The 56,264-nt window shown below is 64.0% G+C and carries 54 protein-coding genes, 1 tRNA gene and 1 pseudogene (1 of these 56 running past the window's edge); 25 read left to right on the forward strand and 31 right to left on the reverse strand.

Going from position 1 to position 56,264, the window contains the following annotated elements; translation table 11 throughout:
- The 3 genes and pseudogenes from BLR85_RS28460 to BLR85_RS09755 form a co-directional block, all read right to left on the reverse strand.
- The coding region (locus BLR85_RS28460) for a helix-turn-helix domain-containing protein (protein WP_139188348.1) at window positions 1–259 on the reverse strand (259 nt) is incomplete at its 3' end.
- 86 nt (window positions 260–345) lie between these two features.
- Window positions 346–1,032 (reverse strand): annotated as a pseudogene (locus tag BLR85_RS09750) (patatin-like phospholipase family protein); the annotation flags it as partial.
- Between the two features lie 82 nt (window positions 1,033–1,114).
- A complete protein-coding gene (locus BLR85_RS09755) occupies window positions 1,115–1,888 on the reverse strand; it encodes a 3-hydroxybutyrate dehydrogenase (protein ID WP_093154699.1) in 774 nt (257 codons plus the stop codon).
- A 356-nt stretch (window positions 1,889–2,244) separates the two neighbouring features.
- Here BLR85_RS09755 and BLR85_RS09760 point away from each other — a divergent pair, with 356 nt between their 5' ends.
- A complete protein-coding gene (locus BLR85_RS09760) occupies window positions 2,245–4,059 on the forward strand; it encodes an extracellular solute-binding protein (RefSeq protein WP_093154704.1) in 1,815 nt (604 codons plus the stop codon).
- Between the two features lie 68 nt (window positions 4,060–4,127).
- On the opposite strand, the gene BLR85_RS09765 is transcribed toward BLR85_RS09760, so the two are convergent.
- The 13 genes from BLR85_RS09765 to purC form a co-directional block, all read right to left on the reverse strand.
- The gene (locus tag BLR85_RS09765) at window positions 4,128–5,003 is read right to left on the reverse strand and encodes a DUF6206 family protein (protein ID WP_244520675.1); all 876 of its coding nucleotides are present in this window, start codon (window positions 5,001–5,003) and stop codon (window positions 4,128–4,130) included.
- A 5-nt stretch (window positions 5,004–5,008) separates the two neighbouring features.
- Entirely contained in the window at window positions 5,009–5,407 is a 399-nt protein-coding gene (locus BLR85_RS09770; protein ID WP_212635056.1) for a rhodanese-like domain-containing protein, read from the reverse strand.
- Between the two features lie 31 nt (window positions 5,408–5,438).
- The gene (locus BLR85_RS09775) at window positions 5,439–5,792 is read right to left on the reverse strand and encodes a hypothetical protein (RefSeq protein WP_093154711.1); all 354 of its coding nucleotides are present in this window, start codon (window positions 5,790–5,792) and stop codon (window positions 5,439–5,441) included.
- A gap of 100 nt (window positions 5,793–5,892) precedes the next feature.
- Complete coding sequence (gene rpsI, locus BLR85_RS09780) at window positions 5,893–6,381, reverse strand: 30S ribosomal protein S9 (RefSeq protein WP_068309495.1); 489 nt, start codon at window positions 6,379–6,381, stop codon at window positions 5,893–5,895.
- Window positions 6,382–6,386: 5 nt separating this feature from the next.
- A complete protein-coding gene (rplM, locus tag BLR85_RS09785; RefSeq protein ID WP_093154714.1) occupies window positions 6,387–6,845 on the reverse strand; it encodes a 50S ribosomal protein L13 in 459 nt (152 codons plus the stop codon).
- 239 nt (window positions 6,846–7,084) lie between these two features.
- Window positions 7,085–10,537: an Rne/Rng family ribonuclease gene (locus tag BLR85_RS09790; RefSeq protein ID WP_244520676.1), complete on the reverse strand. Its 3,453-nt coding sequence runs from the start codon at window positions 10,535–10,537 to the stop codon at window positions 7,085–7,087.
- A 563-nt stretch (window positions 10,538–11,100) separates the two neighbouring features.
- A complete protein-coding gene (locus BLR85_RS09800) occupies window positions 11,101–11,745 on the reverse strand; it encodes an HAD family hydrolase (protein ID WP_093154717.1) in 645 nt (214 codons plus the stop codon).
- A 1-nt stretch (window position 11,746) separates the two neighbouring features.
- On the reverse strand, window positions 11,747–13,078 hold the full coding sequence (locus tag BLR85_RS09805) for a sigma-54-dependent transcriptional regulator (RefSeq protein ID WP_093154720.1): 1,332 nt from the start codon (window positions 13,076–13,078) through the stop codon (window positions 11,747–11,749).
- Between the two features lie 31 nt (window positions 13,079–13,109).
- Complete coding sequence (locus BLR85_RS09810) at window positions 13,110–14,867, reverse strand: ATP-binding protein (protein WP_093154722.1); 1,758 nt, start codon at window positions 14,865–14,867, stop codon at window positions 13,110–13,112.
- A gap of 238 nt (window positions 14,868–15,105) precedes the next feature.
- The gene (gene purQ, locus BLR85_RS09815; RefSeq protein WP_093154725.1) at window positions 15,106–15,774 is read right to left on the reverse strand and encodes a phosphoribosylformylglycinamidine synthase subunit PurQ; all 669 of its coding nucleotides are present in this window, start codon (window positions 15,772–15,774) and stop codon (window positions 15,106–15,108) included.
- Window positions 15,775–15,788: 14 nt separating this feature from the next.
- Window positions 15,789–16,829: a zinc-dependent alcohol dehydrogenase family protein gene (locus BLR85_RS09820; RefSeq protein WP_093154728.1), complete on the reverse strand. Its 1,041-nt coding sequence runs from the start codon at window positions 16,827–16,829 to the stop codon at window positions 15,789–15,791.
- The gene (gene purS, locus BLR85_RS09825) at window positions 16,829–17,068 is read right to left on the reverse strand and encodes a phosphoribosylformylglycinamidine synthase subunit PurS (protein ID WP_093154731.1); all 240 of its coding nucleotides are present in this window, start codon (window positions 17,066–17,068) and stop codon (window positions 16,829–16,831) included. The genes BLR85_RS09820 and purS overlap by 1 nt, the downstream gene beginning before the upstream one ends.
- A gap of 68 nt (window positions 17,069–17,136) precedes the next feature.
- Window positions 17,137–17,898 (reverse strand): phosphoribosylaminoimidazolesuccinocarboxamide synthase, encoded by a 762-nt coding sequence (gene purC, locus BLR85_RS09830; RefSeq protein ID WP_093154735.1) that lies wholly within the window; start codon window positions 17,896–17,898, stop codon window positions 17,137–17,139.
- A gap of 191 nt (window positions 17,899–18,089) precedes the next feature.
- On the opposite strand from purC, the gene BLR85_RS09835 reads away from it, so the two are divergent.
- From BLR85_RS09835 to bmt, 3 genes are all read left to right on the forward strand, one after another.
- Window positions 18,090–19,205, forward strand: coding sequence for a hypothetical protein (locus tag BLR85_RS09835; protein ID WP_093154740.1), 1,116 nt, complete (start codon window positions 18,090–18,092; stop codon window positions 19,203–19,205).
- Between the two features lie 98 nt (window positions 19,206–19,303).
- On the forward strand, window positions 19,304–19,633 hold the full coding sequence (locus BLR85_RS09840; protein ID WP_093154744.1) for a DUF1476 domain-containing protein: 330 nt from the start codon (window positions 19,304–19,306) through the stop codon (window positions 19,631–19,633).
- A gap of 180 nt (window positions 19,634–19,813) precedes the next feature.
- Window positions 19,814–20,824, forward strand: a complete 1,011-nt coding sequence (gene bmt, locus BLR85_RS09845) for a betaine--homocysteine S-methyltransferase (protein WP_093154747.1) — start codon at window positions 19,814–19,816, stop codon at window positions 20,822–20,824.
- A gap of 62 nt (window positions 20,825–20,886) precedes the next feature.
- Here bmt and BLR85_RS09850 read toward each other — a convergent pair whose 3' ends face one another.
- Window positions 20,887–21,975, reverse strand: coding sequence for a PA0069 family radical SAM protein (locus tag BLR85_RS09850; RefSeq protein WP_093154751.1), 1,089 nt, complete (start codon window positions 21,973–21,975; stop codon window positions 20,887–20,889).
- 175 nt (window positions 21,976–22,150) lie between these two features.
- Here BLR85_RS09850 and BLR85_RS09855 point away from each other — a divergent pair, with 175 nt between their 5' ends.
- From BLR85_RS09855 to BLR85_RS09870, 4 genes are all read left to right on the forward strand, one after another.
- Complete coding sequence (locus tag BLR85_RS09855; protein ID WP_093154756.1) at window positions 22,151–22,855, forward strand: corrinoid protein; 705 nt, start codon at window positions 22,151–22,153, stop codon at window positions 22,853–22,855.
- Between the two features lie 43 nt (window positions 22,856–22,898).
- Window positions 22,899–23,084 (forward strand): hypothetical protein, encoded by a 186-nt coding sequence (locus BLR85_RS09860; RefSeq protein ID WP_093154760.1) that lies wholly within the window; start codon window positions 22,899–22,901, stop codon window positions 23,082–23,084.
- Window positions 23,081–23,737 carry a DUF1638 domain-containing protein gene (locus BLR85_RS09865; RefSeq protein ID WP_093154765.1) on the forward strand — a complete coding sequence of 219 codons (657 nt, stop codon included), beginning with the start codon at window positions 23,081–23,083 and terminating at the stop codon, window positions 23,735–23,737. The genes BLR85_RS09860 and BLR85_RS09865 overlap by 4 nt, the downstream gene beginning before the upstream one ends.
- 76 nt (window positions 23,738–23,813) lie before the next feature.
- A complete protein-coding gene (locus BLR85_RS09870) occupies window positions 23,814–24,431 on the forward strand; it encodes an MliC family protein (RefSeq protein WP_244520677.1) in 618 nt (205 codons plus the stop codon).
- A gap of 10 nt (window positions 24,432–24,441) precedes the next feature.
- On the opposite strand, the gene BLR85_RS09875 is transcribed toward BLR85_RS09870, so the two are convergent.
- Window positions 24,442–24,870 (reverse strand): SufE family protein, encoded by a 429-nt coding sequence (locus tag BLR85_RS09875; RefSeq protein ID WP_093154774.1) that lies wholly within the window; start codon window positions 24,868–24,870, stop codon window positions 24,442–24,444.
- 140 nt (window positions 24,871–25,010) lie between these two features.
- On the opposite strand from BLR85_RS09875, the gene BLR85_RS09880 reads away from it, so the two are divergent.
- On the forward strand, window positions 25,011–25,487 hold the full coding sequence (locus BLR85_RS09880; protein ID WP_093154779.1) for a hypothetical protein: 477 nt from the start codon (window positions 25,011–25,013) through the stop codon (window positions 25,485–25,487).
- 71 nt (window positions 25,488–25,558) lie between these two features.
- Here BLR85_RS09880 and rnd read toward each other — a convergent pair whose 3' ends face one another.
- The 3 genes from rnd to purM all read right to left on the reverse strand — a co-directional run bounded on the left by rnd (window position 25,559) and on the right by purM (window position 28,441).
- Window positions 25,559–26,719 carry a ribonuclease D gene (gene rnd / locus BLR85_RS09885; protein ID WP_093154783.1) on the reverse strand — a complete coding sequence of 387 codons (1,161 nt, stop codon included), beginning with the start codon at window positions 26,717–26,719 and terminating at the stop codon, window positions 25,559–25,561.
- A gap of 85 nt (window positions 26,720–26,804) precedes the next feature.
- The gene (gene purN, locus BLR85_RS09890) at window positions 26,805–27,398 is read right to left on the reverse strand and encodes a phosphoribosylglycinamide formyltransferase (protein ID WP_093154787.1); all 594 of its coding nucleotides are present in this window, start codon (window positions 27,396–27,398) and stop codon (window positions 26,805–26,807) included.
- On the reverse strand, window positions 27,395–28,441 hold the full coding sequence (purM, locus tag BLR85_RS09895) for a phosphoribosylformylglycinamidine cyclo-ligase (protein WP_093154792.1): 1,047 nt from the start codon (window positions 28,439–28,441) through the stop codon (window positions 27,395–27,397). The genes purN and purM overlap by 4 nt, the downstream gene beginning before the upstream one ends.
- Before the next feature lie 167 nt (window positions 28,442–28,608).
- On the opposite strand from purM, the gene BLR85_RS09900 reads away from it, so the two are divergent.
- A tRNA-Ile gene (locus tag BLR85_RS09900) sits at window positions 28,609–28,685 on the forward strand.
- Between the two features lie 363 nt (window positions 28,686–29,048).
- Entirely contained in the window at window positions 29,049–29,330 is a 282-nt protein-coding gene (locus BLR85_RS09905; protein ID WP_093154797.1) for an MFS transporter, read from the forward strand.
- Window positions 29,331–29,632: 302 nt separating this feature from the next.
- Here BLR85_RS09905 and BLR85_RS09910 read toward each other — a convergent pair whose 3' ends face one another.
- Together BLR85_RS09910 and ileS are read right to left on the reverse strand one after the other, a co-directional pair.
- The gene (locus tag BLR85_RS09910; protein ID WP_093154802.1) at window positions 29,633–30,037 is read right to left on the reverse strand and encodes a hypothetical protein; all 405 of its coding nucleotides are present in this window, start codon (window positions 30,035–30,037) and stop codon (window positions 29,633–29,635) included.
- A 160-nt stretch (window positions 30,038–30,197) separates the two neighbouring features.
- A complete protein-coding gene (gene ileS / locus BLR85_RS09915) occupies window positions 30,198–33,131 on the reverse strand; it encodes an isoleucine--tRNA ligase (protein ID WP_093154806.1) in 2,934 nt (977 codons plus the stop codon).
- A gap of 416 nt (window positions 33,132–33,547) precedes the next feature.
- Between ileS and BLR85_RS09925 the strand changes: the two genes are divergently transcribed.
- Entirely contained in the window at window positions 33,548–34,126 is a 579-nt protein-coding gene (locus BLR85_RS09925) for a GNAT family N-acetyltransferase (protein ID WP_093154815.1), read from the forward strand.
- 103 nt (window positions 34,127–34,229) lie between these two features.
- Here BLR85_RS09925 and BLR85_RS09930 read toward each other — a convergent pair whose 3' ends face one another.
- From BLR85_RS09930 to hisI, 4 genes are all read right to left on the reverse strand, one after another.
- Window positions 34,230–34,559, reverse strand: coding sequence for a TfoX/Sxy family DNA transformation protein (locus BLR85_RS09930; RefSeq protein WP_093154819.1), 330 nt, complete (start codon window positions 34,557–34,559; stop codon window positions 34,230–34,232).
- A gap of 46 nt (window positions 34,560–34,605) precedes the next feature.
- A complete protein-coding gene (locus BLR85_RS29090) occupies window positions 34,606–34,758 on the reverse strand; it encodes a hypothetical protein (protein ID WP_170844520.1) in 153 nt (50 codons plus the stop codon).
- A gap of 153 nt (window positions 34,759–34,911) precedes the next feature.
- The gene (locus BLR85_RS09935; protein WP_093154824.1) at window positions 34,912–35,988 is read right to left on the reverse strand and encodes an AbrB family transcriptional regulator; all 1,077 of its coding nucleotides are present in this window, start codon (window positions 35,986–35,988) and stop codon (window positions 34,912–34,914) included.
- A gap of 109 nt (window positions 35,989–36,097) precedes the next feature.
- Complete coding sequence (hisI, locus tag BLR85_RS09940) at window positions 36,098–36,457, reverse strand: phosphoribosyl-AMP cyclohydrolase (protein ID WP_093154829.1); 360 nt, start codon at window positions 36,455–36,457, stop codon at window positions 36,098–36,100.
- A gap of 70 nt (window positions 36,458–36,527) precedes the next feature.
- Between hisI and BLR85_RS09945 the strand changes: the two genes are divergently transcribed.
- From BLR85_RS09945 to BLR85_RS09965, 5 genes are all read left to right on the forward strand, one after another.
- The gene (locus BLR85_RS09945; RefSeq protein ID WP_093154834.1) at window positions 36,528–36,974 is read left to right on the forward strand and encodes an iron-sulfur cluster assembly scaffold protein; all 447 of its coding nucleotides are present in this window, start codon (window positions 36,528–36,530) and stop codon (window positions 36,972–36,974) included.
- A 250-nt stretch (window positions 36,975–37,224) separates the two neighbouring features.
- Window positions 37,225–37,761: a ubiquinone anaerobic biosynthesis accessory factor UbiT gene (gene ubiT / locus BLR85_RS09950; protein ID WP_093154839.1), complete on the forward strand. Its 537-nt coding sequence runs from the start codon at window positions 37,225–37,227 to the stop codon at window positions 37,759–37,761.
- On the forward strand, window positions 37,748–38,758 hold the full coding sequence (gene ubiU, locus BLR85_RS09955; RefSeq protein WP_093154844.1) for a ubiquinone anaerobic biosynthesis protein UbiU: 1,011 nt from the start codon (window positions 37,748–37,750) through the stop codon (window positions 38,756–38,758). The genes ubiT and ubiU overlap by 14 nt, the downstream gene beginning before the upstream one ends.
- Before the next feature lie 5 nt (window positions 38,759–38,763).
- Window positions 38,764–39,687, forward strand: coding sequence for a ubiquinone anaerobic biosynthesis protein UbiV (gene ubiV, locus BLR85_RS09960; RefSeq protein WP_244520678.1), 924 nt, complete (start codon window positions 38,764–38,766; stop codon window positions 39,685–39,687).
- 128 nt (window positions 39,688–39,815) lie between these two features.
- Window positions 39,816–42,362 (forward strand): cation-translocating P-type ATPase, encoded by a 2,547-nt coding sequence (locus tag BLR85_RS09965; RefSeq protein ID WP_093154854.1) that lies wholly within the window; start codon window positions 39,816–39,818, stop codon window positions 42,360–42,362.
- Between the two features lie 207 nt (window positions 42,363–42,569).
- On the opposite strand, the gene BLR85_RS09970 is transcribed toward BLR85_RS09965, so the two are convergent.
- From BLR85_RS09970 to acsA, 4 genes are read right to left on the reverse strand one after another with little or no spacing between them, the layout of a single operon-like run.
- Window positions 42,570–42,818: an acyl carrier protein gene (locus BLR85_RS09970; RefSeq protein WP_093154859.1), complete on the reverse strand. Its 249-nt coding sequence runs from the start codon at window positions 42,816–42,818 to the stop codon at window positions 42,570–42,572.
- Window positions 42,815–44,008 carry a dihydrolipoamide acetyltransferase family protein gene (locus BLR85_RS09975; RefSeq protein ID WP_093154864.1) on the reverse strand — a complete coding sequence of 398 codons (1,194 nt, stop codon included), beginning with the start codon at window positions 44,006–44,008 and terminating at the stop codon, window positions 42,815–42,817. Before BLR85_RS09975 ends, BLR85_RS09970 begins: the two co-directional genes overlap by 4 nt.
- A gap of 3 nt (window positions 44,009–44,011) precedes the next feature.
- Entirely contained in the window at window positions 44,012–46,006 is a 1,995-nt protein-coding gene (gene pdhA, locus BLR85_RS09980; protein ID WP_244520679.1) for a pyruvate dehydrogenase (acetyl-transferring) E1 component subunit alpha, read from the reverse strand.
- Window positions 46,003–47,745 (reverse strand): acetate--CoA ligase, encoded by a 1,743-nt coding sequence (acsA, locus tag BLR85_RS09985; RefSeq protein WP_093154869.1) that lies wholly within the window; start codon window positions 47,743–47,745, stop codon window positions 46,003–46,005. The genes pdhA and acsA overlap by 4 nt, the downstream gene beginning before the upstream one ends.
- A gap of 48 nt (window positions 47,746–47,793) precedes the next feature.
- Here acsA and BLR85_RS09990 point away from each other — a divergent pair, with 48 nt between their 5' ends.
- From BLR85_RS09990 to BLR85_RS10025, 8 genes are all read left to right on the forward strand, one after another.
- Window positions 47,794–48,978, forward strand: coding sequence for a 4Fe-4S dicluster domain-containing protein (locus BLR85_RS09990; RefSeq protein WP_212635057.1), 1,185 nt, complete (start codon window positions 47,794–47,796; stop codon window positions 48,976–48,978).
- Window positions 48,979–48,981: 3 nt separating this feature from the next.
- Window positions 48,982–49,452: a cyclic nucleotide-binding domain-containing protein gene (locus BLR85_RS09995; protein WP_093154874.1), complete on the forward strand. Its 471-nt coding sequence runs from the start codon at window positions 48,982–48,984 to the stop codon at window positions 49,450–49,452.
- On the forward strand, window positions 49,445–50,293 hold the full coding sequence (locus BLR85_RS10000; protein ID WP_093154880.1) for an FAD/NAD(P)-binding protein: 849 nt from the start codon (window positions 49,445–49,447) through the stop codon (window positions 50,291–50,293). Before BLR85_RS09995 ends, BLR85_RS10000 begins: the two co-directional genes overlap by 8 nt.
- Before the next feature lies 1 nt (window position 50,294).
- Window positions 50,295–51,062: an NADH-quinone oxidoreductase subunit B family protein gene (locus BLR85_RS10005; RefSeq protein ID WP_093154885.1), complete on the forward strand. Its 768-nt coding sequence runs from the start codon at window positions 50,295–50,297 to the stop codon at window positions 51,060–51,062.
- Entirely contained in the window at window positions 51,055–52,344 is a 1,290-nt protein-coding gene (locus tag BLR85_RS10010; protein ID WP_093154888.1) for a Ni/Fe hydrogenase subunit alpha, read from the forward strand. The genes BLR85_RS10005 and BLR85_RS10010 overlap by 8 nt, the downstream gene beginning before the upstream one ends.
- Window positions 52,337–52,777: a hydrogenase maturation protease gene (locus tag BLR85_RS10015; protein ID WP_170844521.1), complete on the forward strand. Its 441-nt coding sequence runs from the start codon at window positions 52,337–52,339 to the stop codon at window positions 52,775–52,777. Before BLR85_RS10010 ends, BLR85_RS10015 begins: the two co-directional genes overlap by 8 nt.
- Before the next feature lie 117 nt (window positions 52,778–52,894).
- Window positions 52,895–55,279, forward strand: a complete 2,385-nt coding sequence (gene ppsA, locus BLR85_RS10020) for a phosphoenolpyruvate synthase (protein ID WP_093154894.1) — start codon at window positions 52,895–52,897, stop codon at window positions 55,277–55,279.
- Between the two features lie 143 nt (window positions 55,280–55,422).
- On the forward strand, window positions 55,423–56,264 hold the 5' portion of the coding sequence (locus BLR85_RS10025) for a heavy metal translocating P-type ATPase (RefSeq protein WP_093154901.1). Its footprint extends 1,072 nt past the window's final position; 842 of the gene's 1,914 nt are visible here — the first part of the coding sequence; the start codon lies at window positions 55,423–55,425; its stop codon lies beyond the right edge, outside the window.

Below are 56,264 nucleotides of genomic sequence, written 5' to 3' on the forward strand. Positions count from 1 at the left end.
CCAATTCGCCGAGTGTGATCTCTCCCTTGTCGGCGATGCGCGCCTCAATCCAGCCGGTCACGCCGGCCAGTTTGCGGTGACCACCTCCGTTACCTTGCGGTCGTGGTGTCAGTGATCCGGTTTCCCGCCGCAGCTTGATCAGATCGTTCACAAATCTCGGCGAAACCCGGAAGTGCCGCGCCGCCTCGCGGTGCCCGTGACCTTCATCGACAAAAGCGACGACGCGCTCGCGTAGCTCTATTGGATGTGGTTTGCACATCTGAGACCCCTATATCTGCCTCAACAGAAGGGAATCACATCACAACCAATCTGGGAAGCCTGAATCAGATAGGCCGCGACACGCTCTAGAACGTCTGCTGGTAGATCCCGCCGAAAGAGCGGGAACAGCGCCGGGTTGCCGGAATAGCCGCCGTCCCAGAATGCCTCTACCTGCCCGGTTCTGCCGTCATGCACCTCCACCGCCTGGAAGATTGAGGGCAGGCAGCCGGACGCTAGGATCGTGCTGGTCGAGATCTCCTCACCCTCGAAGACCCGGATCTTGCCGCTGCGCACATTGGTCGCCGAGATGAACAGTGCCGGCCCGGTCTCCGCGCAAACCCTGTCGAAGGCGAAGCGCACAACGATCCGCTCCAGCGGGTTGGTATAGAACGGCCCGTAGGCATAGGGGCTGATCACCCGGCTCGCCATGTCCGCCATGCTGAAAAGCGGCGAACTCTCCAGCACGGCCGAATAGATCTCGCTCGGCGGTGCAAAAGGCGCGAACCAATGCGTCAGCCGCAGATCCTGCACACCAGCCACCTGGTGCCAAAGCCAGTCGAGATTGGCCTTGGCCGCCGCCCGGTCCTGTCCCTTGCCATCGGCCACCAGCCCCGCCTTCAGCGCCGCGCCATTCAGAGCGCCCGCCGACGTTCCCGAGATCCCGGCGATCTCGATATCCTCGTCTTCCAGCAACCGGTCGAGCACACCCCAGGTAAAGGCACCATGCGCCCCACCACCCTGCAGCGCCAGGTTGATCCGTTTCACCGCCCCCATGGCATCCTCTTTCCGGAAATATCCCGGGGGGAGGCGCGGCTCCGCCGCGCCCGGGGGGCAGCGCCACCCGCCCCCGATCGGCTCACAGCGCCGTCCAGCCGCCGTCGACGCTGATCGTCGTACCGGTGATCTGATCGGCCGCGGGCGAGCTGAGGAACACACAAGTCCCGCCCAACTGCTCCACAGTCGCGAACTCCTTCGACGGCTGGCGCTGCAGCATCACCTCGCGGATCACCTGCTCGCGATCCATGTTGTATTCCTTCATCGTGTTCGGGATCTGCGCCTCCACCAGCGGCGTCAGAACATAGCCCGGGCAGATCGCGTTGGCAGTGATCGGCTCTTGTGCCGTCTCCAGCGCCACCGTCTTTGTCATGCCCACGACGCCATGCTTTGCCGCTATATAGGCGGACTTGAACGGCGAGGCCGTCAACCCGTGCGCCGAGGCGATATTGATCACCCGGCCCCAGCCGGCCGCACGCATCTTGGGCAAGGCAGCAGCGGTGGTGTGAAATGCCGAGTTCAGGTTGATCGCGATGATCGCGTCCCATTTCTCCACCGGGAACTCGTCGATCGGCGCCACGAACTGGATGCCGGCATTGTTGATCAGAATGTCGCAAGCGCCGGCCTGCTCGATCAGTTCCCGGCACTCCTCGCCCTTCGACATGTCCGCCTTGATGTAACGCGCCTGAACGCCAGTCTCGTTGGCAATCTCAGCAGCCAGCGCGTGATCCTCTTCCCTGTCGGTAAAGGAATTCAACACCACGTCGGCGCCCGCCCGCGCCATTTCCCAGGCCACGCCAAGCCCGATCCCCGAATTCGATCCCGTGATAACGGCTGTCTTTCCCTGAAGGCTCATTTCCCTCTCCCTGTCTTGTTTGCCCGGAGCATACATGCTGCGCGCGCGAAATAAAGAAACAGGAGAGATTCGCGACAGGCCCCCAGCAACGTCAGAGACCACGTCCCTCACGTCAGAACCGTTCGCGTCCTGCCCATCTTTTCTGCAGGCCGAGACGGCACCCGACCAAAAAAAACGCCCGCACAAGGCGGGCGCTAAGTCATTGAGGCAGGTTTCATACAGGCAAGAAACCTATCGAGCAGTACATTCTTTATACGCAACCCGGCTGCGTACGCCAAGTTAAAAGTTTGAAATGGTTGACTTGCGCGGCTACGCTCTGCCCAAGAATACAAGGGCAGAGAGGGATTGTTGCCAAAATGCGACCCCATTTTTTCGAACGCGGGCGGTTTGCCGCTTGCGCAATCGCGTTTTTTCTTTCGGGGGGATTCGCTCAGGCGGACTCAGCGCATGGCATAGCTATGTATGGCGATCCGGCGCTTCCACCGGATTTTGTGTCCCTTCCATATGTGAACCCGGAGGCGCCCAAGGGCGGACGGATCGTGCTTTCCGAGGTCGGGGGCTATGACAGCCTCAACCCGTTCATCCTCAAGGGCAGTTCCGTCTATGGGCAACGAAATTACGGCTACGAAAGCCTGATGGGTCGCAATTGGGACGAACCCTTCACGCTTTACGGACTTCTGGCCGAATCGGTCGAGACCGGCCCGAACCGCGAATGGGTCCGGTTCACGCTCCGGCCCGAGGCGCATTTCTCCGATGGCTCTCCGGTCACGGTGGAGGATGTGCTGTGGTCTTTCGAGACACTCGGCACGCTCGGCCACCCGCGCTATCACGGCGCCTGGGAAAAGATCGAGACAGCCGAGGCTTTGGACGACCGCACGGTGCGCTTCACCTTCAACACCGAGGATAACGAACTGCCGCTCATTCTCGGGCTGCGGCCGATCCTGAAGAAAGCCACCTATGAGGACCGCGCCTTCGATGAAAGCTCGCTGGAGGCGCCCGTTGGCACCGGGCCCTACGTGATCGCCGATTTCGAGCCTGGCCGTTTCGTTACCCTCAAGAAAGATCCCGATTGGTGGGGCGCCGATCTGCCCTTCAACCGCGGGCAGCATAATATCGACGAGATCCGCTACGAGTGGTTCGGCGATGGCGATGTCGCCTTCGAGGCGTTCCGCGCCGGGGAAATCTCGTCCAACCGCGAGGGCAACCTGTCCAAGTGGAAGACCGCCTACGATTTCCCCGCCGTCCAGAATGGCGAGATCATCAAGACCGAGATCCCCCATCAGCGCCCCTCCGGCATCCAAGGCATGGTCATGAATACCCGTCGCGCGCCCTTCGATGACTGGCGCGTGCGCGACGCGCTGATCCACGCGTTCAACTTCGAGTTCATCAATAACGCGATCAACGCCGGGGAAGAGCCGCGTATCCGCTCCTATTTCTCCAACTCGGTCCTGGGCATGTCCGACGGCCCCGCCGAGGGCAAGGTCCGCGAATTGCTGGAACCCTTCGCAGACGAATTGCTGCCCGGCGCGCTCGAAGGCTACGCCCTGCCCGTCTCCGATGGCTCGGACGCCAATCGACAGAACACGCGGAGAGCGTTGAAGATCCTCGCCGATGCCGGCTGGACAGTTCAGGATGGCGTGATGACCAATGCCGATGGCGAGACGCTCGAATTCGACATCCTGCTGCGCTCCGGCGCGACCCAGACCATCAATATCGCCGAGATCTTCTCCCAGCAGCTCAAGCGGATCGGTGTTGTGGCCAACCTGGTGACGGTGGATGCTGCGCAATACAAGGAACGCACCCAGGAATACGATTTCGACATGGCCTATTACATTCGCCTGATGTCGCTTTCCCCGGGCAACGAGCAGAACCTTTACTGGGGCGCCGAGGGCGTGACCAAGCCCGGCACGCGCAACTGGATGGGGATGAACTCGCCCGCTGCCGAGGCCATGATCGACGCGTTGCTCAATGGCAAAAGCCAGGAAGATTTTCGCGCCGCGGCCAAGGCGCTCGACCGGGTGCTGACCACGGGCCGCTACGTGATCCCGATCTGGTACTCGCCGGTTGGCAGGATCGCGCACAAGGCGGAACTGAAATACCCCGTGGGCAAGACACAGATGTATGGCGACTGGATCGGCTTCCAGCCTGATGTCTGGTGGATCGAACCATAACCCCCACATAAGGAAAGCCGCCTGTTTTCAGGCGGCTTTTCCTTTGCATCTCTGGCCAAACCCTTTGCTCAGCGCTGAATGTTCGGCTCGCCCTGCAGCCCGAGCAACTTCCGGAAGGCCGTCCAGTAGAATGGCAGGCGCGGCGGCTCGGCCAGCCCGCGCAGGATCTCTTCGGAATGATCCGGCATCCTGCGCTGTGCGAAATCACGCCCCCAATCGAGGAAGGCGTCCTGATCCTCGGGGCGCAGCCGGCAGGCACTGCCGACCAGGCCGATAAGGGTTTCGGCGGGCGAGTACCATTCGTCCTGAATGCCGCGGACCTTCCAGCGCAGGAACGGACCAAGCGCGCGCATCCAGGCCTTGTCGGAAAAACGGATCAGGATTTCCGCCATCTCGTCGTGGCTGTAGCCGATCAGCGGCGGGAAAGTGTCGAAGAAGATCCCCTGCCCGTCGATCACCGCCAGGTTGCGGATCGAGGGATGGAAACCGACCCGGTCGTCCCGTTCCACTGCCGCTTTCCAGAACGTCGCGATCACCTCTCCGGCCGCTTCCATCAGCGATAATGCCCCGTCCAGATCCGCCTGAAGCATCTGGTCCCGCATCATCGAGGCCGCCGGCAAAGCCTCCTGAACGATCACCGGAACGGTCATCCCCTCGCAGTCCAGCAAGCTCAGCCGGGTCTCTGGCAGCCGGACACCGCAGGCGCCAAGCGCCGCAACGTAGTCGTCATGCGCACGGGCCAGGCGTTCGAGCATCTCCTGCTCGGCCCGGCTTTGATAGACCTTGATCACGGTGCCGAAGAACGGGCCGCGCTCGGGTCGGAATGGGGCACAGAAATAGCCCATCCGGGAAATCGGCTCCCGCGCATCGCCCAAGACTTCGGCGCGCAAAGCGTCAAGCCATTCGGCACTGCCCGGTTCAAGTCCGGTGTTTTCGTCACTCATCGCTGTCACTCTGTCTTGTAAGTCTCGACGGGGCCGCCCTGCTCCACCCAGCCGGTGAACCCTTCGCGAATATGGGCGGCAGGAAAGCCCATATCATTGAGCGTCGCGACAGCAAGCGCGGAACGCCAGCCCGATGCGCAATGGAAGACGAATTTCCTGTCCTCGCCGAAGATCTTCTTGAAATAGGGGCTTGCCGGATCAACCCAGAATTCCATCATGCCGCGCGGGCAATGGAAGGCGCCGGGAATGAAACCAAGCCTCTGGCGCTCCCGCACATCGCGCAAATCGACGATGACCACGTTCGGATCGTTCATCATCGCGATCGCATCGGCCGCAGACAGTTCCTCGATCCGCGCCCGCGCCGCCGCAACCATTTCGGCGGATGTTGTCTTCAGCCTTGTCACCTGTCGTTCCTTTTTATCATCTGTCCGCCTGTCAGGGGCAACGGCTCCACTCGGCAACATAGCCGTCGCGGATCACGTAGATGCCCTGATCCGAGCGCATCAACATAACCCGTTCGGCATAAGTCGTTCCCTCGCCCGAGCATTCCAGATCGTAAAGTACCGCCGGCAGGTCGCGCACATTCACCGGGTTGGTCATCGCACAGCGGTTTTCCACCCCCTCCAGAAACCCGTCGAGGACACCGAGCGCGCCCATATCCGCGCCCAGCGTGCGGCAATCCCAGCCGGCCGAACCCGTGGGATAATACAGACCATCGAATGGCGACTGCGCCTCGGCCACGGCGGCAAAGGCAACCCAGCTGACGACGATTGCGAGGGAATGCTTCATGATGCTCTCCTGATCCGGCCACACCCTAGCAGACCCGCGTGCGCGGCAAAGAAAAAGGGCCACCCGAAGGCGGCCCTTTTCCGAAAAAAGTCTCGTTCGATCAGCGCTTCGAGAACTGGAAGCTCCGGCGGGCCTTGCGGCGGCCGAACTTCTTGCGTTCCACGACGCGGCTGTCGCGGGTCAGGAAGCCCGCGGCCTTGAGCGGCGCGCGCAGGGTGGGATCGTAGAGCTGCAGGGCCTTGGAGATGCCGTGCTTGACCGCACCGGCCTGGCCGGAGAGGCCGCCGCCCTTGACGGTAGCGACAACGTCGAACTCACCGACGACGCCGGCAACCTGGAACGGCTGGTTCAGGATCAGCTGCTGCACCGGGCGGGCGAAATAGACAGTGATGTCACGGCCGTTGACGGTGACCTTGCCGGAGCCCGGCTTGATCCAGACACGGGCGACCGCGTCCTTCCGCTTGCCTGTGGCATAGGAACGACCCAGCTCGTCACGCACGGGATCGCGGTTGACCAGCTCTTCGACGACCGGAGCGGAGCCTTCAGCGACTTCGTTCAGCTCGGCGAGGGATTTGATTTCTTCGACCATGTTCCTCAGCTCCGGGTGTTTTTCTTGTTCATGGACTTGACGTCGAGCACTTCGGGCTGTTGGGCCTCATGCGGATGCTCGGTGCCGGCGTAGACGCGCAGGTTGGTCATTTGCTGGCGGCTCAGGCGGTTGCCCGGCAGCATGCGCTTGACGGCCTGCATGACGACGCGCTCGGGGTACTTGCCCTCGAGGATCTGGCCGGTGGTGCGGGACTTGATGCCGCCCGGGTAACCGGTGTGCCAGTAGTTCGGCTTGGCGCGCTTGTTGCCCGTGATCTGCACCTTCTCGGCGTTGATCACGATGACATTGTCGCCCATGTCCATATGCGGGGTGAAGGTGGCCTTGTGCTTGCCACGCAGACGGTTGGCGATGATCGAGGCAAGACGGCCCAGCACGACGCCCTCGGCGTCGATGATGATCCACTTCTTCTCGATATCCGCCGGAGTCGCGGTATAGGTTTTCATGTTCTTGCTCTTTACGGGTTCGTCTTGGGGGCGCCTTGCGGCACCAGAAACCTTGGATGCGCCGGTTCTAAGGATTTCCACGCGCCGGTCAAGTTGCAAATTATTCAATTAAATTAGCAATTTCAATGTCTTGCAATTATGGTATCATTATACCCCAATTTTCACGCCCTCCCGGACAGATTTCGGGCCAGGAAGCAGATGCTTTCCTGGCCCGTTTCTTCGCTTGAAGGCGGGATCGCTCAGCGACCGACCGACCACCAGCCGCGCCGCTTCGGCTTCGACTCCTCGTCAACTGCCTCGCTCATCGCGGCTTCGGCCTGTTTGCGGTCTGCGTCAGATACCGTTTCCTCGGCTTCTGCCGCGTCTTCCTCCGCAGTCTCTGCGACCACTTCGTCAGCGACGGTTTCCGGCCCGACCGGCGTTTCTTCCGGCGTCGCAGCACCTTCGTCAGCGGTGTCAACGGTTTCCGTTTCACCTGTCTCGGCCTCGGCTTCAGACGCCTCGGCTTCTGGCTCGGGCGTCTCCGCTTCAGCACTCGCCTCCGGCGCTGCGTCTAAGGCGTCTTCAAGCACCGGCTCCGGCGCGGTTTCAGCAGATTCCGAGACGGTCTCCGTGCTGTCTTCCGAAGATGCTTCCCTCGCCTCAACAGGCTCGGCCTCGGTGCTGGAATCGGAGACCTCGTCAGCCGTATCCTCTGCCTTGCCATCACCTTCCGACGCCTCGGATTCCGTGGTGTCATCGGCACTACGCCCAGACCGGCGACGCGAGCGACGACGGCGCGAACGGCCGGATTTCTTGTCCTCCTCGCCGCCTTCGCTCTCGTCGGAAGCCGCATTCTCCTCGTCCGGTTTCGCCTCGTCGGAACTGTCCTCCGAGCCGTTTTCCGACGCCAGGGCGGATTCGTCGCCCTGATTGTCGTCCCCGGAGCCTCCACCACGGCGGCGACGGCGGCGGCGGCGCTTCTTGCGCGACGCACTATCATCTTCGCCATTGCCCTCGGCGGCCTGCGGCGTCTCCTGTGCTTCCTGCGCCTCCAGTGTCTCGTCGTCTTCCTCTTCGACGAAATCAGGCATGTCCGAAGTGTCGATGGAAATCACCGGCGCGGACGGCTCGGGCACCGAGCGGGTGGCGGTCTTGAACTTCTCGATCGAGAAATCGGGCGGGATAAGGCTCGGATCGGCCTCGATGCGCACCGACATACCGTATTGTGCCTCGATGGAGGCCACGTGCTCGCGCTTCTGGTTCATCAGGAAGTTGACGATACTGACCGGGGCCTTGACGAGCACTTCCCTGGAGCGACGGCGTCCGCCCTCCTCTTCCAGCTGGCGTAGGATCTGCAAGCCGATGCTGTCATCCGAACGCAACAGACCGGTGCCGTGGCAGGCCGGGCAAGGCTGCGTGGTCGCTTCCAGCATGCCGGGGCGCAACCGCTGGCGGCTCATCTCCAGCAGGCCGAAGCCCGATATGCGGCCAACCTGGATCCGTGCACGGTCCGTCTTCAGCTTGTCCTTGAAGCGCTTCTCGACAGCGGCGTTGTTCTTGCGCTCTTCCATGTCGATGAAGTCGATCACGATGAGACCCGCAAGGTCGCGCAGGCGCAGCTGCCGGGCAACCTCTTCGGCGGCCTCCAGGTTCGTCTTGAGCGCCGTCTCCTCGATCGAGCCTTCTTTGGTCGCCCGGCCGGAGTTGACGTCGATAGCCACCAGCGCTTCGGTCACGCCGATCACGATATAGCCGCCCGACTTGAGCTGCACGACCGGGTTGAACATGGCGGCCAAGTAGCTTTCCACCTGGTAACGGGCGAAGAGCGGCATCGCCTCGGTGTATTGCTTCACGTTCTTGGCATGGGACGGCATGATCATTTTCATGAAGTCCTTGGCCACGCGGTAGCCCTGCTCGCCCTCGACGAAGACCTCGTCGATATCGCGGTTATACAGGTCGCGGATCGAACGCTTGATGAGGTTGCCTTCCTCGTAGATCGGCGCCGGCGCGATGCTCTTCAGCGTCAGCTCCCGGATCTGCTCCCACAGGCGCTTGAGATACTCGTAATCACGCTTGATCTCGGCCTTGGTGCGCTTGGCACCTGCCGTGCGGATGATCAGGCCTGCGCCCTCGGGCACGTCGATCTCGCCCGCGATTTCCTTGAGCTTCTTGCGGTCCGTCGTGTTGGTGATCTTGCGCGAAATGCCACCGCCACGGGCGGTGTTCGGCATCAGCACGCAGTAGCGGCCCGCGAGGCTCAGATAGGTCGTCAGCGCCGCGCCCTTGTTGCCGCGCTCTTCCTTGACCACCTGCACCAGCATGATCTGGCGGACCTTGATGACCTCCTGGATCTTGTAGCGGCGCATCCGCGGTTTGCGCGGGCGGCGGATCTCTTCCTGGACGTCTTCCTCGGCCACGGACTCGATGTCATGGCCAGGGATGTCCTCCTCTTCGTCCTCGTCATCGGAAGCGTCCTCTTCGTCGGAGTCCGTTTCCTCCTCCGCAGCGGAGTCTTCAGAGGAATCGGCGCTTTCGCCGACATCTTCATCCTCTTCAACGGCCTCGGCAGTGGCGTCTTCGTCGCTCTTCGGCGTTTCGGCAGCTTCCGCCGAAGCGGCTTCGGCCTCATCCGTCTCATCAGCGCCCGGAGCGTCGGTTTCCTCCGCATCCTCAACAACTGTCTCTTCGGCCTCCTCCTCGGAGGTTTCCGGATCGCCGTCTTCAACGATCTCGGACGTCACGACATCCGCCGGATCGTCTTCAAGACGCGCCGCCATGGTCCGTCCTGGCTTGTCCTCGTCATCGGACTCGCCTTCCGCCTCCGGGGTCTCGTCGTTGCCCGCGGCCTCCTCGGTACCCTTGGCAGGTTCGACGCCCTCTGCGTCTTCCACCGCCTCAGCCGTTTCGACGGCATCTTCGCCAGCGGCTTCCGGCGCCAAAACTTCCGCTTCATCCGCAGCGGCTTCCGGCGCAACGTCTTCCGAGTCAGGTGCTGCGGCCTCGGTGGGAGCCTGCTCCGGCTCCTCCTTCGTGTCCTCGGCCTGCTCCGGCGCATCGACGATTTCTGCCGTCTCCTCGGCTTGGTCCGGCTCTGCCTCGTCGGCAACCTTCGAATCCTCGGGGGAGGCATTCGCCTCCGTCGGCGTGTCTTCAGCCGCCGCCGTATCGACCGCGACCGGCTCGCCGATCTGGGCGGAGAAACTTCCGTCCTCGATCACCTCGACGGGGGCAACAAGGCCGATAACGTCTTCCGACTCGTCACCGAGATCGACGACATCCATGCCTTCGATCCCCACCGGGCGGGTATCCGTCTCGGCGCTCTGGTTCTCATCCTTGCGGTTGCGATTGCGTGACCGCGAGCGGCGCGAACGGGAACGGGATTTCTTCTGTTCCTCGCTGTCCTCGTCCTCTTCGTCACGGTTCGCTTCCCGCTCCTCGGCGAGCAGCGCTTTCCGGTCGGCCACCGGGATCTGGTAGTAATCCGGGTGAATCTCCGAGAAGGCCAGAAAACCATGCCGGTTCCCGCCATAATCGACAAAGGCCGCCTGGAGAGAGGGCTCCACGCGCGTCACTTTTGCCAGGTAGATATTTCCGGCTAGTTGCCGCTTGTTGACGGACTCGAAATCGAACTCGTCAACCTTGTTTCCATCCACCACGACAACGCGGGTCTCTTCCGCGTGTGTGGCGTCGATGAGCATCTTCTTTGCCATGTAATTCTTTCGCACCCGGGCGGTGCCTGCGTCCGGTCAGGCGCAGGTGGAGAGCTGGGGTGATATGCTGAGGCGGGAACGGCGTGCACGACAAAAGCGGCAGCGGCGCGCTCTCGCGCCCTGCCTGCTCCTCGAATATCCAACGCGCGTTCCATCGCGGTTCTTGTTCTCCGATGCCAAGGCAATTCGTTACCCGACACCTATTCATGGTTCCGCCCGGGGCCGTGCCGCGGGCCTTGGTCTGACCTGACCGGTACGCTGTCCCGTTTCCTGCCGGCAATCGGCCAGCCCAGGTTCGGCACAGTGAAATTTGAGGCGGTCTCTCGGGGCAACAACATGGCTCCCAGAGGCCGATAGCACCGACCTTATCGGCAGGACTGGGGATAACACAATCGGAAAGTGTGGAATCTTGCGCGCGAATGCCGAGTCTCGAAACGTGAAACGCCCCGCAGAGGCGCCACCGCCCAATGGTCGGCGGCGCGTCAGCGCCAGAGGCCGAGGGCAATCCCCCGCTCCGCCTCCGCCCCCGGCCGCAGCCGCTTCGGGCCGCACTCATTCTGAAACTAGAGCAGCCCCTGCGCCTCTACTGCCTCGCGCAGATTGCGGAAGATACCCTGCCCGAGCGCTGGCAAGGCCGCGCTTGGCGGCCGCAGGTCCGGTACCTGGCTCACCCGGCAGCCAGCCGCGACGGCCGCGGCAACGCCCTTGTCGCTATCCTCGAAGGCATAGCAGTCGCCAGGCGCCACCCCTGCCCGCGCCGCCCCCAACAGGTACGGCGCCGGGTCCGGCTTGTGCGCAGCGACGCAATCACCGCCCACCAAATCCCGAAAATGTTCCAGCAACCCGGCCCGTTCGAGCTGGTCCCGTGCCATGTCCGTGCGCGTCGAGGTGACGACCACCATCGTCATGCCCTTCGCCCCGAGCTCTGCGATCAGCGCCTTCACCCCCGGCTTCACCGGCACGTCCTTCGACACAAGGCTCCGGAACAGCACGCCCCATTCCTCCTGGAAGCGGTCGGCATCGGCAATGCCCGCACCTTGCAGGCTCAGCCTCGTCTGCGCGCCGCTGGAGCCGACCAGCGACAGGAAAAACGGCTCCGCACGCGCCCGTTCCAGAGCGTGGCCGGAGGCGATCTGCAAAAAGCTGTCCAGGGCCACGCGCTCGGTATCGAGCAGCAGCCCGTCCATGTCGAACAGGAGTGCGGTCATTTCAGAGGTAATCCGATCGTTGCAAGCCGTATTTGGCCATCTTCTCGTTGAGAGTGCGCCGCGGCAGGCAAAGCTCCTCCATGACAGAGACGATCGATCCCTTGTGCCGCCGCATCGTGTTGTCGATCAACATCCGCTCGAACGCCTCGACATATTCCTTCAGCGGTTTTCCTTCCGTCGTCATCACAGGCTCGACGCTCTCGCTCTCCGCCATCAGCAGCGAGGCGATAGTGCCCGAGCCGCGCCGGCTCTGCAGGACCGCCCGCTCGGCCACGTTGGTCAACTGGCGCACATTGCCCGGCCAGGGCGCCTGCAACAGCTGCGCTGCCTCCTGCGCGCCAACCTCGGGCGCCTCGCAGCCATATTCATCCGCGAATTGGTCGGCAAAGCGGGTGAAAAGCTGCAGGATATCCTCGCCCCGCTGGCGCAGCGGCGGCAGCGTGATCCGCATCGCGGCCAGCCGGTAGAACAGGTCGGGCCGCAGCACGTCCTCGCTGGTCTTGCCCTGCTCCTGCAGGTTCGACACCGCAACGATCCGGGTCTCCGCCGGGCTGCCCTGGTCATTGATGAAGGTCAGCAGCCGCGCCTGCACATTGCTGTCGAGCGCCTCGATATCCTCAAGGCAAAGCGTGCCGCCGCGCGCCTGTTCCACCAACGGCAGAACCGCCGCATCGGGATCGCCTTCGAAAAGCTGCGTCGACATCTCGTCGGCCGGATAGGCGCCGCATTGCACCAGAACGAAGGGCTTGCTCGCCCGCGCGCCCACCGCGTGCAGCGCGTGCGCCGCCAGAGTCTTGCCGGTGCCCGTCTCGCCATCGATCAGCACATGTCCGTCCGCCTGGCCGAGATCGAGAATATCCTCGCGCAAACGCTCCATCGCGGGGCTCGCGCCGATCAGCTTGTCCATGATCTGCGTGCCGCCCGACAGGTCGCGTCTGAGCGCGCGCGCATCCAGCGCCAGCCGGCGTTTCTGCGTGGCCTTCTTGGCCAGTTCCGTCATCTGGTCCGGGTTGAAGGGCTTTTCGAGGAAATCGAACGCACCGACCCGCATCGCCTCCACCGCCATCGGCACGTCGCCATGGCCGGTGATGATGATCACCGGCAGCGCCGAATCCTGGCTCATCAGCCGCTTCAGAAAGGCCATCCCGTCCATGCCCGGCATACGCACGTCGGAAACGACAACACCCGGATAATCCGGGCCGATCCGCTTCAACGCTTCCTCGGCCGTCGCAAAGGTCTCGGTGTCGAAGCCGGAGAGGGCAAGCCACTGGCTGATCGACTGCCGCATGTCCTGCTCGTCATCGACGATCGCGATCTTCATTGCCTTGGCCATGATGCCACCTTTCTGGTCACGTTATCGCACATTACTCTGCCGCCTCCCGCTTCGCCTTCAGGATCGGCAGCTGAACTTCGAAAACGGCGCCGCCATCCGGGCCGTTCCAGGCAGTCAGGCGGCCACCGAAATCGTTGACGATCCCAGAGGAGATCGCCAGGCCCAGCCCGACTCCCTCTCCGGGTTGTTTTGTTGTGTAGAAGGGTTCGAAGAGCGATTCCAGATCCGCAATTCCGTGACCATTGTCGTGCACGCTCAGGATCGCGGTCTCGCCGGCCGACAGGATCAGCTCGATCTGCGGCTCCTCGGCCTCCTTGGTCGCGTCGATGGCATTGCGGAACAGGTTGATGAAGACCTGTTCCAGCCGAAGCCTGTCGCACATCACCATGACCGGCTGGGCCGGCATCGTGCGGCTGATCGCGACGCGGCGGCTCTTGAGCTGCGGCTCCATCATCGCCAGCCCCTCTGACACGGCCTCGCGCATGTCCAGCGGCTCGAAGGCCTCCTCCCCCTTGCGGGCATAGGATTTGAGCTGTCGCGTGATCGCCCCCATCCGTCCGATCAGGTCGTCTATCCGCTGGAAGGAACTCAGCGCCTCCTCGGTCCGCTTGCGCTGCAACAACAGCCGCGCGCCGGCCAGGTAGGTCTTCATCGCCGCGAGCGGCTGGTTCAACTCGTGGCTGACCGAGGCCGACATCTCGCCGAGTGCCGCCAGCTTGGAGCTCTGCGCCAGCGTCTGCTCGGCCACTTGCAGGTTCTTCTCTGCCCGCTCCCGCTCGGCAATCTCGCGTTGCAACCTCTGGTTGAGCACACGCAACTCCGCCGATTCCCGCTGGAACAGCCGCGAACGCGATTGCGCCTTGCGGCTCATGAAATAGAAGGCCGCCGCCAGAAGCAGCGCAAACCCCATTATCTCCAGCGCCAGAACCCCGTTCACCCGCTCCCGCACAGAGGCATAGGTGGTGAAACCCACAATCCGCCAGCCCTGGAACGGAATCCGCGCCTCCGAGCGCATCACCGCCTCACCAAGGATATAGGCATCCGGCATGGTCAGCGACCAATCCGTGGTGGCGTGCAGCGCCCGCGCGATGGCCGAAGGCGCCGATTGCGCCGCCAGCGCCTCTTCCACCGTGCGCCCGCGCCAGCGCGGCTCCGTCGCCAGGATGATGGATCCCTCGCTATCTGTCACCAGCACGGCATCCGCGATCCCCGCCCAGGAACTCTCGAATTTCCGCAGGTCGACCTCGACCACGATCACACCGATCACCTCGCGATCCGAGGTAATGCGCCGCGAATAGGTGAACTCCTTTACGCCCGTGTCCATCTCCACCAGCGAGAACACGGTGTCATTGGAGCGGATCGCGTCGATGAAATAGGGCGATGAGCGATGCGGCGAGCCAAGCTGGCTGCGATCCGTCGCCGCCACCACCCGTCCATCGGCATCCAGCATCATCAGCGAGGCCGCCCCGATCTCGTCCCGAAACGAGATCAGGCGTTGCGAGCTCTGGGTAAAATCGCCCGAATTCAGCGCCCCGATCAGTGCCGGGTCCTGCGCGAGCAGGAGCGGCACCACGGATGTCCGTTGCAACTCGCTGATAACGTTACCGGAATAGAGCGCAAGCCGCAGCTCTGCCCGGTTCCGCGTTGTCTCGGTAAACCGGTCGCTCAACCACAGGTTGGTAACGTAGAGAGTCACCCCCGCCGCAACGAGGATCAGCACCACGACGACACGCAGCCGCCATGGCGTGTTTTCCTCGACCGTATCAGGAAGGTTCGGGGTTATGGACATGCACGAAACTTAGGCGATAAGGGACCGAAACCCAAGGGAATAGCGCAGGCAACTCACCCAACCGGAGCCATGCGTGACAGCAGGATGTGATCACGATTCCGCCAGCCTGCGGCGCCAGAAAAACCACGGAACTCGTTGCGTCTTCTTCTGACCCAAAATATCCTGGGGGGGAGCGCTCGCCAGAGCGCGTGGGGGGCAACGCCCCCCGCCAAAACCCTCAACCCGTACAAACATCGCCTCAGGCGTCGGCCAGCATCTCCGTGAGCGCGGTGAACATCGCCAGCCCATCGGTCCCGCCATGCATCGGATCGATCGCGCGCTCCGGATGCGGCATCATCCCCAGCACCCGCCGATTGGCCGAGAATATCCCGGCAATATCGCTGGCAGAGCCATTGGGGTTGTCGATGTAGCGGAAGGCGACGCGCCCGTCGCCATCGAGCCGGGCGATGGTCTCGGCATCAGCCTGGTAATTGCCGTCGTGATGCGCGATCGGAATCGTGATCTCCGCGCCCGCGTCATAACCCGACGTATAGGGGGACTGGTTGTTCTCGACCCGTAGCCCGACCGGTTTGCAGACGAAATGCAGGTTGGCGTTGCGCATCAGCGCGCCCGGCAGCAACCCCGTCTCAAGAAGAACCTGGAAGCCATTGCAAATGCCCAGAACATGGCCGCCGCGCTCGGCAAAGGCCTTCACCTCCCGGCAGATCGGCGCGTTGGCCGCGATCGCTCCGCAGCGCAGGTAGTCGCCAAAGGAAAACCCGCCTGGCAGGCCGATCACGTCCAGCCCGTCAGGCAGCGACGTGTCGCGGTGCCAGACGCGGTGAACCTCGAAACCGGCGGCTTCGAAGGCAACGGCGAGGTCGCGGTCGCAATTGGATCCGGGGAAGGTGACGACGGCAGCGCGCATGTGGGTCGGGCTCCTCAGCTCAGGAAATCGGTGATGACGGCAACGCCCGGCGGCGTCGGGCCGTCAAAGGCGGAAAGTTCGGCGGAGGCGTCCGAGAGGCGGACGCGACGAGAGATCAGCGGCGACAGATCGAGCTGCGAGGCCTCCAGCAGGCTCAAAAGACTCGGGTAGCGCCAGGCGGGCATGCCACGGGTGCCAAAGACGGCGAGTTGCCCGGAATAGACGGCATCCATCGGGATCGGCATGGTCGCATGCGCTCCGGTCGGCATGCCGACCTGAACCATGCGCCCCATTTTACCAAGGGATTTCAGCGCACTTACGGTAGTTTCTTCAATTCCGAGCGCCTCGATGGCGACATCGGCCCCACCGCCGGTCAGGTCCCGCACCGCCGCGGCCGCATCGGTCGAGGCCGCGTTGACGCCCGCCTCGGCGCCGAGGCGCATGGCGTAGTCGAGCTTCTCCTGGATCACGTCGACAACGACGACCTTTGCCCCGAGCGCCTTGCCAAGCATCGTCACGGAAAGGCCAACACCTCCGGCACCGAACACCGCGAGCCACTCGCCGGGGGCAATCGCGGCCCGCCCCGTCAGCGCATGCCACGCGGTCGTGACGCGACATCCCATGGCTGCAGCCAGCGCCGGCTCCATCCAGGGCGGCAGCGCGGTCAGGTTGGTATCGGCAAATGGCACGGCAACCAGTTCCGCATAGGCACCATCCTGCGTGAAGCCGGGGAGCGCCTGGTCCGGACAGATCGTCTGCCGGCCACTGGAACAGGCCGGGCAATGGCCGCAAGCAAGAATGAAGGGCGCGATTACACGGTCGCCGAGCTTCCACTGCGAAACGCCCTGCCCGACGGCGACCACTTCGCCACAATATTCATGGCCGGGGATCTGCGGCAAACGAACCGGGTCCGCCCCGGTCCAGACATGCCAGTCCGACCTGCAGATGCCACAGGCCAGCACCCTGAGCACCACGCCCCCCGGCGGCGGCGTGGGATCGGGGCGCACGCCGATCTCGAGCGGTGCGCGATAGCCTGTCAGCAAAGCCGCCCGCATCAGGCAATCTCGATTGAGTAGCTCTCGATCACCGTGTTGGCGAGCAGCTTCTCGCACATCTCCTTGACCGCGATCTCGGCGGCGGCGGCATCGGTCTCGGCGAGGTCCAGTTCGATCACCTTGCCCTGACGCACGGCATCGACGCCCTGGAAACCCAGCGAGCCGAGCGCGGATTTCACCGCCTCGCCCTGCGGATCCAGAACGCCGGTTTTCAGCATGACGGTAACCTTGGCCTTCATTTCTGCTCGTCCTTCAGTCTTCTGCCAGTCTTACGTGGCTGCGCCCCTCCGATGAGGAGCACAGGCTTTCAATTGATCAGCGTGGGCTTGCCAATCGGAGTAGCGTTGTTCGGCAGAACGCCAAGACGCCTGGCCACCTCGGTATAGGCATCGGCAAGGTTGCCGAGGTCGCGCCGGAATACGTCCTTGTCGAGCTTCTGACCGGTTTCCATATCCCACAGGCGGCAGGAATCGGGGCTGATCTCGTCGGCCACGACCAGGCGCATGAAATCGCCATCCCAGATTCGTCCGATCTCGATCTTGAAATCGACCAGTTTGATTCCGACACCCATCATGATGCCCGAGATGAAGTCGTTCACGCGGAGCGCCAGCGCGACCATGTCGTCCATGTCCTGCTGGGTGGCCCAGCCAAAGGCGATGATATGCTCCTCGGTGACCAGCGGGTCGCCTAGCGCATCGTCCTTGTAATAGAATTCCACGATCGGGCGCGGCAGCGGCGTGCCTTCGGCAATGCCCAGACGCTTGGAGATCGAGCCGGCGGCGACGTTGCGCACGACAACCTCAAGCGGAATAATCTCAACGGAACGAATGAGTTGCTCGCGCATATTGATTCGCTTAATGAAGTGCGTCGGCACCCCGATATCGTTCAGCCCCTTCATGAAGAACTCGGACAGGCGGTTATTGAGCACCCCCTTGCCCTCGATCACGTCCTTCTTCTCGGCATTGAAGGCGGTGGTGTCATCCTTGAAGTATTGCACGAGCGTTCCCGGCTCGGGCCCTTCATAGAGAATCTTGGCCTTGCCCTCGTATATTTTCTTGCGACGTGCCATGGGATCCTTTCATCGGCCATTCGGGGACGTCCCGCGGCCGGTTCCGATTGGCCCTATAGTGCATGGGCTCTCATGTCGCAAGCATGGTGCCTCATGCGGCGCGATCGGTTGACACGCCCGCCGTGGTGACAGACGCTTGAAACAGCCTGGCCGGAAGAGTGACAGGCATTAACAGATGGGGGTGCGGGCAGATGACTGAAGATTTCGCGCTTATCGACTTCGCGCTCACGGCGCGCGCACCGGCCGAGGTAGCCGAAGCCATCGGCCAGGTCCGAGCGGCAAGACCCGCCACGCCGGCCCCGGAGGCGCCTGCCCGTCGCGGGATACTGTCCCGCCTGCTGGGGCGCGGCGGCACCGCCAGAAATGCGTCTTCCGGCGGCCCGAAACTGCGCATTCAGCCCGCGGACACCCTCGCCCCGCCGCCGCTCGCACGGATCGTGCTGGCGGATATGGGGTTCGCCAGCAATGGCGGGCCGGTCCGCCTCACCGGCCCGCTCGGTGCAGCCGGCCTGACCCTGATCGAATTTCGCGAAGGCGACGGGGACACATCCGGCTTTTGCGAGGCGCTGAGCAAGGCGCTCAAGGGCGACGAGATCTTCTATTTCCGCCATTCCGGCAGCCGCCATCCCGGCGCCCATTTCGCCTTCCATGTCTACCAGGACGGACGCGTCACGCGGCGCGCGGTCTCCGTCAGCAAGGATGGCGCCATTCCGGAGGCGCGTTGGGACGGCGCCGACAGCGGAATGCCGCATCCGCTGGAAACCGACAGCCTGCCCGCCCCCGGCACCGCCAATTCCGAGATCATGACTCCGGTTCGGCAGTCGATCATCCTGGAGGCCCTCGGGCTGGACCCCGAATACCTGTTCGCGGAGGCGCAGGAACCGGGCCTTGTCACGCTCGAACTGTCGGAGGATGCCGGCGGACGGCCACTATCCGAGGTGAACGCGATCGTGCGCGAGCAGCTCCACCCCGCATCGCCGGAGCTCGAAGACGACGAGGCACAGGCCGAGCTTCCGCTCGATCAGCCGGCAGGGGACACGGAAACATCGCACGCACCGTCCGAAGAGCCACAGGAGCCGAACTGGGAAGAGGAAGTCACGGGCCTGCTTGTGGAGGCCGTCGAAGCCGCCCTTCCGGCCGATCAACAGGTCGCATGGCTCGACCAGCTCACCGAGCGCCTCGTGGGCGGCGATATCGACGGCGCGCTGGCCGAGGCACACCGGATGATCCGGGCCGGAGATCGCAGCGAGCAGGACAAGGTCGCCGCGGCGATAAGGCTGGCCGAGCTCTTCGGGCGCGGGGAGTGACGGGAAATCGCAGGCACGGGCGGCGGGTCCCACTAGGCAAGCCCCGCGCGACTACATAGATTGGAATCACAACAGATTAGCGGGGGGAGACCGTATCGATGACCACCTTTGACGATCGCGAAGCTGCATATGAGGCGAAATTCGTTCATGACGCCGAAATGGAGTTTCTGGCCCAGGCCTCGCGCAACAAGCATATCGCCTTCTGGGCCGCTGCGCTGTTGGGCATGACGGCCGAGGAGGCGGTGCGCTACGCCAAGGACATTATCCGCGTCGATCTCGAAGAGGGCGGCGAAAAGGCCGTTCTGGCCAAACTGATGGCGGACCTGAAGGGCGAACGGACGGAGGAGCGCGTGCGCCAACTCATGGGCGAGTTTCTCGTAGAGGCGCGTGAGCGCGCGTCAAAGGGCGAAATCCGCTCCATGCTGTGACCCTCTTTCCGGTTCTGCAAGTCAGATCGGCCCTCCGAACGCGCCCTCGTTGCGGGGCGCGTTTTGCATGCGCCTCATGAAGATCATGACCGCAATCAATTTGCGTCCAGCCGCTGTTCGTGAGAAGAGCGCGCATCCAGCCAAATATACTCGGCCCTTTTTTCCTGTGGGACAGACAGCATGACCGACGCCCTATCCAAACTGCTTTCGACACGCGACTGGCTGATGGCCGACGGCGCCACGGGCACGACGCTGTTCAACATGGGCCTGCAATCGGGCGATGCGCCGGAGCTGTGGAACGCCGATCACCCGGACCGGATCCGGACTCTCTACCAGGGGCCGGTCGATGCAGGGTCGGACATTTTCCTGACCAACACGTTCGGCGGCAACGCCTCGCGGCTGAAGCTGCATGATGCGCAAGACCGCGTGCGCGAATTGAACCGGCTGGGCGCCGAGCTTGGCCGCGAGGTGGCCGACAAGGCCGGGCGGCCGGTTGTCGTGGCAGGCTCCGTCGGGCCGACCGGGGAAATCATGGCTCCTATGGGCCCGCTCACCCACGAACTGGCCGTGGAGATGTTCCACGAGCAGGCCGAGGGGCTGAAAGAGGGCGGCGCGGATGTGCTCTGGGTCGAGACGATCTCGGCGCCTGAGGAATACAAGGCCGCCGCCGAAGCCGCGCGGCTGGCCGGCATGCCCTGGGCCGGCACGATGAGCTTCGACACCGCGGGCCGGACGATGATGGGCGTTACCTCGGCCGACATGGTCACCATGGTGAACAAGCTCGCGCACAAGCCGCTTGCCTTTGGCGCCAATTGCGGCGTCGGATCCTCCGACCTGTTGCGCACGGTACTCGGCTTTACTGCCCAGGGGCCGGAGATCCCGGTGATCGCCAAGGGCAATGCGGGCATCCCGAAATACCAGGATGGCCACATCCATTACGACGGCACGCCGGAGCTAATGGCAAAATACGCGGTGATGGCGCGGGATGCCGGTGCGAAGATCATCGGTGGCTGCTGCGGCACCACGACCGAGCACCTGAAGGCGATGCGGGCGGCGCTGGAGGGCACGCCCACCGGGCCGCGCCCGACGCTAGAGCAGATCGCCGAGACGCTTGGCGGGTTCTCCTCGGCCAGCGACGGCACCGGCGAAGGTGCCCCCGAGGCGCGGACACGGCGGCGGCGGCGCGGCTGATACGATCCTGCGGATCGTGCCTACGGCGAGATTATTCCTTCCAGGAAGCAGCCTTGAGAGGCTCAAAACAGGCTGAGCTGGTCGCCACTGGCGGGCGGCACACGAAAGAGGTCCGTACGCAAAGGCGGCGGGCTTGTGGTCAATTGCAAGCGTTTGACGGAGAGGCGAAAGCGTTGGTGGAGAAGCTCGGCATAGGTTCCCTGCCCCGTCATGCGGGTCTGCCAGCTGGAATCGTATTCCGCGCCGCCATGGGTTTCGCGGATGCGGTTCAACACGCGGTCAGCACGCAGAGGGCGGGCCTGCTCAAGCCATTCGCGAAACAGGCCCGAGACCTCCAGCGGCAGGCGCAGCAGGATCATCATGGCCGCGCTGGCGCCGGCATTGGCGGCGGATTGCAGGATCGGCTCGATCTCGTGGTCGGTCAGGCCTGGGATGACTGGCGCGAGCGAGACCATGGTCGGGATGCCCGCCCGGGCGAGGGTTTCGATGATCTTGAGACGGCGCGCGGGCAATGGCACGCGCGGCTCCATGGACCGGGCCAGCGACGCGTCGAGCGTCGTGATGGAGATGGCAGCGCGAACGAGACCATCCCGGCCCATCTCGCCCAGGATGTCGGTGTCGCGTTCGATCAGCGTGCCCTTGGTTGTGATCGTGAACGGATGACGAAAGTCCCGCAGGACCTCGAAACAGCCGCGTGCGATCCGCTGTTCGCGCTCGATCGGCTGGTAGACATCGGTATTGGTGCCAAAGGCGATCGGGGCCACCTTGTAGCGGGGTTTAGAGATTTCGGCCCGCAACAGTTCCGGCGCACTGGGTTTCACCGTCAGCCGGGTTTCGAAATCGAGCCCCGGCGACAGGCCGAGGAAAGAATGGGTTGGCCGGGCGAAGCAGTAGATGCAGCCATGCTCGCAGCCCCGATAGGGGTTCACCGACCGGTCGAAGCCGATATCGGGCGACTGGTTTCGCGTGATGATCCGGCGCGGCGTTTCGCTCTGCAGCTCGGTGCGCAACGGCGGGGGCAGGTCCTCCTCCGCCCAGCCATCCGCGAAACCCTCGCGCTGATGCGCCTCGAATCGCCCCGGACGATTGGACAAGGCGGCACGGCCGCGCCTAAGTTCGGGGCGAAGATGGGTCGGGTCCTGATGCGACATGATCGAATGCTAGAACATAATGAGAACATCCTGCAAGCCTCGACCGCAAGGAAGAGTTCCGGAGGTCGGTGGAGGCGCGGCGCATGTCGCAAATCGTCGCGTCCGCACATGGACTTGCATGGAAACGTGAACGAAAGCCCCGGCGCCCCGGCGCCGCTCTGCCAGGAGTCCTGAAATGTCCGACGAAGAAGACGACATCATCCTTTCCGAACTCGACAACGAGGAGTTGGTGCAGCAGATGCATGACGACCTCTATGACGGTCTCAAGGAGGAGATCGAGGAGGGCGTCAACATCCTGCTGGGACGCGGCTGGCAGCCCTACCAGGTGCTGACCGAGGCGCTGGTGGCGGGCATGACCATTGTTGGCAACGACTTCCGCGATGGCATCCTGTTCGTGCCCGAAGTGCTGCTTGCGGCCAACGCGATGAAGGGCGGGATGGCGATCCTGAAGCCACTTCTGGCCGAAACCGGCGCGCCGCGCATGGGCAAGATGGTGATCGGCACGGTGAAGGGCGACATCCACGATATCGGCAAGAACCTCGTCTCCATGATGATGGAGGGTGCCGGCTTCGAAGTGGTCGATCTGGGCATCAACAATTCCGTCGACGCCTACCTGGAGGCGCTGGAAGCCGAAGACGCCGATATTCTCGGGATGTCGGCGCTGCTGACCACCACAATGCCCTACATGAAGGTCGTGATCGACACGCTCAACGAGAAGGGCAAGCGCGGTGACTACATCGTGCTGGTGGGCGGCGCGCCGCTGAACGAGGAATTCGGCCGCGCCATCGGCGCGGACGCCTATTGCCGCGATGCCGCCGTTGCAGTGGAGACGGCCAAGAAATTCATCGCGCGCAAGCACAATCAGATGGCCGCGGGCTGACATCGCGCCCGCCAATTCTTATGTCGGGGGAAAGGAGTGTGCCATGCCCCCGAAAACCTTTATAATTCTGCTCGTCGCTGTCATCATGCTGGCCGCCGTGACTGTCGGCGTGGCGGCGGTCTTCTGGAGAAGTATCGCGCCCTGGGCCGGGCTTGTCTTCGTGGTGCTGATCGGGTTGAAACTGCTGCAGGCGCGGCACTGGCCGGGGCCGGGAAAAGAGGACAAATGACACTCTCCGACCGCGACCTGACGGAACAGGGCCTGACGCTCGATACGGGCGGCGCGGCACGGTTGCTGGTGATCGGTTGCGGGGCGATTGCCCGCGAGATCCTGGCGCTCAAGGCGACGAACGGATGGACGCATATGGACCTGGCCTGCCTGCCGGCGATCCTGCACAATCATCCGGACCGCATCGCGCCAGCTGTCGAGGCAATGATCAAAGAGAAATCAGAGCGTTACGAGACGATTTTCGTTGCCTATGCCGATTGCGGCACCGGTGGGTACCTGGCGGATGTCTGTGAGCGCCACGGCGCCGAGATGATCGCGGGGCCGCATTGCTACAGCTTTTTCGAAGGCAATGAGCGCTTTGCCGAACGCGCGGCGGACGAGATCGACAGCTTCTATCTCACTGATTTCCTCGTGCGGCAGTTCGATGCCTTTGTCTGGCGCCCGCTTGGGCTGGACCGCCATCCGGACCTGATTCACAGCTATTTCGCCCATTACCGGCGGCTGGTCTACCAGGCCCAGGTTAACGACCCGGCGCTGGACGCGAAGGCGGAGGAATGCGCGGCGCGGCTGGGGCTGGCCTATGAACGGCGTTTCACCGGATACGGAGACCTGCAATCTGCGCTTGCCTCTGTTGCACAGCAGCGGCCCGGTTGATCGATGCCGCGCGCGTGCTAGGCTTTCGACTCGACGCGCCCAAAGCCTAGGGCGACCCTTTCCGCGAGACATGATCATGCGAGCCATTTCATTATTCTTTTCGACCCTGCTGGCATGCGGTCCGTCCTGGGCCGCGGACGGCCCCTCCTTCGATTGCAGTGCGGCAACAAGCGAAACCGAGACCCTGATATGCGGCGATGCGCGGCTGTCGGAACTTGATCGCCGCCTCGCCGCGCGTTTTTCCGCCGCGATGGAGGCGGCGCGCGGGCTCGATGCCGGCGCCGCCGGGGCCGAAGACGCCCTGCGTGGGTTTCAGCGGGGCTGGATCAAGGGACGCGATGAGTGCTGGAAAGCACAGGACAGCCGCGCCTGCATTGAAGAAAGCTACCTGACCCGCGAAGGCGTACTTGTGGCGACCTGGATGCTGGAACCACCGCGCGGGACCGATTTCTGGAGCTGCGGCGGCTCGCCGGCCAACGAGGTCGTAACGACGTATTTCGATACCGAACTGCCGAGCGTCCGTTTCGAACGCGGCGACAGCGTGGATGCGGGATCGCTGGTGCGCACCGCGTCGGGCTCGAAATACGAGGGAAGCTTCGGTCGCTCGATCTGGATCAAGGGTGAGGAAGCGACCTATCGCGAACCGGATCCGGACGGAAAAAGCTACGAGTGCCGATTGGCAAGCTCGCGCTGAGCGCGCGGGCTTACGCAGCCAGGCTCCGCTCCGACAGGTCGCGGATACGTTGAACCATGGCCCGCAAGCCATTGGAACGCTGCGAAGAAAGATGCTCGTTCAGCCCGAGCCGGGCCAGCTCGGACGGCGCATCCACGGCAAGCGCCTCGCGCGCGGTGAGGCCCGAATACAGCGCCAGCAGGATCGCGATCAGCCCGCGCACGATCATCGCGTCGCTGTCGCCACGAAAGGAAAAGACGGCATCGCCACCCTGCCCCTCGATCTCCGGCACCAGCCAGACCTGGCTGGCACAGCCATCAACCTTGGTGGCTGGCACGCGCAGCGATTCCTCAAGCGGCGGCATCGCCTTGCCAAGGTCGATCACATGCCGGTAGCGCTCTTCCCAGTCATCAAGGAACTCGAAGGTCTCGACAATGTCCTCGAATGCGTCCTGTGCCATCAAATGCTCCTTTTCTGGGGATACTACCTAAGGCCGCTGCGTCGCGGCGTCCAGTACGGCAAGGCGTTCAGGCAGGGTTTTCAATTGCACATGATTTCGCTAAGCCGTTGGGCAGGAATGCGGGCCGACGAGGACGTGAAATGAAAGTGCAGATTGTTGCCGGCCTGGTTGCCGTGCTTGTCCTGACCGGGTGCCAGTCCCGCTACAACCCCACGAACTGGGGATGGTTCAGCGGAAGCCAGTCCGGGACTCTTGAGCCACGCAAGGGCTACCCCTCCGACGTGGACCCGCGCAATCTCGTCAGCCAGGTGACCTCCATGCAGATCGACCAGGTGCCGGGCGGGGCAATCGTTACCGCCGTCGGCCTGCCGCCGACCCAAGGCTATTGGAATGCCGACCTGATCTCGACTTACAAGACGGAGACCGGCGCTGTCGCCCCCAAGGATGGCGTGATCCAGCTCGAGTTTGTCATCGCGCCGCCGCGCCAGCAGCGCAACGTTGTCAACACGGCGTCACGTGAGGTTTCCGCAGGCACGTTCCTGAGCGATCAGACGCTTCGCGGCGTGCGCACGATCCGGGTCATCGGTCAGAACAACCAGCGCAGTTCGAACCGCTAGGCCAATTCGCTTCGAAACGGACTCACCCGTCGCCGCCTTGGAACATGGGTTTCGAGGCCGCAGGTGGTGCCTCAGAGCTCGATCACGCGAACATTCGCCCCATCGGCGGCCAGCGCGATCTTTCCCTCGCACAACCGCAGCGCATCGGCGCCAAAGACTTCCTCTCGCCATCCCTTGAGTGCGGCAACGTCGCGCCGACCGGAAGCGATCAGGTCCAGATCGGCCGAGGTGGCGATCAGTTTCTGCGCCACCGAGGATGATTCCGACTTTGCCTTCAGCAGCACCCGCAGCAGGTCGGCCAGCGCCGGATTGACCTGCAGCTTGTCCCGGCTGGTATCCGGCTTCGGGCAGTCCTCGGGCTGGGTGGCAAGACCGGCCGCGATTGCGGCAAGAATGCCGTCGGCAATCGCGCCCTTGCGGGCATCGCGCAGCAGCATCCGGGATTTTCCGAGCTCCTGCACATTGCTCGGCTTGGTCGAGGCCAGCTCCAGCAGCGCATCGTCCTTGAAGACCCGGTTGCGCGGGATATTACGCTCCTGCGCATAGATTTCGCGGAAACGCGCCAGCTCGCGAACGATGGCGAGAAACTTGCCCGAATTGGTCCGCGTCTTGACCCGTTTCCAGGCATCCTGCGGCACCACGCGATAGGTGGCGGGATCGGTCAGAACAGAAAGTTCCTCTCCCAACCAATGGGTTCTGCCGCTTTTTTCAAGTTGCGCCGCAAGAAATTCGTAAATTCCGCGCAGATAGGTCACATCGGCCAGCGCATAATTCTGCTGCGCATCCGAGAGCGGCCGGCGCGACCAGTCGGTGAAGCGCGAGGACTTGTCGACCGAGCCGCGCACGATCTTGCGCACCAGCGTCTCATAGCCCACCTGCTCGCCGAAGCCGCAGACCATGGCGGCAACCTGCGTGTCGAAAAGCGGCTCGGGAAAAACATTGCCCTCGTGGAAGAAAATCTCCAGGTCCTGCCGCGCGGCGTGGAAGACCTTCACCACCGAGGTATTGCGGAACAGATCGTAGAGCGGTTCCAGCGAGAACGCCTCGCCGGCCTCGATCGGGTCGATCAACACCGCCTCTCCGTCATCGCCCGGCAACGCCATCTGGATCAGGCAGAGCTTGCTGTAATATGTTCTTTCACGAAGAAATTCTGTGTCCAGCGTGACATAGGGACCGTCCTTGGCCTGCTCACAGAATGCGGCAAGCTCTTCGGTCGTGGTCAAAATACGCATGCAAGGCGACTCTTTATTGGTTTGCCGGAACGGCTTTTCTGCCCGTTCCGGTTGTCTTATCGTCAATGACCGCGGTTTGGAAGTGTCACGGAAGCGTTACTGGCGTTCGGTCGCCCGCCGCGTATCGCCGCAGAACCGCCGGGTATAGCTTGTGCTCCATCACCAGCACCCGCGCTGCAAGCGTCTCGGGCGTGTCGCCCGGCTCCACCGGCACCCGCGCCTGGCCGAGAATCGGGCCGTCATCGAGCTCCGGCGTCACCTCGTGCACCGTGCAGCCATGCTCTGAATCGCCCGCCTCCAGCGCCCGCTTATGGGTGTGCAGCCCGCGATATTTCGGCAGCAAGGAGGGGTGGATATTCAGCATCCGCCCGGACCACGGCGTCACGAAACCGGCCGTCAGAACCCGCATGAAGCCGGCAAGGCAGATCATGTCGGCGCCATGCGCCGCGATGATCTTCTGCAATTCAGCCTCGAAGGCCGCGCGATCCTTGCCGAAGGGACGGTGATCGAGCGCCGCCGTCGGCACCCCGCGCGCGGCGGCCTTGGCCAGCCCACCGGCATTCGGGTCGTTCGACGCGACAAGGCAGGGCTGCGCCGGGTGTCCGGCCTCTTCCATGCTGTCGAGGAGCGAAACCATGTTGGAGCCGCCCCCCGAGATCAGGATGGCGACGCGTTTCACTTCAGCTCTCCGCTATAGGTGACGCCCTCGCCCACGATGACCGAACCGATCCGATTGACGGTTTCGCCATGCTCTTCCAGCAACCCGGCAAGCGCCTCGGCACACTCGGGATCGACGAACAGAACCATGCCGATGCCGGAGTTGAAGGTCTTGAGCAGTTCGGAAATCTCCAGCCCGCCCGCTTGCGCGAGCCACTGGAAGACCGGCGGCAGCGACCAGGCGGACAGGTCCACCGCGCAGCCAAGCCCCTCGGGCAAAACGCGCGGCAGGTTCTCGGTCAGCCCGCCGCCGGTGATATGCGCAATCCCGTGCACGCCGCCCGAACGGATCGCGGCCAGCGCCTGATTCACATAGATCCGTGTCGGCGCCAGCAGCGCCTCGCCCAGCGGCGCGTCCGCAAAGGGCGCCTTGTCGTCCCAGGAAAGGCCCTGCACCTCCACGATCTTGCGCACCAGCGAATAGCCGTTGGAATGCACGCCCGCCGAGGCCAGCCCGAGCAGCAGATCGCCCTCGGCCACGCCCGCCGGCAATGCAGCGCCACGTTCCATCGCACCGACAGAGAAGCCCGCGAGGTCGAAATCCTCCGATGCATACATGCCCGGCATCTCCGCCGTCTCGCCGCCGATCAGCGCCGAGCCAGACTGGCGGCACCCATCGGCGATGCCCTCGACCACCTGCGCCGCGCGCTCCACGTCAAGCGCGCCACAGGCAAAATAGTCGAGGAAGAAGAGCGGCTCGGCGCCCTGACACACAAGGTCGTTGACGCACATCGCCACGAGGTCGATTCCCACACCCGAAACGTAACCGGTATCGATGGCGATCTTGAGCTTGGTGCCGACGCCATCGGTCGCTGCGACCAGCACCGGATCGTCGTAACCCGCCGCCTTCAGGTCGAACAGCCCACCGAAACCACCGAGCCCGGCCATGACACCCGCCCGGTCAGTCGATTTTGCCGCCGGCTTGATTCGCTCCACCAGCGCGTTGCCCGCATCGATGTCCACGCCCGCCTGGGCATAGGTCAGCCCGTTTTTCTGTTCCGCCATGTCGATCCCCAGATTCGTCTGCCGCCCGAATAGACCAAGCGCGCCGCAAGGTCCACGTGCGGCAAACGCCGTATTGTGAACAGGAATCCCACCGAATTCGGTTTTTTCATCCCCTCTCGGCTTCCTCTTGACCCTGCCCGCGACAGGCCCTACCCATGCCGATGCGCGGGCCTGTAGCTCAATTGGTTAGAGCAGAGCGCTCATAACGCTTTGGTTGCGGGTTCAAGTCCTGCCGGGCCTACCAGATTTTCCAAGACCGCCAGATTTCGCGCGTTGCTCGGTCGATTTTCCCAAGAGACTGATCGGCGGATGTTTCTTGTTGAAAAGTGAAATCGCCCGCCCGCAAGGACGACCGTATCGGTCAGATTGCCCTGCGACACGTGTTCGGCCGCGCAGACCGGCAATGCCCGGACCGCCCATTTCTGGTGCCGATTGGACGTTGATCAAATGGCTCCGGCGCGTTCCAATGCCTCCGGTCTGTTGGTGTTGGTTATTCCGCCGGTCCCAAATCCCAAATCGCTTGACGTCAGACCCTCCCGGATCGTCCCCGAGCAGTTGAGCTTTTGACGGCATTCGTGCGCACAAAAAGATCTCTGGAGAGACAAGAATGATTGTCGAGCAGCCCGTTCTGGGCAGGAGGGGCCTGTTGCTGCTCCTGATCACGCTCGGGGCCTTTCCGCCCCTGACCATGGACCTCTACCTGCCGGCCCTGCCCCAGATGGCTGCAACCTTCCAGACCAGCCACGCGATGGTGAACCTGACGCTGGCCGCCTTCATGGTTGCCTTCGCGGTCGGCCTGTTGTTCTGGGGACCGCTGAGCAAGCGGACGCGCCGCAAGCCGTTGCTCCTGGCCACTCTGGCGCTCTATGTCGCGGCAAGCCTGCTCTGAACGCTCTCGAACCATGTCGAGGCGCTCATCGGAAGCTACGGCCTGCTGATGATCACGGTGGGAAGCCTCTGCGCCATGCTGTGGCTGCTGGTGCAGCACCGGCCCTTCGTCACCGACAAGCTGCCCCAACCTGGATAGACGCCCACCCGGGACAACCGGCTGCCGGCCAGCCTACCTGGCTGGGGCTGAAAAGCATCACCATCATCTTTCCGAAAATATCCTGGGGGGAGCGCTCGCCAGAGCGCGGGGGGCAACGCCCCCTAGCGCCGGCAATAACCGGCATTCCCAACCGTCTTCACGCGTTACTGAATCGAAAGATCGAGATTATACCCCACCGTCTTGCCCGCATCGCGGTCATTGCCCATCAGATAGACCCGGATCGTGTAGTCCCCGTCCTCGGGCAAGGTAACGCGGGCAACATTGCCATCCATCGAACCGTTAAAGATCGCAACCCCATCACTGCCAGGCGGCAGGATGTTGAAATAGACCGTTCCATTGCCGTTGGTGTCACTCATCATCAACTCGGCAAAGAGCTCTTGCCCACCCGACGCGCCGAGGCGGTAATCGAAATACTCGTCACCGGTGATCGTACCGCTCACCATCGCGCCGAAATCACCTCTCAGGAAATGCACATCGGCGACCGTCTGGGCACAGGCATTGCCGGCAAAAGGCAGGCTGACCGCAAGGGCAAGCAGAGCAGCTTTCATCTTAATGGAATTCTCCTCCCAGTTCGAGACCCTCTCAGATGGGAGTATCTGCCGAGACCGCCAATTGCACAAATGCAAATGCGGCCACAGCCGGTTTCAAGACCTCGCTGGCCATGAAACTGGCGGGCACCGTTTTCACACGCGGCACCCGCCGTTCTTATCAGCCCAAAGCGTCCGAACAGCGCTTGCAGGTACCCTCGTGTGCATGCGTGCCGACATCGGGCAGGATCTTCCAGCAGCGCTGGCATTTCTCACCCTCGGCAAGCGCAAACACCACGCCGACCCCAGGCACCTCGTCCAAGGTGAAGGCACCCTCGGGCGCAGCCCCTTCGGTGAGCGTCAACTGCGAAGCGATGCAGACATCGGCGAAATTCACCGTGCGCAGCAGCGTCACCAGCGTGGCATCCTCGACGAAGACTTCCGGTGCCGCTTCGAGGCTGGAGCCGATCACCTTCTCCCGGCGCTGTACTTCCAGCGCGGCGGTGACCACGCGGCGTACATTGCGCACACGCTCGACCAACTGGGCCAGTTCGGGCTTGTGCCAGTCGGCCGGCGTCTCGGGAATATCCTCCAGATGCACCGAGCTGGTCTCGCCGGGATAACGCTCCAGCCACACCTCTTCCATGGTGAAGACCAGCACCGGCGCGAGCCATGTGGTCAACCGTTGGAAAAGGATATCCAGCACGGTCAGCGCCGCGTGGCGGAACTGGCTGTCATCGGCATCGCAATAGAGCGAGTCCTTGCGGATATCGAAATAGAAGGCCGACAGGTCCACGGTGGCGAAATTGAACACCTTCTGGAAGACGCCCTGGAAATCATAGGCGTCGTAGCCCTTGCGGACTTCCTGGTCCAATTCGTACAGACAGTGCAGCACCCAGCGTTCCAGCGGCGGCATATCCACCGGCTTGACCGGCTCGATCTCGTCGAAATCGCCGAGCGAGCCGAGCAGGAAGCGCATCGTGTTGCGCAGCCGGCGATAGCTGTCGGCGACATTCTTCAGGATCTCCGGGCCGATCCGCAGGTCGGCGGTATAATCCGACTGCGCCACCCAGAGACGCAGGATATCGGCGCCATACTGCTTGATGACCTGCTCGGGCGCGACCGTGTTGCCGAGCGACTTGGACATCTTGTTGCCCTTCTCGTCCAGCGTGAAACCGTGGGTCAGCACCCCGCGATAGGGCGCACGGCCATTGGTGCCGCAGCTTTGCAGCAGCGAGGAGTGGAACCAGCCGCGATGCTGGTCGGTGCCTTCGAGGTAAAGATCGGCAATGCCGTCCTCGGAACCGTCCTCGCGGTCGCGCAACACGAAAGCATGGGTGGAGCCGGAATCGAACCAGACGTCGAGCACGTCGAAGATCTGCTCGTACTCTTCCGGGTTGTGATCCTTGCCGAGGAAACGCTCCTTGGCCCCCTCCATGTACCAGACATCGGCGCCATCGGCCTCGAAGGCCTCGACAATGCGCGCATTCACCGCCGGGTCGCGCAGCAGGAAATCGGGATCGTCGGGCAGCGCCCCTTTCTTGACGAAGCATGTCAGCGGCACGCCCCAGGCACGTTGGCGCGACAGCACCCAGTCGGGGCGACTCTCCATCATGGAGTAGATCCGGTTGCGTCCCGTCTCCGGCGTCCATTTCACCGCATCGATGGCGTTGAGTGCGCGTTGGCGGATCGTCTTGCCGAGCGCGTCCTGCCCGTCACCCACGTCCCGGTCGATGGAGGCGAACCATTGCGGCGTGTTGCGGAAGATGAGCGGCGCCTTGGAGCGCCAGGAATGCGGGTAGGAGTGCTTGATCCGGCCCCGCGAGATCAGCGCGCCGACGCCGGCCATGGCGTCGATCACCCGCTTGTTGGCATCCTTCTCCTTGCCCTTGTGGTCAAAGATCAGGGCACCGCCGAACAGCGGCAGGTCAGGGCGGAAGGAGCCGTCTTCCAGCACGTTATGGGTCATCCTCAACCCGTGCTTGACGCCGAGGATGAAGTCGTCTGCACCGTGGCTGGGCGCGGTATGCACGAAGCCGGTACCGGCCTCGTCGGTGACGTGATCGGCCGGCAGCAGCGGAACATCATAATCCCATTCGCCCTCGCCGCCCTCGATGCCGCGGAACGGGTGCGCACAGACCATCAGGTCAAGCTGTTTGGCGCTGATATCCTCCTTGCGCTCATAGGCATCGACGCGGGCGGCCTTCATCACCTCTTCCGCGAGGTTGTCGGCAAGCAGGTACTCGTCGCCAACCTTGGCCCAATTCTCCTCCGACGCCTCGGTGACCTTGTAGAGGCCATAGGACAGCTCGGGATTGAAGGCCACGGCGCGGTTGGAAGGGATGGTCCAGGGCGTGGTGGTCCAGATCACGACATTCACGCCGCGCTGCGGCTGGCGCGCACCGTTGGCGTCGAGCGCGCGCACGACCGGGAACTTGACCCAGATCGTGTGACTCTGGTGGTCGTGATATTCCACCTCCGCCTCGGCCAGCGCGGTCTTCTCGACCACGGACCACATGACGGGCTTGGAGCCCTGGTAGAGCGTGCCGTTCATCAGGAACTTCATGAACTCGCCGGCGATCACCGCCTCGGCGTGGTAATTCATGGTCAGGTAGGGATCATCCCAGTTGCCGGTCACGCCAAGCCGCTTGAATTCCTCGCGCTGGATACCGACCCATTCCGAGGCAAAGGCGCGGCATTCGCGGCGCAACTCGACAACCGGCACCTCGTCCTTGTTCTTGCCCTTCTGGCGGTACTGCTCCTCGATCTTCCATTCGATGGGCAGACCGTGGCAATCCCAGCCAGGGATATATCGGGAGTCGCGGCCCATCATCTGCTGGGAGCGCACCACCATGTCCTTGAGGATCTTGTTGAGTGCATGCCCGATGTGAAGGTTGCCATTGGCATAGGGAGGGCCGTCATGCAGCGTGAAGGGCTTGCGCTGCTCGGTTTTGGCCTTGTCTCGCAGACGGTCGTAAACCCCGATCTTCTCCCATCGCTCCAGCCACGCGGGCTCGCGCTTGGGAAGTCCCGCGCGCATCGGAAAATCGGTCTGCGGCAGGTTGAGGGTGGACTTGTAGTCGGGGGAGTTCATTTCCGGCGTGTCGGCGCACATGGGTCGCGTCCTTTGGGTATTCGTCATGTTCGAGGGTTCGGTCGGCGCGGGCAGCCCATGCGCCTTGTCCCGGCGGCTCGTCTTTCAGAGCGCCGGGCCGGTAATTCGAATGATGATCGACCATATCAGCATCTTGATCGCGGCCTTAGCGCAATCATGCGGAAGGGTCCAGAGGGGCGATATGTACCGACTGCCACGGGAAGGAGCGCGCAGCGGTGAACGCATCGGAGCAAAAGCACGGTGAAGGCCAATACAGGCAAGAACTGCGGACCGTTTTGTCGCTCTCGGTTCTGTCGCCGATGGCAGTAGCCTGCGCTAGGCCGGGGCTAGGCAGATTGTCGGCCAGGTTGGTTTTGCCCGCAATGCGGCCGCGCAATCCCAATTCTTGAACGTCCCTATGCGGCACTACATTTTCGTTGATTTCGTCCACCGGCAAAACAAAGCTTGAGCGAGGTTCAAGCCGACGGGGTGTGCAGTTGGGCGTGGTTTCCATTCGTATGGCAGAAGACGCTGACGATTTCGATGTTGCACGCGCGTTGTGCCGGGATTGGTTGGATTGGCACTGGCGCCACTACCCGAGCGATTGGCCGAAAGGGGCCGACCATCCAATGGACCCTGAAAGGTTCGAGGCAATCTTGCAGGATCTGCCAAAGCTTCATCGACGACCGCATGGTGGAATTCTTATTGGCTCAATCGGCAAGCTGCCCGTCGGGTGTGTGATGTACCACGAGGCAGAACCAGGGATCGCAGAATTTAAACGGATGTTTGTGAGCGAAAGCGGTCGGGGCCATGGACTTGGACGACTGATGCTGCAGCACATGTTCGATCAGATGATTGCAGACGGCTATCGAAAGGTTTTCTTTTCCTCGGCAGTTTTTTTGACCCATGCAAGAGCCATGTATGAAAGCGTCGGTTTTGTGGGCATTCCCCACCCTGCGGGGTTTCCGCAGGCATGGCGTGAACGTGAGTATTTCATGGAGCGCGCCCTCGTATAGCGGTGGTTACGCATTGGTCATTCCCTGCGTGTCGGCCTCCATCGGTTCGTCTCGTCTCCGGGTTTGCTTGAGAATGGCTCGAAACTGGCTTTTCCAGCCCTCCCTACCGCCTCAACCCGGTACCGATCTGGTCGAGAAACCGTTCCATCTCCGTCAGACCGCTCTCTCGACTGCGGGCGACGATGGCGTCGAAGCGTCGTCGTAATGCGTCCTTTTCCTTACCCTTGCAATCGTTCCAGGGTCGGCCCTGCAACCCCATTTCGATCACGTAGAAACCGATGAAATGCGGACGGGTTCCCGCCTCAAGAAGGCGGCGATAGGTTTCGTCGGCCCCCAACGCGCGCAACTCTTCCGCCGAGCCGATACCGGCACGGGAACAGGCCTCTTCCATCGCGGGGCCAAGGTTGCGGATAGACGATACGGGGGTCGGCATGTGCGGCAGGGTAATCGTCCTGCCTGTCAGGGCAAGTGCCCGGAAATCAGATGCTGGCGAAATCTTTGAATTTGAAACGCGGTTTGCGCCCGAGTTCCGGCGTGGGCTTTGGTTGCTCATGTGCCGGATCGCGGTTTGTGCGCATCTCGGGCAGGCGCTCGGGCTGCGGTTTCGGCGGCGGTGTCTGAAAATCACTCATCTTTCTATACTCTTTTCTGGCGTCCTTCGTCGCAGGTCGTTGGTCCTGCAATGAAAGCAGAAAAGGTTAACGAGAAACAGGAAATTCGCCCAGATTGACAGAATGTTTCCAAAACAGGGGGCAATGTTGCAACAAAGTGATTCAGGCAGGTGTCTACTTGTCGGATCGCGAAGCCGAGATCAGGCGCGCGCCGATCACGCGAAACAGAAGCGGCATGGTGAAGAGGATGATCACGATACGGGCGACGTGCATCGTCGAGACATAGGCCACGTCCTGTCCCATCGCGAGCGAGAGCAGCGACATTTCGGTCAACCCGCCAGGCGAATAGGCCAGCACGCCCTGCGGAAGGCTCGTTCCGGTCAACGGGCCGAGAAGCGCGGCAAAACCCGTCGTGACACAAAGAAGCAGCATGGTCGAACCGAGGCCGAGCACCATGTCCCGCCCCATCGTGGCCGGGCTGACGCCGGCAAAACGGCAACCGAGGACGGTGCCGATGGTGATCTGCGCGGCCACGACGAAGATCGACGGCGGAGCGATCGTCACCGCTTCTAGCATATGCGCGGCGGCAGAGACGATCATCGGTCCGAATAGCTGCGGCGCGGGCAGGCGCAGCAACTTCCCCCCGAACACCCCGACCAGCCCGCAGGCAAACAAGAGCGCACCATCCGGAAGCGAGAGATCCCCGAGCGCCACCCAACTCCCCGGCCCGCGCACGGCGCGGATATCGAGCAGGAGGGCGAAGACCAGCGCTATTGTCGAGATGGTGATGAAAACCCGAAGCGCATGGGCCAGCGCGATACGGGCCTCATCGCCCCCCGCCTGTCCTCCAAGGATGATCATCTCGTTCAAACCGCCCGGCGCGGCACAGAAAAAGGCGTCTACCGGGCTATAACCGCCGATCCGGCGGTAGAAAGCATAGCTGACGGCGATGGCGGCGAGCAGGAAGACCGGCAACAGCAACAAGGTTCCCGTCCAGGCCCCGATCTGGCTGAACATGCCGGGATGGAAGCTGGAGCCGAGCATCACCCCGATGACGGGAATGACGATGACACGCAATCCCGACGGGCCACGCACCGGCGCACCGGCGAGCGCGGCCAGTCCGCAGCCGAGCATGGGTCCGAGCATCCAGGGCAAGGGCATACCGATCCGGCGGGCGAGAATACCCGACAGGATGCCGATCGTGCCTGCCAGCAGGATCTTGGGCCAGAGGGAAGAAGGCAATTGGGTCATGTGCAATATCCGTTACGGCCCATTGCCACGGCCACAACGCGCTGCGCAAGCGCCAGATGCGCGCGCCTCCACTCCTGCGGAAGACCCGGCCCGCAACCCCGTCCCCCAATCACGCCATCGGTTCGCTCAGGATCGCTTCCTCGCCGTCGCGCAGCGCGGTGTAGAAACAGCTACGCCGGTTGGTGTGACAGGCCGGCCCCTCCTGTTCGACCAGCACAAGCAGGCAGTCGCGGTCGCAATCCAGCCGCATCTCGACAAGTTTCTGCACATGACCCGACGTCTCGCCCTTGACCCAGAAAGACTGCCGGGAGCGGGACCAGTAGGTCACCCTGCCCGTCTCCAGCGTCCGCGAAACGGCCTCCGCGTTCATCCAGGCCATCATCAGCACTTCGCCATTCCCGGCATCCTGGGCAATTGCCGGGATCAGCCCCTGTGCGTCGAAGCGCAGGCTCTGCGGATCGAATCCCATCGTCTTTCCTTTGCAAATCGCGACTGCAGGGTTACATAAAGACTTTCCCTGCCGGTATCAGGACACGCACATGGCCAGCGATCTCGACCTCGTCAAGCTCTATTCCGGGCGCATCCTGGCGCTTGCCGCCGACATCCCGCATCTGGGCCGGCTCGACAAGCCCTGCGGAACCATGCGCAAGCGCTCGCCGCTTTGCGGCTCGACCGTGACGGTCGATCTGCGCACCGAAAACGGCCGGATCGTCGATTTCGCGCAGGACGTGAAAGCCTGCGCCCTCGGGCAGGCCGCCGCCTCGGTGCTCGGGGCCAGCGTGATCGGACGCACCCGGGATGAGATCGAACGTGGCCGCGACCAGCTCTCGGCCATGCTGCGCGAAAACGGCCCCGTCCCGGACGCGCCCTTCGCCGATCTCGAAGTGCTTCTGCCGGCCCGCGAATTCACCAACCGGCACGCGTCGATCCTGCTCGCCTTCCAGGCAACCGCCGAAGCCATGGCAGAGGCCGAAAAAGCCGCCTGAACACCGGCGCCTCAAATTAGCAAACCCACTTCTCTTCCTGGCTGAAATACTCCGGGGAAGCGCTTGGCAGAACGCGCCGGGCAGCTCCCCCAGCCCTGCACCACGGTTCAAGCTGGGTTGCAGCCCCTGCTTGCCGGTTGTTCCAATACCGCGACAGGCGTAGAGCCAAGGCAAGCCATGCACATGCCTGGCGGCATATTTTGACTTCGGTCAATGAGGCTGCCGGCTCCCACGACTAGAAGTGCACCCCATGATAAACGCGCTGCCCGACCCGATCTCCCGCCGCCTTCCGCCGCTTGCGGACATGCCCGTGCCGCTCCTGCCGCTGCAGCCGATCCTCTACCGGATCGTGCGCCGCGTGGCCGAGAAGCATCCCGGACTCTTCGAGCGGCTCGGAAAGCACCAGCGCAGCAATTTCGTCATCGAGCTGACGGACCTGCCGCTGGCGCTGCACCTGCGCCCCTTCCCGCCCTCGCTTATCCTGCGGGCCGTCCGAAAGGACCGCCTGCCGAAACACGAGGCCCATATCGCGGGCGATTTCCGCACCCTGCTCGGCCTGCTCGATGCCGAGGTGGATGGCGACGCGATCTTCTTCTCCCGCGACCTCGTGATCTCGGGCGATACCGAGGCCGTCGTCACCTTGCGCAACGCGCTCGACGATGTCGAAGGTTCGATCGCCGAGGATGTGGCGGAGATGTTCGGCGCCGCCGGCCGCATGGCGCTGGCGCGGCTCAACGCCATGACCGAAAGCCAAGATTCCGAAGGAGCTTCCCATGACAACTGGTGAAGTCGTAGGCGAGCTCGTCTGTCCCGCCGGCACCCCGGCCTCGCTGCGCACCGCCGTCGATGCCGGTGCCGATTCCATCTATTGCGGCTTCCAGAACGCCACCAATGCGCGCAACTTCCCGGGGTTGAACTTCACGCCCAAGGAGTTGGCCGGCGCGGTGGACTACGCCCATGAACGCGGCGCGAACGTGCTGCTGGCGCTGAACTCCTACCCGCCCGCGGGCAAGTTCGACCTCTGGCGCGAAGCGGCTGACCTCGGCAACGAACTGGACGTGGACGCCTTCATCGTCGCCGACATGGCCGTGGCCCGCTATATCTCCGAAAAGCACCCCGAGCGCCGGATCCACCTTTCGGTGCAGGCCGCCGCCGCCAGCCCGGACGCGATCAACTACTATGTGCGCGAATTTGGCGTGAAGCGGGTCGTGCTGCCCCGCATCCTGACGATCCCCGAGATCCACGACATCAAGAGCGAGATTTCGGCCGAGATCGAGACCTTCATCTTCGGCAACCACGGGCTGATGGTCGAGGGGCGTTGCTCGCTCACCAATTACGCCACCGGGCTGTCGACCAACATGGACGGCGTCTGCTCGCCGGCCCACCTTGTCGAATACGTCAAGGACGCGGACGAAAACATGTCGACCCGCCTTGGCGGCTACACGATCGACCGTTTCGGGCCGCAGGAAAACGCGGGCTACCCGACGATCTGCAAGGGGCGTTACTGCAACGAAGTGCAGCCGGAGGGCTACTACGCCTTCGAGGAGCCGATCAGCCTCAACCTCTCCAAGTTGCTGCCCGACCTCATGGAGGCCGGCGTGACCGCCTTCAAGATCGAGGGCCGCCAACGCTCCCGCGCCTATGTGCGAAAGGTCGTCTCCGCCTTCCGCGCAGCGGTGGACGATATCCGCGCCGGGCGCGAGCCCCAACTGGCCGATCTGGTCGCCCTGACCGAGGGGCAGAAACAGACCGAAGGCGCCTACAAGACCAAGAAATGGCGGTGACAGAGATGAAACCCAGACTGACCCTCGGCCCGATCCAGTATTTCTGGAACGAGGACCGCAAACGCGACTTCTATGCCCGCATCGCCGACGAAGCCCCGGTGGACACCGTCTATCTCGGCGAGAATGTCTGCTCCAAGCGCCAGCCCTTCTTCGATCAGCATATCGAGGAAATGGCCGAACGGCTCCAGCGGGGCGGCAAGCGTGTCGTCCATTCCGGGCTCGCCGAGGTCATGCTCAAGCGCGAGCGCAAATCCTGCCACAATATGGCGAAGGCGGATGAGCTGGAGATCGAGGTCAACAATGCCGCCGGCCTTTTCCACCTCGCCCCCGGCCAGGCGCACCGCGTCGGCCCCTACATGAACGTCTACAGCGAAGAGACCATGACCTGGATGGCCACCAAGGGCGCAACCCACGTAACGGTGCCCACGGAGCTTCCCGGCAGCTCGGTCAAGGTGATGGCCGCGAAAGCCGCCGAGCTCGGGATCGGGCTGGAGGTGCAGGTCTTTGGCCGCGCCTGCCTGGCAACCTCCGCACGCTGCTACCACGCCCGCGCCTATGGACGCACCAAGGATAACTGCCAGTTCGTCTGCGATGAGCATCTCGACGGGATGGAGCTGAACACCCGCGACGGGCAGGCGTTCCTGCGCGTGAACGGCATCCAGACACTTTCGCATTCCTATGTGAACCTCTTTGCCGAAGCCCCCGCGATGGCCGCCATGGGCGTCACCGATCTGCGCCTGATGCCGCAGCAGACCGACATGGTGGAGGTCGCCCGCATCTTCGAAGCGATCCTCGACGGCAAGATCGACACGGACGCCGCGCAGGCCCGATTCGATGCGCTGGACATGCAGGCCCCCTTGTCGAACGGTTTCTGGCATGGCGAGGCTGGCCACCGCCGCATCACCGCCAAGGCCGCCAGCTTTGCCTGACCGGCCGGCGGTCGCGGTCAACAATCAGGTATGAAAGCGCCTGCGTTGCCCCGGTTTGATCCCGGTCAACGCGCGCTGACGGGCATCCGTTACGCTGGCTTCGTTCATCAGAGCGAAGAGGGGCACGCATGCCTCACGGCCTCAGCGAACGAGACATCGCCGCGCTTCGCAAAAAGCATGGCTGGAACGAATTGCCGGAGGCGCCGCCGCCCTCTGCGCTGTTGATGTTTGCGCGCCAGTTCACCGATCTTCTCGTCCTGCTCCTGATCGGGGCCGCCGCCATATCGCTGCTGATCGGGGAACTGGCCGATTTCATCGCCATCATCGCGGTCGTGCTGCTGAACGCGATCCTCGGTTTCGTCCAGGAATGGCGAGCGGAAACCACGATGCAGGCGCTGCGGCAGATGCTGTCGCCGACAGCAGTGGTCCTGCGCGACGGTGTCCGCCAGACGATCCCCGCGCGCGAGCTTCTGCCCGGAGACCTGATCTTGCTGGCCGAGGGCGACAGGGTGCCCGCCGATGGCGCATTGCATCGCGAGACCGGGCTGATGCTGGACGAAAGCGTTCTGACCGGCGAGTCGGTGCCGGTCTCCCGCAGCGCGGGTGAGGAGGTCGCCTCCGGAACGACCGTGCTCGGCGGTCATGCCGAGGCGAATGTCACCGCCATCGGCCAACAGACGCGCTTCGGGCGCATCGCCATGCTGGCCTCGAGCGTGCGCGACGTGCAGACGCAATTGCAGCGCGAGTTACATGGGCTGGCCCGCCAACTCGGCCTGATGGCGATTGCCGTGGCCGCCATGGTCATGCTCGCGGCCTTCCTGTCGGACCGCCAGCCGATCGAGGTTTTCATGCTCGGGCTGTCGCTCGCCGTGGCGATGGTGCCCGAGGGGCTGCCAGCCGTTGTCACCGTCACGCTGGCGCTCGGAGCGGGTGCGATGGCCCGGCAAAAGGCGCTTGTGCGCAACCTGCAGGCGGTCGAGACGCTCGGTGCGGCCAGCGTCATCTGCACCGACAAGACCGGTACGCTGACCGAGAACAAGATGACCGTGCGCAGCATCCGCACGCCTGACGCCACCTATGACGTGACCGGTAACGGCTATGATCCCGCAGGGCATATTGCCCGGGAGGGAAAAAAAATCCGCGCCGAGGGCGACCCGATCCTGGCCCGGCTCTGCCACACCGCTCTGATCTGCTCGCACGCGCGGCTGCTGCCCGGCGAGGATGGCTGGGAGATGATCGGCGAGCCGACCGAGGGCGCGCTTGTGACAATGGCAGCCAAGGCATGGGCCGATGCTGTCGATCCGTCCAGAGTCGTCGCTGAACGGCCCTTCAGCAGCGAGCGCAAACGCATGAGCGTGCTGGAACGCCGAGGGGAAGGCTTTGAACTGCACTGCAAGGGAGCACCGGAAAAGATCCTTTCGATCTGCGAACATGTGCTTCTTCGCGACGGCCCCGCCTCCATGGGAACTGCGGAACGCGCCGAAATCGCCGAGCAGTCCGAGCGAATGGCCCGCGACGGCCTGCGCCTGATCGCGTTGGCGTTTCGCCCCGATGCGCGCGAACCGATTGAGGAGGAAGGCCTTACCTTCCTCGGCCTGGTCGGTATGGAGGATCCGCCCCGCGCCGAGGTCCGGGACGCCGTGGCGCTGGCCGCGCATGCCGGCATTCGCACGCTGATGATCACCGGAGACCACCCGGCAACGGCACAGAGCATCGCAGGCCAGCTCGGCATCCCGGCCGACAGGGTTCTGACCAGTGACGACCTCGAAGAGATGGACGATACCGCGCTCGGCGACGCGCTGGCCGGCCCCGTGGCCTTCGCCCGCGTGCGTCCCGCCGACAAGCTGCGCATCGTGGCGGCGCTACAGGCCTGCGGCGCTGTTGTGGCCATGACCGGCGACGGCGTGAACGACGCCCCTGCCCTCAAGAAGGCCGATATCGGCCTGTCCATGGGCATCCGCGGCACCGAGGTCGCCAAGGATGCCTCCGACCTCGTGCTGCTCGACGACAATTACGCCAGCATCGTCCGCGCGGTACGCGAAGGACGGCGGCAATTCGAGAATATCCGCAAATTCGTCCGCTACCTTCTCTCGTCGAATACCGGCGAGGTCGTCGCGCTGATGGTCAACCTTGTCATCGGTGGGCCGCTCATTTTCCTTCCGACACAGATCCTGTGGATGAACCTGGTGACGGACGGCGTCACCGCGGTCGCACTTGGGGTGGAGAAATCCGAGCCCGGCCAGATGAAGGTTCCGCCGCGCGATCCGAACAAGCGCCTGCTCGGCCTGTCAGCGCTTCCCGTCATTCTGACTTTCGGTCTTTATACCAGCGGGGCGTCTCTCTGGATTTTCTACTCGCTGCTGGATCTCGGCACCGACCTTGCCCGCACCGCCGCCTTTACCAGCATGGTCATCTTCGAGAAAGCAAGCGTCTTTGCATTCCGCAGCCTGCGCGATCCCTGTTGGAAGATAGGCTGGGGATCGAACCCGATGCTTTGGCTCGCCTTTTCCGCAATGGTCCTGGCCCAAATGGCCGCAGTCTACTGGGCACCGCTGCAAGCAATGCTGCACACGGTTCCGTTGGGACTGCGCCACTGGGGGATGATCCTGACACTTGCCCTGCCCCTGATCGTGCTACCGGAAACCGTGAAATCGTTTCGGAAGAATGATGCCTGATACGCGTGCTGCGGCCCTTTGAGGGCGCGCGCTTCGCGCGCGGGAACTATCCTGGGGATCGTGCCTCCGGCGGGGATATTTATCGAAAGATGATATCAAGCGAAAACCCGTTTCCTCTTTCCGAAAATATCCTGGGGGAGTGCTCGCAAGAGTGCGGGGGCGAAGCCCCCACATCCTCTCCGCAATTGCCCGGTTGCAGCCGTCTTCTCAGGCCGCCAGTCTTCGGCTCAGATAGGCAGCAGCCAGGGCAGGCGTGGCGATCTCCACGTATTCCTGCTCGGGGATATCCACCCCGAGGCGCGCATGGAGCGCGGCCACGAGGTTGAGCACATCCATCGAATCCAGTTCCAGATCGTCCTGGATATGGTCGTCCGCGCCGATTTCGTCGGACTCCAGGTCCGGAGCGACTTTCAGGAGTTCCTCCAGAAAGACTTTTCTTGCTTCATCCTGTGTCATAGGGCCTCCGGGTTTTGCAATGCCGTGTCGATCTCGGCGAGGAAGCGGTTGGCCTGGCGGCCATCGCTGACGCGGTGATCCGCCGAGAGGGTAAAGGTGGCGAGCAGCCTTGGAACAATTTCCCCCTCCACCACCCATGGCCGGATCTTCGGCGCACCGATGGCAAGCAGCGCCACCTGCGGCGGGAAGATGATCCCCGCCATCGCGTCGGCCCCCTTCTCGCCCAGGGCGGAGACGGTCAACGTGCCGCTTGTCATCTCCGAGGAGCGCAGGCGCATGGCCCGGGCACGGGCGACGAGTTCCTTCATCGCCGCCATCAGATCCGGCAGCGCCAGCTTGTCAGCCTCCGGAATAGCGGGCGCAATCAGCCCACCGCCGCGCAGCGCGACCGCCACGCCAAGATTCACCTGCGGTGCCGGGGTGAAGCCATCAACGCCATAATGGCCGTTCATCTCCTTCACCTTGGCCGCCGCGAGCGCTGCCGCCTTCATGAACAATGTGCCCAGCAGGATACGCTCGGCAGGCGGCACCGCCGCATTGCGGGCGGCCAGCCAGTCGGAGGCGGTCTGGATGTCGACGCTCTGGGACAGTTGGAAATGCGGGATCTCGCGCTTGGAGCGCTGCATCGCCGCCGCGATGGCCTTGCGCATCTCGACCATGGCATCGGCGGGCTTCGTAGGTTTGGGTGTCTCGCGACGTTCGGGCGCGGTGGTCTCCACATCGGCGAGAACCACGGCCCCGCCCGGGCCGCTGCCCTTTAGCGCGCCAAGGTCCACGCCACGTTCGGACGCCCTTTGCCGGGCTGCCGGGGAGGCGGCAATGCCGAGCGTGGCGGGCCTTGGTTGCAGGCCCTCGGAGGCTGCGGGTGCCACCGTCGCCAATTCGGGCGCGGGCGCGACCACCTCCGGAGCCGTTCCGGTTGTCGGCGCCGCCGGAGCAGACGGCGGCGCCTCCCCCGCGGCCAGGATCGTCGCGAGCGGGGCGCCGACGGGCAGCTTGGCGCCTATCTCCGCATCCAGCGACTGAATGATCCCGTCCTCGAAGATCTCGATCTCGATGGCGCCCTTCTGGGTTTCCACGACAGCGACGATGTCACCGCGCTTCACCGCGTCCCCCGGCGCGACCAGCCATTCGACCAGCGTTCCGGCTTCCATGTCGGCGCCAAGGCTTGGCATCTGGAACACGCCCATGGCTCACCTCCCCAGCGTGGCTTTGGCCGCCGCAACGATCTGGGCGACCTGCGGGATGGCAGCCTGTTCGAGATGCGATGGATAGGGGATCGGCACCTCGGCTGAGCAGACACGGCCAACGGGTGCGTCCATGTGCCAGAAGACCTGTTCATGGATACGGGCTGCGATCTCGGCCGAGAGCGAGCCGCTCTTCCAGCCTTCATCGACAACAACCGCCCGCCGCGTACGTCCCACCGACGCCATGATCGTGGCATCGTCCAGCGGGCGCAGAACCCGCAGGTCGATCAACTCGGCCTCGATGCCGTCAGCCGCGAGTTCGTCCGCTGCTTCCAGCACCTTGTGCAGCGAGCCGCCATAGGTGATGAGCGTCACGTCATTGCCCTGCCGACGGATCGCGGCCTTGGAAATGTCGACCGGTCCGGCATTTACGTCCAACGGGCCGGTGCGATTGTAAAGCATCACGTTCTCGAAGATCAGCACCGGGTCCGGATCCTCCAGCGCGGTCCAGAGCATGCCACGGGCATCCTCCAGCGTGGCGGGCGCCAGCACCTTCAGCCCCGGAATATGGGCGAACCACCCTTCCAGCGAATGCGAGTGCTGCGCGGCGAGCTGCTTGCCTGCGCCGGTTGCCATGCGGATCACCACGGGAACGCCGAACTGGCCGCCGGACATGTGGCGGACCGTGGCGGCGGTATTGAGGATCTGGTCGAGCGCGAGCAGCGAGAAGTTCACTGTCATCACCTCGACGATGGGCCGCAAACCGTTGGCGGCAGCCCCGATCCCTGCCCCGGTGAAGCCGGATTCCGAGAGCGGCGTGTCGCGGATACGATCTTCGCCGAACTCCTCCAGCAGGCCCTTGGAGACCGCGTAGCAGCCACCATAGGCGCCCACATCCTCGCCCATCAGGAAGACCCGCTTGTCGCGCTTGAGCGCGTCGCGGATACCCTGCTTGACGGCTTCGCGATAGGTCACCTCCTCGGTCTTGCCGGACGGGGCGACCGGAAGCGGGTCCGGGCGCGGCTCGGCCATGGTGTGTTTGGCCAGGTCCTCCACCGGCTCCCAAGTCCCGTTCTCGGCAAAATCGACGGCAAGGGCGATCTCGGCATCGACCATCTCCTCGATCCGGGTGATGTCCTCGGCATGCAGCAATGCGTTCTCCAGCAGCCAGTCCTGGAAGCGGTGGATCGGGCCGCGCTTGCGCCAGCTCTCGATCTCTTCCTTGCTGCGGTAAAGCTGCGCGTCGAACATCGAATGCGGCCGGAAGCGATAGGTCTTGCACTCTAGGAACACAGGCTTTCCGCTCTCCCGGATATGCCGGATCGCCGAGCGCGCGGCGACCTCCACCGCGACCACGTCCATGCCGTCGACCTGCCGGCTCTCGATGCCATAAGCCTTGGCCTTGTCGTGGATATCGGTATCGGAATCGTAGCGCTCGATGGCGGTGCCCATGGCGTAGCCGTTGTTTTCGCAAACGAACAGCACCGGCAGGTTCCAGAGCGCGGCGAGGTTCATCGTCTCGTGGAACTCCCCTTCCGCCGCCGCACCGTCGCCGAAGAAGCAGGCGGTGACGTGGTTGTCGCCCCGCAGCCGATCGGCCAGAGCGATGCCGGCCGCCAGCGGCAACCCGCCGCCGACAATGGCATTGCCACCGTAGAAATTGGTCGCGGCATCGAAGATATGCATCGAGCCGCCACGGCCGCCCGAGCTGCCCTCGGCCTTGCCATACATCTCGGCCATGACCTCGGTCATCGGCACCCCGCGCGCCAAGGCCTGGCCATGCTCGCGATAGGTGGCGACGATCTTGTCATCGGGGCCGAGCACCGGGATCACCCCGGCGGCAATCGCCTCCTCGCCGTCATAGAGATGCAGGAAGCCGCGGATCTTCTCCTGCTGATAGAGCTCAGCGCATTTATCCTCGAACTTCCGGATCCGGATCATTCCCGTCAGCAGTGACAGGACGTGGTCTCGCGTCAGGCGCGGTTTGTCCATCACGGTCATGTCTCGTCAGTCTCCAGGGTTGAAATATCCCCCTCGGGAAGGCCCAGTTCGCGCGCCTTCAGCAGGCGGCGCATGATCTTGCCCGAACGGGTCTTGGGCAGCGTGTTGCGGAACACGATCTCACGCGGGGCCACCGCTGGCCCGAGCTTCTTGCGGGCATGGCCGCGGATAGAACGCTCAAGCTCTTCGTCAGGGGTGTAGCCCGGTTTGAGAGTCACGAAGGCCTTGATGACCTCGCCCGCCGTCTCGTCCGGCACGCCGATCACGCCCGCCTCGGCCACGGCCTCATGCTCGATCAGCGCGCTTTCGACCTCGAAGGGGCCGACAAGGTGGCCGGAAGACTTGATCAGGTCGTCGGCGCGTCCGACGAACCAGTAATACCCGTCCTTGTCCCGCATCGCGAGATCACCGGAGAGGTACCAGCCATCGACGAAGCACTTGTCGTAGCGCGCCTGCTCGTCGAGATAGGTCCGCATCATCGAGGGCCAGCCGGGCCGCAGCGCCAGCTCGCCAATGTCGCCGTCAGCGAGTTCCTTTACCCCGGTGCTGGTGCGCTCGACGATCCCGGCCTTGATGCCGGGCATCGGCTTGCCCATGGAGCCGGGGCGGACATCCGCCGCGGCAAGGTTGGCGATCATGATGCCCCCCGTTTCGGTCTGCCACCAGTTGTCGTGGAAGGGCTTGCCGAAGACACGGTTGGACCAGACCACCGCCTCGGGGTTCAGCGGCTCGCCGACCGATGCCAGGAAGCGCAGGCCAGAGAAGTCATAGGGCTTCGTTGCGTCGTCGCCCGCCCGCATCATCATGCGGATCGCGGTCGGCGCCGAATACCAGACCTCGACCTTCTCCTGTTCGACGGTCGTGTACCAACGGTCGAGGTCGAACTCCGCCTCGTCGACGATCATCGTCACCCGGTTCACCAGCGGTGAGATGATGCCGTAGGAGGTGCCGGTGACCCAGCCGGGATCGGCCGTGCACCAATAGATCGTGCCAGGTGTCAACTCCAACGCGTAACGCCCTGAAATTGCGTGATACATCACCGCCTTATGGACATGCACCGCACCCTTGGGCTTGCCGGTGGTGCCGGAGGTGAAATGTATCAGCGCCCGGTCCTCGGGCATGGTCCGCGCGGTCTCGAAATCCGGGCTGGCCTCCGCCATCGCCGGAGCAAGGGCGACGCAGCCCTCGGGTGCCTCGTCACCGACGATCAGCACCAGCTTCAGCGTCGGGATCTCGGCGCACCATTTCGCGATCTTGCGGCGGTAGAGCGTTTCGGTCGTCACCAGCGCCTTTGCCGAACCGATTTCCATGCGGGTGCGGATCGGCTCCGGCCCAAAGGCCGAGAAGAGCGGCGTGAAGATCAGCCCCGCCTTCAGCGTGCCAAGTGCGGTCACGTAAAGTTCAGGCACCCGCCCCATCAGGCCAAAGACGCTGTCACCCCGCTCCAGCCCATGCGCCTTCAGCACATTGGCGAAGCGCGATGTGCGCTCAGCAAGATCGGCATAGGTGATTTCTTCGCGGGCATCGCCCTTGCCAAGCCAGCGGATCGCAACCTGCGCGCCCTGGCCGGCGGCGACATGGCGATCCACCGCCTCGTGGGCGATGTTCAGCGCCCCGTCCGGCAGGCCGTCCAGCATGGCCTCCGCGATATCCCAGGTGAATGTTTCACGCGTCTCGTCCGGGTGGGGAAGAGACGCACCTCGAGTCCCTCCGGACTCCTTCCGGATCGTCCCAAGCATGTTGGATTCCTCCCGCGGCGATTGTCGCACTCCGCGCGGAACGCCGCCATGACCCACGTCAACGCCAACCGGTCAAAAATCAAGAAATATAGGGCATGCGCCGTGCAGAAGACCGCGCAGGCACTGCAGGAAAGTTTCCCGGAGGACAGGATGGGGGAAAGCTTGTTCCTGAAGGATCCGCACCGATTGCTGGAGGACTGGCTTTCGGCCGGTTGGCGTGTGATTGCGCCGCTCCTGCGCGATGGTGCGCTTGTTCCGGACATCCTGCACGATCCCGAAGAGCTTCCACGGGGCGTTACCGACCGGCAGTCTCCCGGCAGTTACCGGCTTGAACCCGGAGCGTCCACGCGCTGGTTCGAGGCGGTTGTCGGCCCGCAGGGCTGGAAGCGCTGGCTCCATCCGCCGGAGCGCAAGCTCTGGTCGGCGCGGCGCGACGCGGCGGGCTTCGAAGTGACACCTGAGGCCGAGGAATGGCCGGCGACAATCTTCTTCGCCGTTCGGCCCTGCGACCTGGCCGCCATCGCCCGGCAGCAGGAGGTCTTTCGCCGCGCGGGCGACCCGGCCTATGCCGCCCGCCGCGCCGCGACGCGGATCGTGGCGGTCAATTGCGGGCGCAGCGCCGAGACCTGTTTCTGCGCCTCGATGCAGACCGGGCCGCGCGCGCAGGCCGGTTACGACCTTGCGCTGACGGAGATCGCGGACGGGCTGCTGCTGGAGATCGGCAGCGAAGACGGGACGGCGTTGCTCGATGCCCGCGCCCTGCCCGCCGCGACGGATGCGCAGGTTCGGGAAGCCGCCCGGCTGATCGAGGCCGCAGCCGCTTCCCAGACCCGCGCCATGCCGCCGGACATCGCCGAGCGGCTTACGGAAGTGGCGGACAGCCCGCGCTGGGAACAGGTCGCCAGCCGCTGCCTGCATTGCACCAATTGCACCGCCGTCTGCCCGACCTGCTTCTGCACCGATGTGACGGACCGCACGTCTCTCGACGGCGCGATGGCCGAGCGCTGGCAGCGTTGGGATAGCTGTTTCTCGCCGGATTTCAGTTATTTGCATGGTGGCCCGCTCCGGCGAAGAGCGGCCGCGCGCTATCGCCAGTGGATGACGCACAAGCTCTCCAACTGGCACACACAGTTCGGAAGCTCGGGCTGCACCGGGTGCGGGCGCTGCATCACATGGTGCCCGGTGGGAATAGATCTGGTTGCTGAGGCGCGGGCCTTGGCCAAGGGGGAGTAGATCATGAAGACACAAAGCATCGCGGAGATCCTGTCCGAGCACTCGATCCTGGGCCGTTTCGACGCGGATTCGATCGAGTTGCTGGCTGGATGCGCGCGCAATCTGCATTTCGGCGCTGGCGAGATGATCCAGCGCGAGGGCGACCCGGCAGCGCTGGTCCATGTGCTGCGCACGGGCGACGTGGCGATCGAGATTTCCGCCGCCCATATCGCGCCAACCGTGGTCGAAACCGTCCATGGCGGCGACATTCTCGGCTGGGGCTGGCTGATCCCGCCCTACCGGACGATGTTCGACGCCCGCGCCATGACAGAGGTATCCTGCGTCGCCCTGGACGCCGCCTGCCTGCGTGGCAAATGCGACGAGGACCCGCAGTTGGGCTACCAGCTGTTCAAATACTGGCTGCCGCACCTTGCGGCGCGGTTCCGCGCGCAGCGGTTGCAGGTGGCCGATCTCTACGGGCGCGACGATGATTGAACCGATCCGGATACCGTCGGCCCTGCTGCCCCGGCGGTTCCGGGTCGTCGTGAACTGCCCTGAACTGTCCGATGTCAGCACGCTGTCGATCCTCCCTCTCGACGGCACGCAGACCTCCGGCAAGCCGGGTCAATTCAACATGCTCTATGCGTTCGGGGTGGGCGAGATCGCGATCTCGATCTCCGGAAATCCCGCCGATACCGACACCCTGCTCCACACCATCCGCAATGTCGGCGCGGTCTCGGGCGCGCTCTGCGGTCTGCGCGAAGGCGCGATGCTGGGGCTGCGCGGGCCATTCGGCACCCCTTGGCCGGTGGAGGCGCAGGCCGGGCGCGACCTCGTCATCATCGCGGGCGGGCTCGGCCTCGCGCCCCTGCGGCCCGCGATCCTGCAGGCCCTTTCCATGCGGTCTGCATTGCGCAGCCTCTCCCTCGTGGTTGGCGCGCGCAGCCCGTCACAGATCCTCTATCCGGCGCAGCTGGCCGATTGGGCCGGCAGCGGCGCGCTGCGCATCTCGCTCACGGTGGACCGCGCCACACCCGGCTGGACCGGTATGGTGGGCGTTGTGACCACGCGTCTGGAGCGGGCGCTGGAGGGCTGCGATCCGGCCAATGTGAGCGCCTTTGTCTGTGGGCCGGAAGTGATGATGCGCCATAGCTGCCAGGCGCTCGAAGACCTGGGGGTTCCGGCGGCCTGCCAATGGATCAGCATGGAGCGCAACATGAAATGCGCCGTGGGCAGTTGCGGGCATTGCCAGTTTGGCCCCGATTTCGTCTGCCGCGACGGCCCGGTCTTCCGCTGGGACCGGATCGGCGCGCGCCTCAGGATCCGGGAGATCTGAGATGGACACCCCGCGCATCGCCGTCTGGAAATTCGCCTCCTGCGATGGCTGCCAACTGAGCCTGCTCGATTGCGAGGAGGAATTACTGGACCTCGTTGGCGCGGTGCATATCGCGCATTTCCTGGAGGCCAGCAGCCGGGTCGAAGGCGGGCCATACGACATTTCCTTCGTAGAGGGCTCGATCACCACCGCGGCGGATGCCGAGCGCATCGAGGCCATTCGCGCGGCCTCCAGGCTGCTCGTCACGATCGGCGCCTGCGCGACAGCCGGCGGGATACAGGCGCTGCGCAACAGCCGCGCGCTCGGGGATCTGGTGCAAGCGGTCTACCCGGCCCCGGATCTCATCAAGGTTCTGGAAACATCGACACCGATTTCCGAGCATGTCACGGTAGACGCCGAACTGCGTGGCTGCCCGGTCTCGCGCCACCAGTTGCTGGAATTCGTCGCCGCCGCGCTGGCCGGACGCAAACCCGATCTGCCCGATGTTTCGCAATGCGCCGAGTGCAAGCGCGCGGGCACGGTCTGCGTGATGGTGGCCCATGGCACCCCCTGCCTCGGACCAGTCACGCGGGCGGGCTGCGGTAATCTGTGCCCCCGCGTCGGGCGGGGCTGCTATGGCTGTTTCGGCCCGGTGGACGGGGCGAATTGCGCGGCGCTCTCGGAGCAGATGCGCAAGCTCGGGCTGGACACGACGGCGATTGCCGCGCTCTATCGGAATTTCAACTCCGGCGCGGCGGCATTCGTCGAGGAGGCGGCGCGGCATGACTGAACGAAAGATCACGGTAAATGCCCTTGCCCGGGTCGAGGGCGAAGGCGCGCTCAATGTCCGCATCCGGGGCGGGGAGGTGGAAATCGTCGAATTCCGGATCTTCGAACCGCCGCGTTTTTTCGAAGGGCTGCTTCAGGGGCGCGACGCAACGGAGGCCCCCGACATCACCAGCCGCATCTGTGGCATCTGCCCGGTTGCCTATATTACCTCGGCCAGCCAGGCGGTCGAGCAGGCCTACGGGGTTGAGATAACGCCCGAAATCGCCGCGCTGCGCCGGCTGATCTATTGCGGCGAGTGGATCCAGAGCCATGTGCTCCACGCCGCCATGCTGCACGCCCCCGATTTCCTTGGGCTGCACGATGTGATCGCCATTTCCGAGCTCGAGCCGGAGCTGGTGACCACGGCACTGCGGCTGAAAAAGCTCGGCAATGACCTGATGGAGGCGATCGGCGGGCGGGCCGTCCACCCGATCAACACCCGGGTCGGCGGCTTCTTCAAGGCGCCCGACAGCGCCGAGATCGCCGCGCTCCTGCCCGAGCTGGAATGGGGCATCGCCGCCGCGCGCGAGATGGCGCTGCGCTTTGCCCGCTTCGATTTCCCCGAGGACGCGGGCGACTACATCTTTGTGGCGCTGGTGCACCCGGAGCATTACCCGATCGAAACCGGCCGGATCGCCACCAGCACCGAGCTCGATATCCCTGTCGATGCCTTCCACGCGCATTTCATGGAGGAACAAGTGGCCCGCTCCATGGCCTTGCATGGCCGGATGCGGGACGGATCGGCCTATATCGTCGGCCCGCTTGCGCGCTACGCGCTGAACCGGGCACGGCTCTCCGAAACCGCCAAACAGACCGCTGGCGAGTGCGGGTTGGCAGAGGTGGAGCGCAACCCGTTCAAGTCGATCCTCGTGCGGATGGTCGAGGTGCAATATGCCTGCGAGGAAGCGCTGCGACTGGCGCGCGCCTATGTGCCGCCCGATCCGCCGTCGATGCCGCTGAGCCCGCGCGCGGGCGTTGGACAGGGCTGCTCGGAAGCGCCGCGCGGTATCTGTCATCACCGCTACGAGATCGACGATGCCGGGCGGATCGTGACGGCCACCATCGTGCCGCCCACCTCGCAGAATCAGCCGCAGATCGAGGCCGACCTCGAACGGGTGATCCGTTCCTCGCTCGCTCTCGACGACGCCGCGCTTCAATGGCGCTGCGAACAGGTGATCCGCAATTACGACCCCTGCATTTCCTGCGCGACGCATTTCCTCAAGCTCTCGGTCGAACGTGGCTGAGGGGCGCCTGCATGTCGGGATCGGCAACCCGCTGCGGCGCGATGACGGCGTCGGGCCGTGGGTCGCGCAGCGCCTGAACCAGACCGGCCTTCGGGCGCGGATCTGGCAAGCCGATGGCGCCGGGTTGATCGACCTCTTCGACACCGAAGCAGCGTTGGTGCTGATCGACGCGACCCGCAGCGGCGCGCCGCCGGGCACGCTCACCCGCTTCGATGCCATGGCCACACCCCTGCCCCGCCCGCTCTTTCACAACTCCACGCACGAATTCGGCCTCGCAGAGGTGGTAGAGATTGCCCGGCGGCTGGGACGGCTTCCCGCAAGGCTGGAGGTGATCGGGATCGAAGGGGCGGATTTCACGCCCGGCAAGGGCCTCTCTACCACGGTTCGGGAAACGGCGCGGCGTCTCGTGTCGGCACTCCGCGAGGCCACCTAAAACTCCGGAATTTTCTTGCCGAAACCGGACATTCCATGACCCCGATCAACGCGCCGCGGGCGCAGAAGGGATAAGCTCCAAGCGGGATAAGTGTGTCGATCTTTGGGAGGATTTTCCATGTACGATACAACAAAAAATCTGGTCTGGTTTGAAGAACTCGGACGCGAGGACGTCCCGCAGGTGGGCGGCAAGAATGCCTCGCTCGGGGAAATGGTGCGCCTGCTTGGCGACAAGGGGATTGCCGTTCCGCCGGGCTTTGCGACCACTTCGGACGCCTATCGGCGCTACATCGGTCATAACAACCTGCAGGCATTCATTGCGGATAGCCTTGACGATCTCGCCCGCGAGCGCATCACCTTGCAGGAGGCCGGGAAACTGATCCGGGCGGAAATCCGCGCCGGGCGTTGGCCAGAGGAGATCGAAGCCGATATCCTCTCTGCCTATCGTGGTCTGGGCGACCGGGTGGGGATTTCCAACCCGGCCGTGGCGGTACGTTCAAGCGCGACGGCAGAGGACCTGCCGGACGCCTCCTTCGCCGGCCAGCAGGAGACCTTCCTGAACGTGCGTGGTGAAGAGGAACTGCTGCGCGCCTGCCGGTATTGCTTTGCCTCGCTCTTCACCGACCGGGCGATTTCCTATCGCACGATCAAGGGGTTCGATCATCTCGCGGTGGCGCTCTCCATCGGCGTGCAACTCATGGTGCGCGCGGACAAGGGCGGATCGGGCGTGATGTTCAGCCTCGACACCGAATCCGGCTTTGACAAGGTGGTTCTGATCAACGCCGCCTGGGGCTTGGGCGAAAACGTGGTCCAGGGCGCGGTCGATCCGGACGAGTACCAGGTCTACAAGCCCTTCCTGGGCCGCCCCGGCATTACGCCGATCATGCACAAGGCGCTCGGGGCCAAGGAGATCAAGATGATCTATGGCGGGGCCACCGGCGCCAAGACGCGCAACGTGGCCTGCTCGCGCAAGGAACAGGCACAGTTCGTGCTCTCGGATGAAGAGATCCTCGAACTTTCCCGGATGGCCTGCACGATCGAAGACCATTACGGCCAGCCGATGGACATGGAATGGGCCCGCGACGGCGAGACCGGCAAGCTCTACATCGTTCAGGCACGGCCGGAGACGGTCCAGTCCCGCGTCGGTGGCGAGGTGCTCAGGTCCTACAGCATGAAGAATGCCGGCGAGAAGCTCCTCGAAGGGCTGAGCGTCGGGCTGTCGGTTGCCGCGGGCGAGGTCTGCCTGATCGAAAGCGCCGCCGATATCGGGCGCTTCGTGGACGGGGCGATCCTCGTCACCTCGATCACGGACCCGGACTGGGTGCCGATCATGAAACGCGCCTCCGCGATCATCACCGATCATGGCGGGCGCACCAGCCACGCCGCCATCGTCAGCCGCGAGCTTGGCCTGCCGGCCATCGTCGGCACCGGCGAGGCGACCCATGTGCTGCATGACGGCCAGATGGTGACAGTGAACTGCGCCGAGGGCGACCGTGGGATGGTCTATGCCGGCAAGGCAGAGATCGAGGTGCAGGAAACCCAGCTCGGTGAGATGGCCGAGACCCGCACCAAGGTGATGCTGAACCTCGCCAACCCGGGCGCGGCCATGCGCTGGTGGCGGCTGCCTGCCGATGGTGTCGGGCTGGCACGGATGGAATTCGTGATCAGCAACGAGATCAAGGTCCACCCGCTAGCGCTGACACGCTACGACCAGCTGAAATCCGACGAGGACAAGGCGGCCATCGACGCGCTGACCCTCGGCTATGAAGACCGCAAGGATTTCTTTGTCGAACGGCTGGCCATGGGGCTCTCCTGCATCGCGGCGCCCTGGTATCCGCACCCCTGCATCGTGCGGATGAGCGATTTCAAGACCAATGAATACGCCGCCCTTCTGGGCGGGGCGCAGTTCGAGCCGGGCGAGGAAAACCCGATGATCGGCTTCCGCGGTGCCTCGCGCTACTACTCGGAGGATTACAAGGACGGCTTCGCGCTGGAATGCCTTGCCCTCAAGCGGCTGCGCGAGGAAATGGGCTTCGACAACGTGCTCGTCATGATCCCCTTCTGCCGCTCGCCCGAGGAGGCCGACAAGGTGCTCGCGGTGATGGCGGAACACGGGCTGGTGCGAGGCGAGAACGGGCTCGAGGTCTATGTCATGTGCGAGATCCCCTCCAACGTGATCGTGGCCGAGGAATTCGCCAAGCGCTTCGACGGCTTCTCCATCGGCTCCAACGACCTGACGCAGCTCACGCTCGGCATCGACCGCGACAGCGCGGGGCTGGCCTACCTGTTCCGCGAACGCGACCCGGCGGTGCTGTGGATGATCGAGACGGTCATTGCCAAGGCCAACGCGGCCGGTGCCAAGATCGGACTTTGCGGACAGGCGCCGAGCAACGATCCGGGTTTCGCCCGCCTGCTCGTGGCCGCCGGGATCGGCTCGATCTCGGTGACACCGGACAGTTTCGTTGCCGTGAAGGCCAATGTGACGGAGGCCGAAGCGGGCTGAGCGCTTCGGCGCGAGGGTGGCCTGAGCACCCCTGAGTAACGGCACGCGCCTTCCGGACGCGGACCCGACAATATGTCCGATGGAGGGCGCATGGCGATCAGGGTAGGACCGCTGCATTTCCATGACAAATCAAGGCGGCCAGCATGTTCGGGATCGACGATGAAGACAGACCGCTGATCCTGACGGGCCTGACGCTTGCGGGCATGCTTCTGGCCGCCATCACGCATTTTCTCTTGCCCTCCGGCCTCGCATGGGGGCCGGTCGCCGAAACCCTCGCGCTCCTTCTCGTCTATGCCGCCGGCGGCGTGCCAGCCGGGATGCGGGCGCTGGAGGCGCTCTGGCGCGAGCACGAGCTGGATATCGACCTGCTGATGGTCGTCGCCGCGCTGGCCGCGGCGGCCGTGGGGGCCGCCTTCGAGGGTGCCGTGCTGCTTGCGCTCTTCAGCCTCTCGACCACGCTGGAGGAACGCGCCATGGGCCGCGCCCGCCGCGCCATCGAGTCCCTGATGGAGCTGCGGCCCGACACCGCCCTGCGCCGGACCGACGCCGGCACCGAGGAGGTTCCGCTGGAGGCGCTCGTTCCCGGCGACGTGGTCATCCTGCGCCCTGGCGCGCGCGTGCCGGTCGATGGCGCGGTCCTCGAGGGCGAAGGCGAGATCGATGAATCCAGCATCACCGGGGAATCGGTGCCCGTCCTGAAAGCCCCCGGCACGCAGGTATTCGAGGCCACGGTGAACCTGAACGGCGTTCTTGCCGTGCGAGTGGACAGGCCGCTTGCGGAAAGCACCGTGGCGCGCATGATCGCCCTCGTCACCGAGGCACAGGCTGCCCGCGCGCCCTCCGAGCAGTTCTCCGACTGGTTCGGCCAGCGTTACACGATCGCGGTGCTTGCAGGCTCGGCGCTCGCCTTTCTGGTCTTCCTGCTGATCGGCAACGACTGGAACGACGCGCTCTATCGCGCCGCAACGCTGCTGGTGGCGGCCAG

Source organism: Aliiruegeria lutimaris (assembly GCF_900099935.1).
Lineage (GTDB): Bacteria > Pseudomonadota > Alphaproteobacteria > Rhodobacterales > Rhodobacteraceae > Tropicimonas > Tropicimonas lutimaris.

Coding starts and splice junctions, on each gene's coding strand:
- BLR85_RS09755 (WP_093154699.1), bottom strand. CDS start 1,888: ATGAGCCTTCAGGGAAAGACAGCCGTTATCACGGGATCGAATTCGGGG.
- BLR85_RS09760 (WP_093154704.1), top strand. CDS start 2,245: ATGCGACCCCATTTTTTCGAACGCGGGCGGTTTGCCGCTTGCGCAATC.
- BLR85_RS09765 (WP_244520675.1), bottom strand. CDS start 5,003: ATGAGTGACGAAAACACCGGACTTGAACCGGGCAGTGCCGAATGGCTT.
- BLR85_RS09775 (WP_093154711.1), bottom strand. CDS start 5,792: ATGAAGCATTCCCTCGCAATCGTCGTCAGCTGGGTTGCCTTTGCCGCC.
- rpsI (WP_068309495.1), bottom strand. CDS start 6,381: ATGGTCGAAGAAATCAAATCCCTCGCCGAGCTGAACGAAGTCGCTGAA.
- rplM (WP_093154714.1), bottom strand. CDS start 6,845: ATGAAAACCTATACCGCGACTCCGGCGGATATCGAGAAGAAGTGGATC.
- BLR85_RS09790 (WP_244520676.1), bottom strand. CDS start 10,537: ATGGCAAAGAAGATGCTCATCGACGCCACACACGCGGAAGAGACCCGC.
- BLR85_RS09800 (WP_093154717.1), bottom strand. CDS start 11,745: ATGACCGCACTCCTGTTCGACATGGACGGGCTGCTGCTCGATACCGAG.
- BLR85_RS09805 (WP_093154720.1), bottom strand. CDS start 13,078: ATGGCCAAGGCAATGAAGATCGCGATCGTCGATGACGAGCAGGACATG.
- BLR85_RS09810 (WP_093154722.1), bottom strand. CDS start 14,867: ATGTCCATAACCCCGAACCTTCCTGATACGGTCGAGGAAAACACGCCA.
- purQ (WP_093154725.1), bottom strand. CDS start 15,774: ATGCGCGCTGCCGTCGTCACCTTCCCCGGATCCAATTGCGACCGCGAC.
- BLR85_RS09820 (WP_093154728.1), bottom strand. CDS start 16,829: ATGCGGGCGGCTTTGCTGACAGGCTATCGCGCACCGCTCGAGATCGGC.
- purS (WP_093154731.1), bottom strand. CDS start 17,068: ATGAAGGCCAAGGTTACCGTCATGCTGAAAACCGGCGTTCTGGATCCG.
- purC (WP_093154735.1), bottom strand. CDS start 17,898: ATGGCACGTCGCAAGAAAATATACGAGGGCAAGGCCAAGATTCTCTAT.
- BLR85_RS09835 (WP_093154740.1), top strand. CDS start 18,090: ATGACTGAAGATTTCGCGCTTATCGACTTCGCGCTCACGGCGCGCGCA.
- BLR85_RS09840 (WP_093154744.1), top strand. CDS start 19,304: ATGACCACCTTTGACGATCGCGAAGCTGCATATGAGGCGAAATTCGTT.
- bmt (WP_093154747.1), top strand. CDS start 19,814: ATGACCGACGCCCTATCCAAACTGCTTTCGACACGCGACTGGCTGATG.
- BLR85_RS09850 (WP_093154751.1), bottom strand. CDS start 21,975: ATGTCGCATCAGGACCCGACCCATCTTCGCCCCGAACTTAGGCGCGGC.
- BLR85_RS09855 (WP_093154756.1), top strand. CDS start 22,151: ATGTCCGACGAAGAAGACGACATCATCCTTTCCGAACTCGACAACGAG.
- BLR85_RS09860 (WP_093154760.1), top strand. CDS start 22,899: ATGCCCCCGAAAACCTTTATAATTCTGCTCGTCGCTGTCATCATGCTG.
- BLR85_RS09865 (WP_093154765.1), top strand. CDS start 23,081: ATGACACTCTCCGACCGCGACCTGACGGAACAGGGCCTGACGCTCGAT.
- BLR85_RS09870 (WP_244520677.1), top strand. CDS start 23,814: ATGCGAGCCATTTCATTATTCTTTTCGACCCTGCTGGCATGCGGTCCG.
- BLR85_RS09875 (WP_093154774.1), bottom strand. CDS start 24,870: ATGGCACAGGACGCATTCGAGGACATTGTCGAGACCTTCGAGTTCCTT.
- BLR85_RS09880 (WP_093154779.1), top strand. CDS start 25,011: ATGAAAGTGCAGATTGTTGCCGGCCTGGTTGCCGTGCTTGTCCTGACC.
- rnd (WP_093154783.1), bottom strand. CDS start 26,719: ATGCGTATTTTGACCACGACCGAAGAGCTTGCCGCATTCTGTGAGCAG.
- purM (WP_093154792.1), bottom strand. CDS start 28,441: ATGGCGGAACAGAAAAACGGGCTGACCTATGCCCAGGCGGGCGTGGAC.
- BLR85_RS09905 (WP_093154797.1), top strand. CDS start 29,049: ATGATTGTCGAGCAGCCCGTTCTGGGCAGGAGGGGCCTGTTGCTGCTC.
- BLR85_RS09910 (WP_093154802.1), bottom strand. CDS start 30,037: ATGAAAGCTGCTCTGCTTGCCCTTGCGGTCAGCCTGCCTTTTGCCGGC.
- ileS (WP_093154806.1), bottom strand. CDS start 33,131: ATGTGCGCCGACACGCCGGAAATGAACTCCCCCGACTACAAGTCCACC.
- BLR85_RS09930 (WP_093154819.1), bottom strand. CDS start 34,559: ATGCCGACCCCCGTATCGTCTATCCGCAACCTTGGCCCCGCGATGGAA.
- BLR85_RS29090 (WP_170844520.1), bottom strand. CDS start 34,758: ATGAGTGATTTTCAGACACCGCCGCCGAAACCGCAGCCCGAGCGCCTG.
- BLR85_RS09935 (WP_093154824.1), bottom strand. CDS start 35,988: ATGACCCAATTGCCTTCTTCCCTCTGGCCCAAGATCCTGCTGGCAGGC.
- hisI (WP_093154829.1), bottom strand. CDS start 36,457: ATGGGATTCGATCCGCAGAGCCTGCGCTTCGACGCACAGGGGCTGATC.
- BLR85_RS09945 (WP_093154834.1), top strand. CDS start 36,528: ATGGCCAGCGATCTCGACCTCGTCAAGCTCTATTCCGGGCGCATCCTG.
- ubiT (WP_093154839.1), top strand. CDS start 37,225: ATGATAAACGCGCTGCCCGACCCGATCTCCCGCCGCCTTCCGCCGCTT.
- ubiU (WP_093154844.1), top strand. CDS start 37,748: ATGACAACTGGTGAAGTCGTAGGCGAGCTCGTCTGTCCCGCCGGCACC.
- ubiV (WP_244520678.1), top strand. CDS start 38,764: ATGAAACCCAGACTGACCCTCGGCCCGATCCAGTATTTCTGGAACGAG.
- BLR85_RS09965 (WP_093154854.1), top strand. CDS start 39,816: ATGCCTCACGGCCTCAGCGAACGAGACATCGCCGCGCTTCGCAAAAAG.
- BLR85_RS09970 (WP_093154859.1), bottom strand. CDS start 42,818: ATGACACAGGATGAAGCAAGAAAAGTCTTTCTGGAGGAACTCCTGAAA.
- BLR85_RS09975 (WP_093154864.1), bottom strand. CDS start 44,008: ATGGGCGTGTTCCAGATGCCAAGCCTTGGCGCCGACATGGAAGCCGGA.
- pdhA (WP_244520679.1), bottom strand. CDS start 46,006: ATGACCGTGATGGACAAACCGCGCCTGACGCGAGACCACGTCCTGTCA.
- acsA (WP_093154869.1), bottom strand. CDS start 47,745: ATGCTTGGGACGATCCGGAAGGAGTCCGGAGGGACTCGAGGTGCGTCT.
- BLR85_RS09990 (WP_212635057.1), top strand. CDS start 47,794: ATGACCCACGTCAACGCCAACCGGTCAAAAATCAAGAAATATAGGGCA.
- BLR85_RS09995 (WP_093154874.1), top strand. CDS start 48,982: ATGAAGACACAAAGCATCGCGGAGATCCTGTCCGAGCACTCGATCCTG.
- BLR85_RS10000 (WP_093154880.1), top strand. CDS start 49,445: ATGATTGAACCGATCCGGATACCGTCGGCCCTGCTGCCCCGGCGGTTC.
- BLR85_RS10005 (WP_093154885.1), top strand. CDS start 50,295: ATGGACACCCCGCGCATCGCCGTCTGGAAATTCGCCTCCTGCGATGGC.
- BLR85_RS10010 (WP_093154888.1), top strand. CDS start 51,055: ATGACTGAACGAAAGATCACGGTAAATGCCCTTGCCCGGGTCGAGGGC.
- ppsA (WP_093154894.1), top strand. CDS start 52,895: ATGTACGATACAACAAAAAATCTGGTCTGGTTTGAAGAACTCGGACGC.